The sequence below is a fragment of the Motiliproteus sp. MSK22-1 genome (assembly GCF_001968815.1).
Lineage (GTDB): Bacteria > Pseudomonadota > Gammaproteobacteria > Pseudomonadales > Balneatricaceae > Motiliproteus.
Window position 1 is genome coordinate 1 of the sequence record NZ_MIEQ01000040.1, and the last position, 57,671, is coordinate 57,671.

At 47.3% G+C, this 57,671-nt stretch carries 47 protein-coding genes and 1 rRNA gene (1 of these 48 running past the window's edge); 29 read left to right on the forward strand and 19 right to left on the reverse strand.

Annotation, left to right across the window (positions count from 1 at the left end; translation table 11 throughout):
• Positions 1-85 (forward strand): 5S ribosomal RNA (gene rrf, locus BGP75_RS10195); the annotation flags it as partial.
• A gap of 744 nt (positions 86-829) precedes the next feature.
• On the opposite strand, the gene BGP75_RS10200 is transcribed toward rrf, so the two are convergent.
• Positions 830-1,681 (reverse strand): HDOD domain-containing protein, encoded by an 852-nt coding sequence (locus BGP75_RS10200; RefSeq protein WP_076718408.1) that lies wholly within the window; start codon positions 1,679-1,681, stop codon positions 830-832.
• Between the two features lie 409 nt (positions 1,682-2,090).
• Between BGP75_RS10200 and BGP75_RS10205 the strand changes: the two genes are divergently transcribed.
• Positions 2,091-2,867: a hypothetical protein gene (locus BGP75_RS10205; protein ID WP_076718410.1), complete on the forward strand. Its 777-nt coding sequence runs from the start codon at positions 2,091-2,093 to the stop codon at positions 2,865-2,867.
• Between the two features lie 46 nt (positions 2,868-2,913).
• The gene (locus BGP75_RS10210; protein ID WP_076718412.1) at positions 2,914-3,225 is read left to right on the forward strand and encodes an NGG1p interacting factor NIF3; all 312 of its coding nucleotides are present in this window, start codon (positions 2,914-2,916) and stop codon (positions 3,223-3,225) included.
• Here BGP75_RS10210 and BGP75_RS10215 read toward each other — a convergent pair.
• Positions 3,218-3,787, reverse strand: coding sequence for an NUDIX hydrolase (locus tag BGP75_RS10215; RefSeq protein ID WP_076718415.1), 570 nt, complete (start codon positions 3,785-3,787; stop codon positions 3,218-3,220). The two genes, BGP75_RS10210 and BGP75_RS10215, sit on opposite strands and share 8 nt — an antisense overlap.
• A gap of 277 nt (positions 3,788-4,064) precedes the next feature.
• Here BGP75_RS10215 and BGP75_RS10220 point away from each other — a divergent pair, with 277 nt between their 5' ends.
• Entirely contained in the window at positions 4,065-4,589 is a 525-nt protein-coding gene (locus BGP75_RS10220) for a gamma carbonic anhydrase family protein (RefSeq protein WP_076718417.1), read from the forward strand.
• Between the two features lie 30 nt (positions 4,590-4,619).
• Here BGP75_RS10220 and BGP75_RS10225 read toward each other — a convergent pair whose 3' ends face one another.
• A complete protein-coding gene (locus BGP75_RS10225; RefSeq protein ID WP_076718419.1) occupies positions 4,620-5,894 on the reverse strand; it encodes an HlyC/CorC family transporter in 1,275 nt (424 codons plus the stop codon).
• A 123-nt stretch (positions 5,895-6,017) separates the two neighbouring features.
• Entirely contained in the window at positions 6,018-6,809 is a 792-nt protein-coding gene (locus tag BGP75_RS10230; protein ID WP_076718421.1) for an inner membrane protein YpjD, read from the reverse strand.
• Between the two features lie 220 nt (positions 6,810-7,029).
• Here BGP75_RS10230 and ffh point away from each other — a divergent pair, with 220 nt between their 5' ends.
• From ffh to BGP75_RS10265, 7 genes are all read left to right on the forward strand, one after another.
• Positions 7,030-8,436, forward strand: a complete 1,407-nt coding sequence (gene ffh / locus BGP75_RS10235; RefSeq protein ID WP_076718424.1) for a signal recognition particle protein — start codon at positions 7,030-7,032, stop codon at positions 8,434-8,436.
• 237 nt (positions 8,437-8,673) lie between these two features.
• Positions 8,674-8,925 (forward strand): 30S ribosomal protein S16, encoded by a 252-nt coding sequence (gene rpsP, locus BGP75_RS10240; protein WP_076718427.1) that lies wholly within the window; start codon positions 8,674-8,676, stop codon positions 8,923-8,925.
• 27 nt (positions 8,926-8,952) lie between these two features.
• On the forward strand, positions 8,953-9,513 hold the full coding sequence (gene rimM, locus BGP75_RS10245; RefSeq protein ID WP_233152901.1) for a ribosome maturation factor RimM: 561 nt from the start codon (positions 8,953-8,955) through the stop codon (positions 9,511-9,513).
• Positions 9,514-9,516: 3 nt separating this feature from the next.
• On the forward strand, positions 9,517-10,254 hold the full coding sequence (gene trmD, locus BGP75_RS10250) for a tRNA (guanosine(37)-N1)-methyltransferase TrmD (RefSeq protein WP_076718429.1): 738 nt from the start codon (positions 9,517-9,519) through the stop codon (positions 10,252-10,254).
• 34 nt (positions 10,255-10,288) lie between these two features.
• Entirely contained in the window at positions 10,289-10,651 is a 363-nt protein-coding gene (gene rplS / locus BGP75_RS10255; RefSeq protein WP_076718431.1) for a 50S ribosomal protein L19, read from the forward strand.
• A 99-nt stretch (positions 10,652-10,750) separates the two neighbouring features.
• Entirely contained in the window at positions 10,751-11,671 is a 921-nt protein-coding gene (gene xerD, locus BGP75_RS10260; protein WP_076718434.1) for a site-specific tyrosine recombinase XerD, read from the forward strand.
• 61 nt (positions 11,672-11,732) lie between these two features.
• A complete protein-coding gene (locus BGP75_RS10265; protein ID WP_076718436.1) occupies positions 11,733-12,485 on the forward strand; it encodes a DsbC family protein in 753 nt (250 codons plus the stop codon).
• Between the two features lie 35 nt (positions 12,486-12,520).
• Here BGP75_RS10265 and BGP75_RS10270 read toward each other — a convergent pair whose 3' ends face one another.
• Positions 12,521-12,862, reverse strand: coding sequence for a PilZ domain-containing protein (locus BGP75_RS10270; RefSeq protein WP_076718437.1), 342 nt, complete (start codon positions 12,860-12,862; stop codon positions 12,521-12,523).
• Positions 12,863-12,980: 118 nt separating this feature from the next.
• Here BGP75_RS10270 and BGP75_RS10275 point away from each other — a divergent pair, with 118 nt between their 5' ends.
• From BGP75_RS10275 to recJ, 6 genes are all read left to right on the forward strand, one after another.
• Positions 12,981-13,610 carry a trimeric intracellular cation channel family protein gene (locus BGP75_RS10275; RefSeq protein ID WP_083704737.1) on the forward strand — a complete coding sequence of 210 codons (630 nt, stop codon included), beginning with the start codon at positions 12,981-12,983 and terminating at the stop codon, positions 13,608-13,610.
• A 670-nt stretch (positions 13,611-14,280) separates the two neighbouring features.
• Positions 14,281-15,828 carry a sodium:alanine symporter family protein gene (locus BGP75_RS10280; RefSeq protein WP_076718439.1) on the forward strand — a complete coding sequence of 516 codons (1,548 nt, stop codon included), beginning with the start codon at positions 14,281-14,283 and terminating at the stop codon, positions 15,826-15,828.
• 201 nt (positions 15,829-16,029) lie between these two features.
• Positions 16,030-17,334 (forward strand): homoserine dehydrogenase, encoded by a 1,305-nt coding sequence (locus BGP75_RS10285; protein ID WP_076718495.1) that lies wholly within the window; start codon positions 16,030-16,032, stop codon positions 17,332-17,334.
• A gap of 9 nt (positions 17,335-17,343) precedes the next feature.
• Entirely contained in the window at positions 17,344-18,750 is a 1,407-nt protein-coding gene (gene thrC / locus BGP75_RS10290; protein ID WP_076718441.1) for a threonine synthase, read from the forward strand.
• 250 nt (positions 18,751-19,000) lie between these two features.
• The gene (locus BGP75_RS10295) at positions 19,001-19,840 is read left to right on the forward strand and encodes a YdcF family protein (RefSeq protein ID WP_158070091.1); all 840 of its coding nucleotides are present in this window, start codon (positions 19,001-19,003) and stop codon (positions 19,838-19,840) included.
• On the forward strand, positions 19,833-21,557 hold the full coding sequence (recJ, locus tag BGP75_RS10300; protein ID WP_076718445.1) for a single-stranded-DNA-specific exonuclease RecJ: 1,725 nt from the start codon (positions 19,833-19,835) through the stop codon (positions 21,555-21,557). The genes BGP75_RS10295 and recJ overlap by 8 nt, the downstream gene beginning before the upstream one ends.
• An 86-nt stretch (positions 21,558-21,643) precedes the next feature.
• Here the strand turns inward: recJ and BGP75_RS10305 are convergent, their stop codons facing one another.
• Positions 21,644-23,272, reverse strand: a complete 1,629-nt coding sequence (locus BGP75_RS10305) for an ATP-binding protein (RefSeq protein ID WP_076718446.1) — start codon at positions 23,270-23,272, stop codon at positions 21,644-21,646.
• Between the two features lie 367 nt (positions 23,273-23,639).
• Here BGP75_RS10305 and BGP75_RS10310 point away from each other — a divergent pair, with 367 nt between their 5' ends.
• Complete coding sequence (locus BGP75_RS10310; RefSeq protein ID WP_076718447.1) at positions 23,640-25,169, forward strand: DUF3369 domain-containing protein; 1,530 nt, start codon at positions 23,640-23,642, stop codon at positions 25,167-25,169.
• Between the two features lie 107 nt (positions 25,170-25,276).
• On the opposite strand, the gene BGP75_RS10315 is transcribed toward BGP75_RS10310, so the two are convergent.
• Positions 25,277-26,914 (reverse strand): electron transfer flavoprotein-ubiquinone oxidoreductase, encoded by a 1,638-nt coding sequence (locus BGP75_RS10315; RefSeq protein WP_255395932.1) that lies wholly within the window; start codon positions 26,912-26,914, stop codon positions 25,277-25,279.
• Positions 26,915-27,349: 435 nt separating this feature from the next.
• Between BGP75_RS10315 and BGP75_RS10320 the strand changes: the two genes are divergently transcribed.
• The 6 genes from BGP75_RS10320 (at position 27,350) to BGP75_RS10345 (ending at position 34,173) form a co-directional block, all read left to right on the forward strand.
• On the forward strand, positions 27,350-28,099 hold the full coding sequence (locus BGP75_RS10320) for an electron transfer flavoprotein subunit beta/FixA family protein (protein WP_076718449.1): 750 nt from the start codon (positions 27,350-27,352) through the stop codon (positions 28,097-28,099).
• Between the two features lies 1 nt (position 28,100).
• Positions 28,101-29,027, forward strand: coding sequence for an electron transfer flavoprotein subunit alpha/FixB family protein (locus tag BGP75_RS10325; protein WP_076718450.1), 927 nt, complete (start codon positions 28,101-28,103; stop codon positions 29,025-29,027).
• Positions 29,028-29,333: 306 nt separating this feature from the next.
• Positions 29,334-30,494 carry an acyl-CoA dehydrogenase family protein gene (locus tag BGP75_RS10330; RefSeq protein ID WP_076718451.1) on the forward strand — a complete coding sequence of 387 codons (1,161 nt, stop codon included), beginning with the start codon at positions 29,334-29,336 and terminating at the stop codon, positions 30,492-30,494.
• A gap of 12 nt (positions 30,495-30,506) precedes the next feature.
• Entirely contained in the window at positions 30,507-31,691 is a 1,185-nt protein-coding gene (locus tag BGP75_RS10335) for a CaiB/BaiF CoA-transferase family protein (protein ID WP_076718452.1), read from the forward strand.
• Positions 31,692-31,898: 207 nt separating this feature from the next.
• Entirely contained in the window at positions 31,899-33,509 is a 1,611-nt protein-coding gene (locus BGP75_RS10340) for an AMP-binding protein (protein ID WP_076718453.1), read from the forward strand.
• Positions 33,510-33,738: 229 nt separating this feature from the next.
• On the forward strand, positions 33,739-34,173 hold the full coding sequence (locus tag BGP75_RS10345; protein WP_076718497.1) for a PaaI family thioesterase: 435 nt from the start codon (positions 33,739-33,741) through the stop codon (positions 34,171-34,173).
• Between the two features lie 67 nt (positions 34,174-34,240).
• Here the strand turns inward: BGP75_RS10345 and BGP75_RS10350 are convergent, their stop codons facing one another.
• The 12 genes from BGP75_RS10350 to had form a co-directional block, all read right to left on the reverse strand.
• Entirely contained in the window at positions 34,241-34,831 is a 591-nt protein-coding gene (locus BGP75_RS10350) for a hypothetical protein (protein ID WP_076718454.1), read from the reverse strand.
• 100 nt (positions 34,832-34,931) lie between these two features.
• Positions 34,932-35,381 carry a MerR family DNA-binding transcriptional regulator gene (locus BGP75_RS10355; RefSeq protein WP_233152902.1) on the reverse strand — a complete coding sequence of 150 codons (450 nt, stop codon included), beginning with the start codon at positions 35,379-35,381 and terminating at the stop codon, positions 34,932-34,934.
• A gap of 190 nt (positions 35,382-35,571) precedes the next feature.
• Positions 35,572-36,297: an SDR family NAD(P)-dependent oxidoreductase gene (locus BGP75_RS10360; RefSeq protein WP_076718455.1), complete on the reverse strand. Its 726-nt coding sequence runs from the start codon at positions 36,295-36,297 to the stop codon at positions 35,572-35,574.
• 150 nt (positions 36,298-36,447) lie between these two features.
• Positions 36,448-37,398 (reverse strand): GNAT family N-acetyltransferase, encoded by a 951-nt coding sequence (locus tag BGP75_RS10365; protein WP_076718456.1) that lies wholly within the window; start codon positions 37,396-37,398, stop codon positions 36,448-36,450.
• Positions 37,399-37,424: 26 nt separating this feature from the next.
• Entirely contained in the window at positions 37,425-37,673 is a 249-nt protein-coding gene (locus tag BGP75_RS10370) for a YfhL family 4Fe-4S dicluster ferredoxin (protein WP_076718457.1), read from the reverse strand.
• A 146-nt stretch (positions 37,674-37,819) separates the two neighbouring features.
• Positions 37,820-38,659 carry a benzoyl-CoA reductase subunit D gene (gene bcrD, locus BGP75_RS10375; protein ID WP_076718458.1) on the reverse strand — a complete coding sequence of 280 codons (840 nt, stop codon included), beginning with the start codon at positions 38,657-38,659 and terminating at the stop codon, positions 37,820-37,822.
• Positions 38,660-38,661: 2 nt separating this feature from the next.
• Positions 38,662-39,975, reverse strand: a complete 1,314-nt coding sequence (bcrA, locus tag BGP75_RS10380; RefSeq protein WP_076718460.1) for a benzoyl-CoA reductase subunit A — start codon at positions 39,973-39,975, stop codon at positions 38,662-38,664.
• A gap of 12 nt (positions 39,976-39,987) precedes the next feature.
• Positions 39,988-41,322: a benzoyl-CoA reductase subunit B gene (gene bcrB, locus BGP75_RS10385; RefSeq protein ID WP_083704739.1), complete on the reverse strand. Its 1,335-nt coding sequence runs from the start codon at positions 41,320-41,322 to the stop codon at positions 39,988-39,990.
• A 2-nt stretch (positions 41,323-41,324) separates the two neighbouring features.
• Positions 41,325-42,485, reverse strand: coding sequence for a benzoyl-CoA reductase subunit C (gene bcrC, locus BGP75_RS10390; protein ID WP_076718463.1), 1,161 nt, complete (start codon positions 42,483-42,485; stop codon positions 41,325-41,327).
• A gap of 2 nt (positions 42,486-42,487) precedes the next feature.
• Complete coding sequence (locus BGP75_RS10395; protein WP_076718466.1) at positions 42,488-43,285, reverse strand: cyclohexa-1,5-dienecarbonyl-CoA hydratase; 798 nt, start codon at positions 43,283-43,285, stop codon at positions 42,488-42,490.
• Positions 43,286-43,288: 3 nt separating this feature from the next.
• The gene (gene oah, locus BGP75_RS10400; protein WP_076718468.1) at positions 43,289-44,440 is read right to left on the reverse strand and encodes a 6-oxocyclohex-1-ene-1-carbonyl-CoA hydratase; all 1,152 of its coding nucleotides are present in this window, start codon (positions 44,438-44,440) and stop codon (positions 43,289-43,291) included.
• 10 nt (positions 44,441-44,450) lie between these two features.
• Positions 44,451-45,515: a 6-hydroxycyclohex-1-ene-1-carbonyl-CoA dehydrogenase gene (gene had / locus BGP75_RS10405; RefSeq protein ID WP_076718471.1), complete on the reverse strand. Its 1,065-nt coding sequence runs from the start codon at positions 45,513-45,515 to the stop codon at positions 44,451-44,453.
• Between the two features lie 547 nt (positions 45,516-46,062).
• On the opposite strand from had, the gene pcaF reads away from it, so the two are divergent.
• From pcaF to BGP75_RS10430, 5 genes are all read left to right on the forward strand, one after another.
• Entirely contained in the window at positions 46,063-47,268 is a 1,206-nt protein-coding gene (pcaF, locus tag BGP75_RS10410; RefSeq protein WP_076718473.1) for a 3-oxoadipyl-CoA thiolase, read from the forward strand.
• A gap of 195 nt (positions 47,269-47,463) precedes the next feature.
• Complete coding sequence (locus BGP75_RS10415; RefSeq protein ID WP_076718476.1) at positions 47,464-48,378, forward strand: helix-turn-helix transcriptional regulator; 915 nt, start codon at positions 47,464-47,466, stop codon at positions 48,376-48,378.
• Positions 48,379-48,464: 86 nt separating this feature from the next.
• Positions 48,465-49,496 carry an MBL fold metallo-hydrolase gene (locus BGP75_RS10420; RefSeq protein WP_076718478.1) on the forward strand — a complete coding sequence of 344 codons (1,032 nt, stop codon included), beginning with the start codon at positions 48,465-48,467 and terminating at the stop codon, positions 49,494-49,496.
• A gap of 260 nt (positions 49,497-49,756) precedes the next feature.
• Positions 49,757-50,527, forward strand: coding sequence for a hypothetical protein (locus BGP75_RS10425; protein ID WP_076718480.1), 771 nt, complete (start codon positions 49,757-49,759; stop codon positions 50,525-50,527).
• A 197-nt stretch (positions 50,528-50,724) separates the two neighbouring features.
• On the forward strand, positions 50,725-57,671 hold the 5' portion of the coding sequence (locus tag BGP75_RS10430; RefSeq protein ID WP_076718482.1) for a putative Ig domain-containing protein. It continues 2,527 nt past the right edge of the window; only the first 6,947 of its 9,474 coding nucleotides appear in the window; its start codon is at positions 50,725-50,727; its stop codon lies off the right edge, out of view.

Consider the following 57,671-nt stretch of genomic DNA (forward strand, 5'->3'; position numbering starts at 1 on the left):
AACCCATCCCGAACTCAGCAGTGAAACGGATCAGCGCCGATGGTAGTGTGGGGTTTCCCCATGTGAGAGTAGGTCATCGCCAAGCGCCTAACACCGAAAACCCCAGCACAGTGTGTTGGGGTTTTTTGTTAGTGGCGATGAGCTACGTGAGAGTAGGGCCGTGGCGGGAATTAGCGAAACAGGTTTCGCTCCGCCAGGGCGACTGGGGCGTGTACGTCCCCAGGACTTCCATCGCCAAGCGCCTAACCGAGAAAGCCTCGTCCTGACAGACGGGGCTTTTTTTATGGCTGCGATTTAACTCCCCTGAACCCATCCGCGCTCAATCTCCGAAAAACCAGCAGTGAAACGGATCAGCGCTGTGGGGAGTGTGGGGTTTCCCCAGATGTGAGCTGTTCATCGCCAAGAATCTAATAAAGAAATCCCCGGTACGTTGTATTGGGGTTTTTTGTTAGTGGCGATGAGCTACGTGAGAGTAGGGCCGTGGCGGGAATTAGCGAAACAGGTTTCGCTCCGCCAGGGCGACTGGGGCGTGTACGTCCCCAGGACTTCCATCGCCAAGCGCCTATTATGAAAAAAGGGCTATCCGTTAGGGTGGCCCTTTTTTTATATCTGGTGTGTGTTGAAATGACCTGCTCGAGAGTAGGGCAAAAACGGAAATGTCCAGAACATGCTCTGGCCCGATTTTGCGACTACAGCCTGTACGCCTGTAGGACTTCCATCGCCAAGCGCCTAACAGAGAAAGCCTCGTCCTGACGGACGGGGCTTTTTATTTCAGAAATAACTTATCGAATGGTTTTTGAAAAGATAAGCTCAACCCTGATTGTTGTTGCTACTCCTGAGTTTCAAGTTCTTCCAGGCATTTGTCTTTGATGTCGAGAAAATCCATTTCACTCAGCCCCAGGTGATCAAAGACTGCAGTTGGAGGGAGAGGTTTTAGTCTGTTGTCTTCTATTCGCCACATTCGTCGGAAGGCGTTGCTTATATGCTTGGCGATTATCAGAATAGCGAGGAGTGTCAGTACTTTTTCGTCTACATCTAAGCGGCGAGAAAATGCATCTGTATACAGTGGTTGTAATCTAATTGCCTCGCAAATATGTTCAGGAAGAAGCCATGTATTAATAAGTTGATGACCTACTTCATAGTGGTTAACTCGATATTGAGAATTCTGCTCGTTGCTGAATGTTAAGTTGGGGTTTGCGTTAACCTGATATAAAAGTTCTTTAAAATCTGGGTATTTTTGCATCATCAACGGGATGCCGCAATCATGGAACATTCCAACTGTGTAGGCGTCTTCGGATTCTATTTCCGTTAAACGACTTGCTAAGCTGGTCGATAAATGGGCGACTTCTTTGGCAGTATCCCAAAATCGATCAAGGCCGGGATAAGAGTCCAGAGCCGTCCTTAATGCAGTTACTTTCACTAGACTGAATACTTTGGTGGTACCCAGTAGCATGGTTGCATGGTCTACGGAGGTTACCCTGTTTCTAAGACCAAATAGTGGTGAGTTAATCATTTTTAGGACTGTTGCATAGAGGGTTACATCAGTTTTTAAACTTTGGGCAATTTTTTTAGCATCAGGTGTGCTTTTTTTCATCTCATTGCTGATTGCTATTAAAGCATCAGGGCGTGGTGGGATTGAAAAACTGGATGCTATTTCTCTGGCTGATATTGCTTTTGCCATGTTAGGTCAATCTCCTTAGACCAAAGAGTCGCCTTTACGACCACTGGTGGTTTGTCACGAGTCAGCAACTTAATGATTGCTAGTATTGGTCTTTGCTTAAACTGTAGTGGCCTTAACAGGCACATTTTCTGGGGCAGGAAATGAAAGCTACCGGTTACCAGATGGCCAAATAAAAAAGTAGCTTGATTCTATCCTTCGGCTGTTCGCTTCTGCAATCCTGAAGTATCGCTGTTTTTGTCTATTGTCATTAAAGCCGTAATATAATGAATACTGTTTGGCCGATACGGGGGAGAAAGTTACAAATCTTTGACTGGTCCCGTTTAATAGTTGCTAGGGATATTTTTCGTTGGTTATCATATGTAACATTTAAAAGCTGTTAAACAATAAGCAGATAGAGTAAGGATAGTCGATGACAAAGTTTAGAGCTTTTTTAGTTCACTTCCTCCTCAGTACTACAATTTTTGTTAGTGTGATATTGCTAGTCGCCTTTGCCTGGTATCCATCGATTTATCTGGAGGCTTCGGGAGTCTGGATGGCATTACGGATGGTCGCTTTGGTTGATGTGGGCCTCGGGCCACTGATGACACTCATTCTTTTTAGGAAGAATAAACCAGGGCTCAAGTTTGATCTTAGTGTTGTAGCCTGTGTGCAGGTGATTGCCTTATGCTATGGTGTTTGGGTGCTTTATTCCCAGAAGCCGGTGCTGACCGTTTTTCATGATGGTTTTTATATTTGCTTGGATCAGTCTCAGGTTGATTATTCTGGTGTCAAGCTTGATCGCTTTGATGATGGACGGTTTGTTGTCCCCATTGCCATATTGCCAAAACTTTCGGAGCAGCAGTCTAAAGAATGGCATGCCCGTCAAGCTTTACTCCCTGAAGGGTATCCCAAACATCCTGCATTTGTTTATGGAGAATCTCTTGTTGAATACAATCCAGCTACCCTTCCGATGGTGTTAGAGGATGAGTGGGATCTTAGTCGCCAATTGGAGTTGAGTGCTGAGGATAAAGCGATATGGCTGGAATATCAAAACGAGTTTGGTACGGATTCAGGTCACGCCTATTTTGTGTTTACCTGTGGCAAGCATCAGTATATGACCGTGATGAATCCTAAGTCAGGGGAATTGGAAGCTACTTTGGATATATCATTCCTGAATGCTCGACAAAAGCGGCTTATAAAACCTTAGTGAGACGACGAGTAGGCCAATGAGTTGGAGCTTATAACGCAATAATATGTATAAGTTATGTTTTTTTGTTCCTGAGTCTCACGTGGAAACAGTAAAAAATGCTGTTTTTTTGACTGGCGCTGGATACATAGGAAACTATGATCAATGCTGCTGGCAAGTGATGGGGACTGGACAGTTTCGGGCTTTGCAGGGCAGTCAGCCATTTACCGGTCTGCAAGGGCAGCTCCATAAGCTGTCTGAATGGAAAGTTGAAATCGTCTGCGAGGATCATTTGATTGAGCAGGCTGTAGCTGCAATGAAAAAAGCTCACCCCTATGAAGAGGTGGCCTATGATGTGATTAAGCTTGAGGTTATTTGAGCTTGTTGTTCAGATGGGTTCGCTGTGATGTTGATCTGTCTAGATCGACATGTCGTATTGGATAGTCTCCTGTTTTTCTGTCTTCGAAGAAGAATTTCAGTGCTTGTTCAATCGTTTGGAATGCCAGTTGCTGCCAGGGAATGTCCTGTTCTGCAAATAACCTGGTTTCCAGAGTTTCTTCGCCTGCGCCATAGATAGGATGGTTGAGAGTTGCTCTGTAAATCATCTGAATCTGGCTGATATGTTTAATGCTGGTGAGCGTATAAAGATCATGAATTTCGACTTCTGCGCAAGCCTCTTCCTGGGTTTCTCTCAAGGCCGCTTGACGAGTTGATTCTCCATTTTCCATAAACCCGGCAGGAAGGGTCCATAGTCCTCGTTGCGGCTCAATTGCTCTCTTGCAAAGTAGTACTTTGTCTTCATAAGAGGCAAGACAACCAGCAACGACTTTTGGATTCTGGTAGTGAATATAATTGCAGTTAACGCATACATGGCGAGGGAGGTTGTCTCCGTCGGGCACCTTTATACAAACTTTCGATCCGCATTGGCAACAGAAATTCATACGATGTCACATTGATCAGTCTGGTTACTTGGGCTGCTGTTGGGCTCTACTTTATTGCTTACCCAAGCTATGATGTACGATATCTATTAGTGTGATCAAGTTCAAAGGGTCACTAAAAAGGATCAATCTGCCTTATTTCAGTGTTTGGTAAAATCCTGGTCTAAAGAGCGGCATTAGAAATTGGAAGCTTATCCTTTTGTCGAGCGGCTAAATTTGTAATTTACAGCTAGAATTCTGTTTCGTTACCAACCTGAAACTAATGAGGAGAGGATTGGTCATGATATACCACGTGGATAACCGGAGTGTAGAGTTCAAAAGTGGTAGGTACTTTGTTGCTAACAATGCGACTGTGGTGGGAAGTGTTGTTATCGGTAACAACGTCAGTGTTTGGTTTAATGCGGTAATACGTGGAGACAGTGACCCTATCAACGTTGGTGACAACTCAAATATTCAGGATGCTGCAGTATTGCATGCTGATCCTGGCTACCCCCTGGATATTGGTGAGGGTGTAACGGTGGGCCATAAGGTGATGCTGCATGGCTGTACGATTGGTGATAACTCACTTATCGGAATTAATGCGGTGGTACTTAATGGCGCCAAGATAGGTAAGAACTGCTTAATAGGTGCGAATACCCTTATATCGGAAGGTATGGAGGTTCCTGATGGTTCTTTAGTCGTTGGAACACCAGGCAGAATACGCCGCACTCTTAGCGAACAAGAGATTGACGGTTTACGAGCCAGCGCTGAGCATTATGTATCCAACATGCGCAGATATCGTCAAAGCCTGGTTCAAGTTGAGTAATCAGCTGCGCCCGAAGCAGGGCTGAGCTGATTATGGCTTACTGTTTTTTAATGCAATATCCGAGACTCTGGCCATTTTGACCAAATTGTCTTGAATTTGAATCGTTTCAATGTGATAGCCGTTGATATCCAGGCAAATATTGCTGTCAGGGATAAACTCGAGTGTTTCAGTAATTAAGCCATTGAGTGTTTTAGGTCCATCAATTGGGAAATCCCAGTCCATTGCCTTGTTGATATCCCGTATTGTTGCGGAGCCATCGATGAAGAACGTACCATCATCCTGAGGATGGATGTCCTGATTCTCAATTTTTCGGTTTTCTGATAATTCTCCAACGATTTCCTCGAGTATGTCCTCTAGTGTGCAGATTCCCTGGATGTCTCCATATTCGTCAACTACCAGTCCAATACGCTTGCCCTCTTTTTGGAAGTTAAGCAGTTGAGTCTGGAGCGGAGTGCTTTCAGGTATAAAGTAAGGTTCTTTGGTTTCCTGCAATAGCGCAGCCTTGCTGGGATCTCCTGATTTGAGAACCCGTGCCATATTGCGCAGGTGGAGAATACCTACTACCTGATTAATATCGCCATTGTAAACAGGCAGCCGGGTATGGTCGCTACTGGAAATAAAATCTAAGATATCTTCAAGGTCGTCTTCAAGGTCAATTCCTTTCACCTCATTTCGAGGGATCATAATGTCCTGGACCGTTACTTCCTCCAGTTCCAGAATGCCCAAAAGCATTGATTGGTTTCGCTGAGGAATCAGAGCCCCAGCTTCATTTACAATCGTTCTCAGTTCTTCAGTGCTTAGGTGATCATGGTTTTGTGGATCTGATCTGACTCCAAGGACTCTCAATAATCCGTTTGTGATTCCATTAACCAGCCAGACAGCAGGATACATTAAAGTCAGCAGTGGCTTGAGAACAAGGGCCGCTGGGAAGGCTACTTTTTCCGGATGCAAGGCCGCCAGTGTTTTTGGTGTGACCTCAGCAAAGATCAGGATAATGAGAGTAAGTCCGAAGGTTGCCACCAGAGGGCCTGCGTCCCCCCATAGCCTGACGGCAATAACCGTCGCAATGGAAGCTGCGGCGATGTTCACCAGATTGTTGCCAATGAGAATAATGCCTATTAAGCGATCAGGCCGGGATAAAAGTTTGTTAGCGCGCACGGCGCCTCTGTGCCTGTTTTTCACCAAATGCCGCAGTCGATAGCGGTTAAGTGACATCATCCCTGTTTCAGAACTGGAAAAAAAAGCTGAGCAGAGTATGAGAAGGGTCAGAATTCCCGATAACAGGCCAATTGATGCGTCGTCCAAGACGGGGGTAACCTTTAGTTTCGATAAGGATGGAAATTGTCCTGTCTTGACGGAGTTCTGTCAAGGTGGAGTTTGTTAATAATTGCTTAATTTCTAAAAAAAGAAGAAGTTATCTTCTTATGGCTAGATCATTAATTCAAGCGCAAACTTGCTACCAAAATAGGCCAGCATCAGTGCGCTAAAGCCTCCCAGGGTCCAGCGAATAGCGGCAATTCCACGCCAGCCCCTCTGCTGACGGCCCCAAAGCATAATGGCATAAACTATCCAGGCAACAATCGATAACAGTGTTTTGTGAACTAAATGCTGGGCGAAAATATCATCCAAAAAAAGCATGCCGGTGATCAGTGAAACGGTTAGTAGGGCTTCTCCCGTCCAGAGCATCTCAAACATCAGTTTTTCCATCATCATCAACGGAGGTAAAGCGGCTACAATCCCCTTTGTATGATGCTGGCGAAGTTGTCTGTCTTGTAATGAAATCAGTATTGCCTGGACTGCTGCTATGGTGAAAACGCTGTAGGCCAGTATAGAGCTTAGAATATGACTGATAATTCCCGGGCTGTAAGGTTTTGGTGCTGCTGTCTGAGGGGCCAGGGCTGCAAGTACTACGGTAATAGCGGCCAATGGGAATAGCGCAACAAACAGGTTTTTTAGAGGCTTAGTCAGGCTGCTAATCAGTACTAAACCTGCGATCAGCCATGCAATCAATGAGGATACGGGAAAAAAACCAAGTTGAATTCCGTCGCCGGGATGCAGCACGATATAGACTGCCAGTGTATGGAGTACAACGGCCGCAACACCGGTACCCATAACCAGTTTATTATGATCAGTACGACTGCCGGTCAAGGCGGTCGCTTGCACTGCGCTGGAAACCAGGTACAGGATTGCACAGATAAAACTGATAAAAATCAAGCTCATTGTCTCTGACTTTCACGAAACGTAAATGGGCTCTAAGTGTGTCATAAATCCTTAGAAGATTGAATAGAGGGGTTTTCTGATCAGGTTACTTATTCATTTAATTTTAGTTTTGAAGTGCATTGCGCATGCCCGTAGAGAGGATAGACTGCATAGGGTATAATCAGCAGCAGTTTTGTCAGTCGGAGTGCCCGGCCGAAGGTTAGGAGCCAATAAATTTCCCATGTTTGATAACTTAACGGATCGCTTGACGCATGCGCTGAAATCAGTGACGGGTCAGGCCAAGCTTACAGAAGATAATATAAAGGGCACCTTGCGTGAGGTGCGGATGGCTTTATTGGAAGCGGATGTCGCGCTGCCGGTGGTCAAAGAATTTATTGCCGGAGTAAAGGATCGCGCTGTAGGACAAGAAGTAACAAAGAGTCTTACACCGGGGCAGGTCTTCGTCAAAATTGTTCGTGAAGAGCTCGTTAATGTTATGGGCTCGGCGAGTGAGGAGTTAAATCTTGCTGCACAGCCTCCCGCCGTTGTCATGATGGCTGGCTTGCAGGGGGCTGGTAAAACGACCTCTGTCGCCAAGCTGGCTCGTTGGCTAAAAGAACGAAAGAAAAAAACGGTATTGGTCGTTTCTGCTGATATCTATCGTCCTGCGGCGATAAAGCAGTTAGAAACTCTTGCTTCTGAGGTTGGTGTTCATTTTTTTCCGTCGACAGCAGATCAGCGTCCGGTTGATATAGCAGAGGGTGCTATTCAGCACGCTAAAATTAAGCATTATGATGTGGTCATCGTGGATACCGCTGGTCGACTTCATGTTGATAGCGACATGATGGACGAGATCAAGCAGTTGCACGGTGCAATCAATCCTGTTGAAACTCTCTTCACCGTTGATTCAATGACGGGGCAGGATGCCGCCAATACTGCTAAGGCATTTAACGATGTGCTTCCCCTGACCGGTGTCGTCTTGACCAAGACTGATGGTGATGCCCGTGGTGGAGCGGCGTTATCTGTTCGACATATTACAGGTAAGCCGATTAAGTTCCTTGGTATTGGGGAAAAAACAGATGCCCTGGAGCCTTTTCATCCTGACCGGGTAGCTTCTCGTATTCTCGGAATGGGAGATGTGCTTTCTCTGATCGAAGAGGTCGAGCATAAAGTCGACAAGAAAAAAGCCGAAAAACTTGCCGGAAAGATTAAAAAGGGTAAGGGCTTTGATCTGGAAGATTTTCGTGAGCAGTTACAGCAGATGAAAAATATGGGCGGCATGGCTTCCATGATGGGCAAGTTGCCCGGGATGGGAAAAATGGCCCAGGCAGCAGAGGAAGCAGGCGCTGAAAAGGGGATGATGCAGATGGAAGCTATCATTAACTCAATGACGCCGCATGAACGCCGTTTTCCTGATGTTATCAATGGTCCGCGTAAGAAGCGTATTGCTGCTGGTTCAGGTACCCAGATTCAAGATGTGAATCGAGTACTTAAGCAGCATAAGCAGATGCAAAAGATGATGAAAAAATTCGCTGGTAAGGGGATGGCTAAGATGATGCGCGGTATGAAAGGTATGTTACCTCCCGGCGCTGGCGGTAGCATGGGCGGTGGTTTTCCTGGAGGCCCTGGCGGATTTCCTCGCCGCTAAAATGATTGCTTGCTGGTTTCTCTTACTGGTGTCTGAAAAATAGGCACATAGTTCTTTCAAAGGGTGGTTTATTCGCGTAGAATTACCGCCCTTCGTGTATTCATCTCAGTTGTGCGTACCTGCAGCCTTTCTCATGATTAATCATTGATTGGGACAGTTTAAGGGTGAGCGTGCCTCTGGGCGACACTAACTGTGGGCGATATTAAAACCCACTCAGCAATAAAGGGATCGATGCCAATGGTAGTTATTCGATTAGCACGTGGAGGCTCTAAGAAGCGTCCTTTTTATCACATTACAGTAGCCGACCAGCGCAATTCTCGTGACGGTCGCTTTATTGAGCGTTTAGGGTTCTTTAATCCGGTTGCTCGTGGACAGGAAGAGCGTTTACGCGTAGATCTGGAACGTGTTGCTCACTGGCAAAGCAAAGGCGCGCAGCCTAGCGGTCGCGTTGCAACGCTGTTGAAAGAAGCAGCTAAAGCCGCTGAATAATTTGGTGGACCGGACGATCAATTCCAAATGATGAAGCGAGGAGAAAAGAAGCAGACTTTACCCGGGAGGGCCAGTTCGCTGGTGACCATGGGAAAAGTGACTTCGCTCTACGGTGTAAGGGGTTGGGTAAAAATCTATTCCCATACCGAGCCGATGGAGAATATTCTTAGCTATAAACCTTGGTATCTTAGACTCGATGGCCGTTGGCAAAAAGTTGAGTTAGATCAGGGGAAACGTCATGGTAAGGGTTTGGTCGCCAAACTAGTTGGGTGCGATGATCGAGATCAGGCCAGCAATTTTTGCGGTGCTGAAATCGGTATAGAACAGGATCAGTTACCCGCGTTAGAGGGTGACGATTATTACTGGCATCAACTAGAAAACTTAAATGTAGTAACCGAGTCCGATGTGATTTTGGGCCGGGTAGATCACTTGATTCCGACAGGTTCCAATGATGTGCTTGTAGTTAAGGGTACAAAGGAAAGTCTGGACAAGAGGGAGAGACTAATCCCCTACTTGCCAGATCAGGTGATCAAAGAAATTAATCTTGAATCAGGTATTATTCGGGTCGATTGGGATCCGGAGTTTTAGTTCGTGTGGGTTGGTGTAGTTACGTTGTTTCCAGAGATGTTTCAGGCAATCTCAGACTATGGGGTTACTGGAAGAGCAGTCAGTAAGGGTCTGATCAGTCTCAATTATTGGAATCCACGAGAATTTGCAACCGACAAACACCGTACTGTCGATGACCGGCCTTATGGCGGCGGACCTGGGATGCTGATGAAAGTCCAGCCTCTTCGGGATGCAATCCAGGCAGCTAAAGCTGCAGCGGGTGAGGGGGTTAGAGTAATCTATCTTTCACCGCAAGGGCGGAAACTAGATCAGTCCGGGGTTCGCGAGCTGGTCAGTCGGGAAAAGATGGTGCTGGTCGCCGGTCGCTACGAGGGAATTGATGAGCGACTTTTGGAAACTGAAATAGATGAGGAATGGTCAATAGGGGACTTTGTCCTAAGTGGTGGCGAGCTGCCAGCCATGACCATTGTCGATGCTGTTTCTCGGTTGGTACCGGGTGTGTTAGGGCATGAGGATTCTGCTAGTGAAGACTCCTTTGAGGACGGGCTTTTAGACTGCCCTCATTACACACGACCAGAGTCGATTGACGAACGGCAAGTACCTGAAGTGTTGCTCAGTGGCAACCATAAAGAGATTAAGCGCTGGAGACTAAAACAACAGCTTGGGCGCACCTGGCAAAGAAGACCCGAATTATTGGACGGTCGGGAACTGAATAGCGAGCAGCAGTGTTTGCTAGAAGAATTTATCCGCGAAACCAAATAGCAGAGTTGAGCGGCTGATAGTTTAGGAGCAAGTGATGAGCAGCAAGAACCTGATCATTCAGCAGATTGAAAACGAACAGATGGAAAAGCAGGTACCTGAGTTTGGACCCGGTGACACCGTGGTCGTTCAGGTAAAAGTAGTTGAAGGTACTCGTGAGCGTCTACAGGCGTTTGAAGGCGTAGTTATTGGCAAGCGTAACCGTGGCCTGAACTCTGCTTTCACCGTCCGTAAAATTTCTCACGGTGTTGGTGTAGAGCGTACTTTCCAGACATATAGTAAGGCAGTTGATAGTCTTGCTGTTAAGCGTCGTGGTGACGTTCGTCAAGCTAAGTTGTACTACTTGCGCGACCTTTCCGGTCGTTCTGCACGTATCAAAGAGAAATTGGCCAAAAAGTAATTTGGTTAATTTAGTAAAAAGGCAGCTTCGGCTGCCTTTTTTGTTGCTCGCAATATGTTCACCGTTTCCTGTCACAGATATTTTTGATACAAAGTCTTAATGAGTTCAAATTTGGCTAAATCTAAAGAATATCCCGGAAAGGTCCTCACTGAGGCTTATTTACAATTCTTATGGTTGGAAAAAGGTCTTAGCGATAACACTCTGGCTGCATATAGGCGGGATATCAGGGCTTACGCCGAGTGGCTGAAACTGCAAGGGAGCAGATTAGAGCATGGTCAGCGAAAAGAATTACTTGGCTATCTCAGTTATCAAAACAAAAATCGTATCAGTGCTCCGTCATCGGCGCGTATGCTTTCCTGCTTGCGTGGGTTTTACCGTTATCTTATCAGCGAGGGAGTTGTTGCCAAGGATCCAACGCAGGAAATAGACAATCCCAAGTTAGGACGGCCATTGCCGAAAGTCTTGACTGAAGAGGATGTGGAGGAGTTGCTGGCTGCTCCAGACCCCCAGGACTTGGTCGGATTCCGTGACAAAGTCATGCTAGAACTTATTTATGCCAGCGGGCTGCGTGTCAGCGAACTGGTGACGCTGGAGTTGTCACAGCTTAATATGCGGCAAGGTGTGGTAAGAGTCACGGGGAAGGGGAGTAAAGATAGGTTGGTTCCTATTGGTGAAGTAGCACTCGACTGGCTGATGAGGTATTTAAGGCAGGGGCGCACATTGCTGCTTAAAGATATGAATAGTGAGGTCCTTTTCCCCAGTAAGCGGGGAAGGATGATGACTCGGCAGACTTTTTGGTATCGAGTTAAATATTATGCTCAGTTGGCGGGAATTGATAAGCCCATTTCACCACATACTCTTCGACATGCATTTGCGACACATTTGCTGAATCATGGGGCAGATTTGAGAGTTGTTCAGTTATTGTTAGGCCATAGTGACCTGTCAACCACCCAGATATATACACATATTGCGCAACAACGCTTACAATCACTGCATCAGCAACACCACCCAAGAGGATAGCTGAACTCTAGCCAGCTCTTGGGCTCTAAAGGCGGATCAAGCCAAGATTATTGAGGTACTTATGAGAATTTCCGGGTTATTTTTTGTTTATTGTGTTGCTACTTCAGCAGCTTTGTTCCAAAGCTCTCTGCTCTCTGCGGCAGAAGCCTATGACCAGATTCGCAGCAAGATTCAGGCTGTTGCCTCCAGCTCTCAAATTATAGGAATAAAGCCAACTGCCGTGCCGGGGTTGATGGAAGTTGAATTTGATAACGGGAAGGCTGTTTATGCCAGTTCTGATGGTGAGTATATCCTTGACGGCACTCTATTTAAGCTAACAGATCAAGGTGTAGTTGATATTCGCGGACAGAGAATTGAAGCAGAGCTACAGCCAGTCCGTAAGGAAATGATTTCCAGTTTGGATACAGAAGATATGGTTGTCTTTTCACCCGCCGGCGAGGTTAAGGCAACTGTATATGCCTTTACTGATGTTGACTGCGGATATTGCAGAAAACTGCATAGTGAAATGCAGGCGTATAATGATTTGGGGATTGAAGTACGTTATCTGGCATTTCCTCGTGCGGGTACAAACTCTCATTCTTACGATAAAATGGTTGCTATTTGGTGTGCGGAAGACAGACAAAGTGCTATGACCGACTCGAAGGCTGGGCGTTCAATTGCAATGAAAAGCTGTGAAAACCCTGTATCTGACCAATATGCACTCGGTAATAGGGTCGGGGTTAGAGGGACGCCCGCTTTAATGACGGTGGATGGCGAATTGATGCCTGGCTACGTGCCTGCTCCAAGATTGGCTCAGGCTCTTGGCTTAAACTAACATCCGACTCATATGAATGTTGTGTTTCCCTGGGGTCAGTTAAATCTGGCTCCAGGGTCCAAAGAGAGGATCAACCCTTTGTAATGAGTGGGGATGTTCTCAAACTGTATCCCAAGCCCAAAGCCATTTCTGCCTTCCAGGGCTGTGCTGTGGAGCGTGTTGGCCCATAGTTTGAACACACTGCGTTCAGGAGGGCTGGGTGGTGTGAGTTCCATGAGTATGTGAACTCCCGCTGGGAGTCGCTTATTGGTTACCAGACGAGCACCACCACTGGACAGATTTTCAGTACTGGCCTCCATGCGGTGTCCGTCAGGAAGTACAAGTAGTGCCGGTAGTGCTTTATCGTAGCGTGTATGTTGGCGGCGTTCTACTGTCATAGTCGTTCCCTGAAATGCTGATTAAAGAAAAGCTAGCAAAAGAAGATCGTCTAGCGTTCATTGTTGCTTATCCTTGATAAGAAGGTCCAGAAAAAATAGAGATGAGGCTGTAAAAAATATGGAATTTCTGGATTTGACTCTATTGGTTAACTGGTTGGGGTTAGCTGGTATCGCAGTTTTTGCTGTTTCGGGGGCCTTGGACGCTGCTCGAAATGAGATGGATATTCTCGGCTTTATGTTAATTGGCACTGTTACAGGGCTAGGAGGGGGAACGGCCAGGGATCTGTTGCTCGGACGTTCTCCCGTTTATTGGGTTGAAGAGCCAATCTATGTGGGTATCTGTTTGGTGGTTACCACTATTACCTATTTTGTCGTTCCATATATAGCGTCAAGAACACGGGCGCTGGTCTGGATGGATGCACTTGGTATTTCATTGTTCTGTGTAACAGGAACACAAATTGCCCATGGCTTAGGGGTGTCTCCGCTCATTTCAGTTTGTATGGGAGTCATGACAGCTACTTTTGGTGGAATTACCCGCGATGTTCTTTGTAGAGAGTCTCTTATGCTGGGACAGCGAGAGCTGTATGTGACAACCACTGTTCTGGGGGCTTCGGTATATTTGTTACTGCAATGGTTGTCATTACCTCAGTACATTGCTGTTTTGGGTGGCTTTTCAACAGCTTTTGCATTACGCAGTGCGGCTATTTTATTTGACCTTCGGTTGCCTTCATATCATACCTCGAAATAGAACCTGATTAGGAAGCCTGTGAATAAGTCTATTGTATTCTAGAGTCCATCCTTCGGGGCTTTCAGAACAACTAGATCTCAGCGTTAACGATTTTCGACAGACAGCCAGTATGTCTGTAATCGTTGCCTTGATCTCCAATCGCTCTGAAAGCCACCTTGTTCATAGGTTTCTTAGCTTCGGTTCCTGGTGATCGAATAGTTTTGTAATCTCAGGTGGTATTCACTTAATGCTCTTGGTTTTCATCAGAAATTGATATATAACAATTAGATGTTTTTCATGTATTGATTTAAAGTTATTCAAATAAAACGGATTATTTCAAGAGTCATTGATTTAGCCGTGCCACTATTTTTATAGACAGTAATAATAACCAGAGATAGAAGCCTTTCTAGAAAAATCATCGAAAATATTCAACATATTGGTGAATATTTTTATGCCCTCTAAGGTATGATTTCCGCGGGTTAATTCAACCTAATTCCAGTCACTACGGGACATTCAGAACTACTTCGGAGTCTTTGTGCTTCCCCGTATATGCGGATTGGAGACAGTGTTTCTGTCATAAGTTTGTTGATTATCCCTGTCCTTTTAGCAGGCCGGTTACAAGTCGGAAATCTGCTGAGAGGTTCAAAGTTATTACCCATAACTAGAACTATAAATATAAGAGGCCCTCATAATGAAAGCATGGATTTGTGCTCTTCTTTCTCTATTTATCAGTCCACTCGCTTCAGCTTCAGACGGTGTGGATCAAGCAATAAATGAAGCAATCGCTCCCATCTCAAATGTTATCGCCGGTATTGTCTTCTACTCCGTTCCTGTGGGTGATGCATCACTACCTTTAATTGTTGTCTGGCTTGTTGTCGCAGCAATTTTCTTTACAGTTTATTTCGGTTTTATAAATGTTCGTGGTTTTAGTCATTCCATTAAAGTGGTGCGTGGCGACTTCACAAACCCTCGGGATAAAGGGGAAGTCAGTCATTTTCAAGCGCTGACTGCTGCTCTTTCGGGGACTGTTGGTCTGGGAAATATTGCAGGTGTCGCTATTGCTGTGTCTATTGGCGGGCCCGGTGCTACTTTTTGGATGATTGTCGGTGGTCTGCTGGGAATGTCCTCAAAGTTTGTGGAATGCACCCTGGGTGTTAAATACCGTAATATTAATCCTGACGGCAGTGTTTCTGGTGGGCCTATGTATTACCTTAGTAAAGGTCTGGCTGAGCAGGGTAAAGCAGGGTTGGGTAAATTCCTGGCAGTATTTTTTGCAATTTGCTGTATTGGTGGTGCTTTTGGTGCCGGTAACATGTTTCAGGCTAACCAGGCTGTCCAGCAAGTGATTAGCGTTACCGGTGGTGATGCCAGCTTTTTCGCAGGTCAGGCTTGGGTTCTCGGTCTGGTGATGGCCGTGCTCGTTGGTATCGTAATTATCGGTGGCATTAAGTCAATCGGACGGGTTACAGAAAGAATTGTACCCTTTATGGCAGGTATTTATGTAGCGGCTGCATTGGTAATTTTGTTTATGAACATGGAGAAAATACCTGAAGCCTTTGGTCTGATTTTTGCCGGTGCCTTCAGTGCTGCGGGCGTAACCGGTGGTGTTATTGGTTGTATGATTCAGGGCTTTAAGAGAGCTTCTTTCTCCAACGAAGCGGGTATTGGTTCCGCTGCAATTGCTCATTCAGCGGTGAAAACCAATGAACCTTTGAGTGAAGGCTTTGTGTCCTTATTAGAGCCGTTTATCGATACCGTAGTGATTTGTACAATGACTGCTCTGGTTATTGTTATTACAGGTGCTTACGCAAATAATGCTGGTCTGGGCGGGGTTGCTCTGACTTCCAGTGCTTTTGAAAGTGCCATATCCTGGTTCCCATATGTTCTGGCTGTTGCTGTTGTTCTGTTTGCCTTCTCAACCATGCTTTCCTGGTCTTATTATGGCACTAAAGCCTGGACCTATCTATTTGGTGAGAGTAAGGCTTCCGATTTGACCTTTAAGTTTATCTTCTGTGGTTTTGTTGTAGTTGGTGCATCTATGAGCTTGGGGCCTGTTATTGATTTCTCTGACTCGATGATTTTTGCCATGAGTATTGCCAACATAGCCGGTCTTTATATGCTGGCCCCTGTCGTTAAACGCGAACTTTCCAGTTACCTGGCGCGTATCAACAGTGGTGAGATCACGAATCACCGTACTGAAACTGTTGAAGAAGAGGGTGGTGATACTGCAACGGTTTGATTTTTAAAGTTTTAACTGCCAAATAAAACTTCCGCTCCGATCCTTACTCGAGGAACTGGAGCGGAAGTTTTTTTTTGCCTGTAATCGACTCACTCCCGCCGCCGTTTATTTGTTACAATGTCCGCCATTTTGGCGTAGCTAAGGGGACCCTCCCTGGTTGCGTTTTCAGCAAGCGATCAGCAAAGGGCTGTGGGAATGGGTTTGAAACCAGTAAAAGTTGGCATCTGTGGTTTAGGTACCGTTGGCAGCGGTACTTTTAACGTTCTGAAACGTAACGAAAAAGAAATTTCTCGTCGTGCAGGCCGGGTTATTCGCGTAGAAGAGATTGGTGCGCGCCGTGAAAACTCGAACTGCGATACCAAAGGAATTCAGACGACCAGTGATATTCTTGCAGTTGCCATGAATCCTGAGATTGATATTGTCGTTGAGTTAATCGGCGGATATGAGAAGGCGCTGGAACTGGTTCTGACGGCGATTGAGCATGGTAAGCATGTAGTCACTGCGAACAAAGCTTTGATTGCTGAGCATGGTAATGAAATCTTCGAAGCAGCCCAGCGCAAAAATGTCATGGTTGCGTTCGAAGCTTCAGTGGCTGGGGGTATTCCTATTGTTAAGGCCATACGTGAAGGCTTGGCGGCAAACAGCATTAATTGGCTGGCGGGTATTATCAACGGTACAGGGAACTTCATTCTGACCGAAATGCGTGATAAAGGCCGTTCCTTTGATGAGGTGTTAGCAGAAGCTCAGGAACTGGGCTATGCCGAAGCAGACCCAACCTTTGATGTCGAAGGTATTGATGCCGCTCACAAGTTAACGATACTGGCTTCTTTGGCTTATGGGGTACCACTACAATTTAGCAAGGCTTATACCGAAGGTATCAGCAAAATTACAACGGACGATGTCAATTATGCTGAAGAGCTGGGGTACCGCATCAAACATCTGGGCATCAGTCGTCGAACCGAAGAGGGAATAGAACTGCGTGTTCATCCCACCCTGATACCGGAAAAGCGTCTGATCGCTAATGTTGATGGTGTTATGAATGCTGTTGTCGTTGATGCCGATGCGGTTGGGCCTACTCTGTACTATGGTGCTGGAGCTGGAAGTGAGCCAACGGCCTCCGCTGTAATCGCTGATTTGGTTGATGTCGTTCGTACTATGACCGCTGATCGGGATAATCGTGTTCCACACCTGGCCTTTCAACCGACCCGTCTGTCCGATACTCCTATCCTTCCAATGGAACAGGTGAAAACTGCGTATTATCTGCGTATGAGTGCGGTTGATCATCCAGGTGTACTCGCTGAAGTGACTCGTATTCTGGCGGACCAGGGCGTCAGCATTGATTCGATCCTGCAGAAGAGCACACATAAAAACCTGGTACCAGTGATCATCCTGACTCATCAGGTACAGGAAAAACAGATGAATAGTGCGATTCAGCAGATTGAAGCGTTAAGTGATATCAGTGGTGATGTAACTCGGATTCGTGTTGAACAACTGGATGCGAACTAGGAGAACGGCATGAAGTATATCTCTACTCGGGGTCAGGCCCCCGCTATGAACTTTGAAGAGGTTCTGTTAACGGGGTTGGCCTCTGATGGCGGCCTGTTTGTACCAGAGTCCCTGCCTCAATTCTCAAAAGAAGAGATCGCCTCCTGGGCTGGGCTGTCCTACGCGGAACTTGCAAAAAAGATAATTGCACCCTTTGTGGCGGGTACTATACCCACAGAAGACTTAAATGCCATTATCGATGAAACCTACGGTGTAGGCGGAGACAACAGCGTTTTTTCTCATAACGCCGTTGCTCCGTTGAAACAGCTGGATTCCAATCTGTGGTTGTTAGAGCTGTTCCATGGGCCAACTCTGGCGTTCAAGGACTTTGCTCTGCAGTTGCTGGGACGTTTGCTGGACTATGTTTTAGAAAAGCGTAAGGAAAAGGTAGTTATCGTTGGGGCCACTTCAGGCGATACTGGCTCAGCAGCCATTGAGGGTTGTCGTCGCTGTGATAATGTCGATATATTTATTCTTCATCCCCACAATCGGGTGTCTGACGTCCAGCGCAAGCAGATGACAACTATTATCGGCGACAATATACACAATATTGCCGTTGAGGGTAATTTTGATGATTGTCAGCAAATGGTTAAGCAAAGCTTTGCTGATCAGTCCTTCCTGAAAGGCCGTAAGTTGGTGGCTGTAAACTCCATCAACTGGGCTCGAATCATGGCCCAGATTGTCTATTACTTCCATGCCTCTCTATCATTGGGTGGGCCTCATCGCGAGGTTTCCTTCTCGGTTCCTACCGGTAACTTTGGTGATATTTTTGCTGGTTATCTTGCTCGTGGGATGGGACTACCGGTAAAACAGCTGGTTGTGGCAACGAACAGCAACGATATTTTACACCGTTGTATCAGCAGCAACGATTTTTCCAAGAAAGAGCTGGTTCACACACTTTCTCCTAGTATGGACATTATGGTTTCCAGTAACTTTGAGCGACTGCTGTTCGATCTCTATGATCGTGATGGGACGGCAATTGATAGTCTGATGAGCAGCTTAAATAAGGAAGCCGTTGCTCTTGATCCCAAGCGGCTGGAGAAGGCAAGAGAGCTTTTTGATAGTTATTCAGTTGATGATGATGTCTGTTGTCAGGTGATCGCTGATAGCTACAATCAGACCGAAGAGTTGTTAGATCCTCATAGCGCCATTGGCGTCAAAGCGGGGCAGGAGTGTCGTCGTGACGCAGAGACGCCGATGATTGCCTTAGCGACAGCCCATCCTGTCAAGTTCCCTGAACCCGTTGTAAAAGCCGGCTGTAAGGCTCCATCATTGCCTCACCATCTCGAAGATCTGTTTGATCGAGAAGAAGCCTTTCAGGTTCTGCCCAACGATTTAACGGCAGTGCAGGCATTTATCAGTAAGAATATTGATTAATGGCCTGAGCATTAATTGCTAAACAGCCCACTCTATGTCTTTGTTAACACTAAGGGCATATGTGGGCTGAGTCAGTTGTAGCTACCTGGCTACGACTCGTTGATCAGGATGACTACATTACTCTCAATAGTTAACTGGCCTGCCCATGGACGATCTGTTTTTTTATTCCTCAAAAATATTCTGGACCCTGAGCAGCCCTGACCACCTGCTGCTTTTATTTCTGACTTTGGGTGTATTCAGAAGTCGTCCAGTGAAGAGAGTACTCTCTTCTGATGGAGATAGACGCGCCAGGCCTGGAGGCCGCAAGTTACTCTGGTTGTCACTCTGCCTTTGCTGGATAATTGCAGCCTACCCGGTCGGAAATATCCTGATTTATCCTTTAGAGAAACAATATACTCGCCTGCAGCCTCCACTGCAGTCTGAGCTGGCGGGTGTTATCGTTTTGGGCGGGGCAGAAAGAGTTTGGTTTAGTAGCCAATGGGATGAGTTGGAAGTCAACGAATCAGGGGAGCGAATCATTGGAATGCTTGCCTTGCTCAGGCAATATCCTGATCTGCCATTTATCTATTCCAGCGGTTCAGGGCTGGTAACGAATCAGCAGCTGAAAGGGGCTGATATCATCGCTCAGTTTCTGAAACCATTGGGGCTGCATGATCGAGTCGTTTATGAGCGCGAATCTCGAAATACCTACGAAAACGCTGTTTTTAGTGCCAAGTTGATCGGAGAGCAACAGACCAGGCCTTGGTTGTTGGTGACCTCAGCATTCCATATGCCTCGTTCAGTGGGGGTTTTTCAGCGGCAAGGGATTAATGTAAAGGCATTTCCTGTTGATCACCGATCGATTCCTCCAGAGAGGCAGGGGATTCATTTTGACTTAGCCGGTAATCTGAGTGGACTTAAATTGGCATTGCGAGAATGGATTGGCCTGTTCGCTTACTGGTTGACTGGAAAAACTGTCAGCTTTTTCCCTAGTGAATTGCTGCAAGCTACGACTCCTGAGTCGTCGAATAAAGCATCACACAACGGGTGGCAAAAAATACCACCCGTCAATACAACCGATGACCCGCTTATGGGCGTAACTGATGAATAAGCTGATTGTACGGCGCAATTCTTTTACAGAACTGAATGATAACTCCCTGACACCTTTGCTACAGCGGATTTATGGTGCTCGTGGTATTCAGAACCCTGTGGAGCTTGAACGCTCTCTAAAAGTATTACTCCCTTACTCGTCAATGAAGGGTATTGAACGAGGAGTGCTGTTAATTGCTGAAGCAGTTCAGCGGCAAAAGCGTATTCTTATTGTCGGGGACTTTGATTGTGATGGTGCTACCAGTAGTGCGCTGGCTGTACTGGCGTTGCGCAAAATGGGAGCCTCTCAAGTAGATTTTCTGGTGCCAAACCGGTTTGAGTATGGCTACGGTCTGAGTCCTGAAATCGTTGCCGTTGCTGCGCAGCAGTCTCCAGATCTATTAATAACCGTCGATAATGGTATTTCCAGCGTTGAGGGTGTCAGAGCGGCTAAGTCTCTTGGTATTGATGTAGTCGTGACGGACCATCACCTGCCTGGAGCAGAATTGCCCGAGGCTGATGCTCTTATCAACCCTAATCAGCATGGTTGTGGCTTTCCAAGTAAGAATCTGTGTGGTGTTGGTGTCATTTTCTATGTTATGAGTGCGTTACGCAGGACGTTGCAGGAAGATGAATGGTTCCAGCGACAGCATATCCCTGTTCCTAATATGGCGTCTTTTCTGGATTTGGTCGCTTTAGGCACGGTCGCGGATGTGGTGACCCTTGATCAGAACAATCGGATTTTGGTTGATCAGGGGCTGAGACGTATTCGTGCAGGTGTTGCCCGACCCGGAATTCTGGCGTTACTGGAGGTAGCGGGAAGGACTCCTGCAAAGATCGTCGCTTCTGATCTCGGTTTTGCCGTAGGTCCAAGGCTTAATGCCGCTGGCCGTCTGGAGGATATGTCTATAGGAATAGATTGCCTGTTGGCTGAAGATCATGATCAGGCCAGGGCATTGGCTTTTCAACTGGATGAACTGAATCAGGATCGAAAGAGTATTGAGCAGTCCATGCAAGATCAGGCATTAACTATTCTTGATAGCATGGAATTGGATACGAATGGCAACTTTCCTGTTGGGTTGTGCCTGTTTGATGAAAGTTGGCATGAAGGGGTGATTGGCATACTGGCGTCCCGTATAAAGGAGCGATTTCATCGCCCTGTTATTGCGTTTGCTCCGGCTGAAAACGGAATGATAAAAGGCTCCGCTCGCTCCATTCCAAAGCTTCATATTCGTGATGCCCTTGATGCGGTTGCAGCTCGAGATCCTCGATTGCTGAGTAAGTTTGGTGGCCATGCTATGGCAGCAGGAATGAGCCTCAAACAGGAGCACTTTGAAGCCTTTAGTAAAGCATTTGATGAAGAGGCCAGACGTCTGTTACTTGAGGAGGATCTACAGGCGCGAATTGATAGTGACGGTGAGCTGGACTCTGACGAGATGAATTTGGAGATGGCTCAGTTGCTAAGAGATGCTGGTCCTTGGGGGCAGAATTTTCCAGAACCCATTTTTGACGGGGTTTTTGATTTGATTCAACAGAGAATCGTGGGTCAGCGCCATTTGAAATTGGTGTTAGCTGAGCCTCGTAGTGGGTTTTGTGTGGACGCTATCGCATTTAATGTTGATTTGGGTCTTTGGCCAAGCGACTCTTCGCAAGCAAAGGTGGCGTATAAACTGGATATCAACGAGTTTCGGGGGCGCACAAGTGTTCAGTTTCTGGTGGACTATCTGGAACCCTTGTAGGTCTGGATAGACTAGCCTCTGGTCTGTTGTTATCAAGCGGCCGTTAATTTACAGATGGCTGTTTTAGAGCGGGCAGCGTAGAAAACCTACCATAGGTCATCATCTTCATCATCGGGTAAGTTCTGAATTCTGACGGGAACTCGAATATCGAAGCGGGCACCCTGGCCTCGCTCACTGGTGCAGGAGATGGAACCTTTGAGTAATTGTGTAATCAGGTTGTAAATTAAGTGGGTACCCAACCCGCTGCCGCCAGATCCGCGTTTGCTGGTAACAAACGGATTAAAGATCCGGTGTTTGATTTGTTCAGGAATACCACGACCATCATCGCTGTAAGTAATTAACAGGTGTTCATCTTTCTTCTTGATATCGATCTTAATTGTTCCATCACTTTTGCCTTCAAAGCCATGGATGATCGAATTCATGATTAAGTTGTTATAGATCTGCACAAAACCGGCAGGATAGCTGACGATTTCCAGGTTCTTATCGCAATCAATCAGGATCTGGCATTTGGCATCACGTATATCGGTTTCAAGCGTGCGTAAGGTTTCTTCCAGGTTTTCCCGAATATTGAAATGCTGTGTTAGTTCGTTGCTCTGGTCCACCGCTATCTGTTTAAAGCTGTTGATCAGCTTGGATGCGCGATTTAAGTTTGTAGTGATCATTCCGGTAGCTTCCGTTATGTCGTCACTGTAGCTGCGGATTTGTTCAGGAGCAGCCTGGCCCTTTTCTAATCGTGCAGAGAGATCCTTGCTTAAATCCTGAAGAAAGCTCGCAGAGGTCAGACTATTGCCTACAGGAGTATTTATCTCATGAGCAACTCCGGCAACCAGTTCACCCAAGGCGGCCATCTTCTCTGATTCTACCAGTTTATCCTTTGTCTGTGTCAGTTCTTCCAGGGCCGTCGCCAAGCGGTCATTCGTATGCTTCAGTGTTGCCGTTCGGTATTGAACCCGTTGCTCCAATTCTTCATTCAGCTGTTCCAGTTGACGCTGTACCTTTTTCTTCTCGTTTAACTGTTTGCGTATATTGTCCCGCATTGCGTTTAAGGTGTTCGCCAACTGATCGATGGAGTCTGCCTCATCCTGGTCAAATACGCCTTTCTTCAGTTTAAGAGTTTCGTCCAGATTGTCTAGATCGAGCCGTTGAGTAAAGCGGGATAACGTATTGAGGTGGCGGACCACCAGAAAGTGCACGATGAAAAGGATACAAATAGAAACCAGGAAGGTTTTTACCGCCTGGCTACCAAGTATGACCATAAATTTCTTTAACAATCGGTCGTATACGTTTTCGAGCGTTGCTCCGACCTGGAGTTTACCGACCAGTGTTTTATTGTAGGATAGATCAAAGTCCCGGGAAATAGGGAATTCTTCGCGCTTATCGCCTCGATAGAAAATGGCTTCCTCTTTATTCGCGACAATTTCAGTGATAGCCGCAAAACCAATATCTGGCAGTTTCATGATGCCATCAAGCTGAATGCCTATCTGATCCTGGTCCAGCTTCCAAAGACTGGACGCCAATGAATCGAGATAGCCTGCCTCGATAGAATTGATACCTTTCTCAATATTGCTGATATCGTTTCTGTAATCCCAGAATAATTGAACCGCAGTACTCAGCACGGCTAGCAGTGTGCTGCACATCAGAATATAGACCAACAAACGATAGGATAGTAAATTCTGCTTCCTATGTAATCGCAGGTTAGTCAGCAGTTTTTGCATTGGCAGTGTCCGGGTTTGGCATTGGCGGTTTACAGATCCAACTTAATTTGTCAAAAAATGAGCTTGCTTACAGTTAGTCTATGACTAATAACACTAAAGTTGTATCGATAGCCCGGCAAATTAGCAGAGTTATGGATCAATTGCCAAGGCCTGCACAGGGGTGTTTGATATTTATTGAAAATTGTTCTCATCACGTTGGGCAGAAGTGGCACCAATCTATTACTATTAACATTATCTAGAATAGCTCAATAAACGTCTTTTTCTTCTATTTTGGTTGTAGCATAGGCTTGTGTTTGCTTTAGCACGCTGTATTTGCACCATAATGTATTTATAGCAAAAAAACCGTGCAGATTGTGGAGTGAGCTGGATGGAAAATGAATTACTTTTTTTTGATGAGAAGAATCTTTCTGATGAGTTCGTGGGCGAACCATGGAAGGTGTTGATCATTGATGATGAAAGCGAAGTTCACAAAGTTACCCGGCTGGCTCTTAAGCGTTTCGTCTTTGACGGGCGCCCTCTTGAATTTATCAGCGCTTACTCTGGGCGCGAAGCGCGAACCTTACTTAAAACCCTCAGCGACGTGGCTGTGATTCTACTTGATGTGGTGATGGAGACGGAAGATGCCGGTCTTGAGCTGGTGCGCTTTATCCGCAAAGAGATGGGTAACGAAACCAGTCGCATCGTGCTGCGTACCGGTCAACCCGGTCAAGCTCCTGAGCGGGAAGTTATTCGAGAATATGACATTAACGACTACAAGGCTAAAACAGAGCTGACTTCTCAGAAATTATTTACTTTGATGCATGCTTGTCTGCGCTCCTACCGCGACATTATGACGCTGGAGAAGAGTAAAAAAGGCCTGGAAAAGGTTATTAATGCCTCCAAAGGAGTGTTTGAACAGCGTGCCTTTGGCTCTTTTGTCAGTGGTGCTATGGAACAGTTGCTGCTGTTGCTGCGGCTGGATGGCTCTTCTATCTATACGTATGACTCTCTTGCGCTACAGTTGATGGAGACGGAGCTGAAGGTTCTAGCTGCCTCTCACGACAATGAAATTGGCGTCGAGACTATCAAAATTTCACAGCTTCCCGACAAAATGAAGGGGATCATTACTGAAGCAGTAGATTCCCGAGCCAATGTGTATCATGAATGCAGTTTGGTTATCTATTGTTGTAACAGTACGCTGACAACACTGTTTTTTGTTGAAGGCGTACGTAATCTTTCCGACATTGATCGTAATTTGCTTAGTTTGTTCACAGAAAATATCGTTGTGGCATTGGAGAATATTCGCCTCAACAATATGCTTCGTGACAGTAACAGGGAGGTTATTTATCGCCTTGGCGAGGTGATCGAAACCCGCTCTGAAGAAACTGGCTTTCATGTCAAGCGTGTAGCATTCTATAGTGAGTTGTTGGGGCTGTTGTACGGACTCTCTGCTGAGCAGGCCGAGATTATCAAGCAGGCCTCCCCACTGCATGATATTGGTAAAGTGGGCGTACCTGATTCAGTACTTAATAAACCAGCCAAGTTAGATCCTGATGAGTGGGAAGTGATGAAGACTCATGCGCAGATGGGGCATGATATTCTTTATGGATCAGGGAATCCTTTACTCGACATGGCGGCAGAAATCGCGCTGACTCATCATGAAAAATGGGACGGCAGTGGTTACCCAAGAAGTCTACAGGGAGAAAGTATACCCATCAGCGGCCGAATCGTTGCTTTGGCGGATGTTTTTGACGCAGTCGGAAGCTGGCGGTGTTATAAGAAACCCTGGCCTCTGGAGAAAATTCTTGAGCTTCTGGAAACAGAGAGCGGTCGCCACTTTGATCCCACGCTGGTGAGGTTGTTCTTTGAAAATAAAGAACAATTTCTTGAAATTCGCGATCGGTATAAAGACCAGTGATTGGCTTATCAGCGGTTGGCAGATAAGCTAACAAGGGAAGTTCATTCTTCCCTCGTTAACCAGGCCCCTTCACTATAAATCAGGTATTAGCAGGCCACTTTACCCAACTACATATTTGGGTAATTAGGGCCTCCAGCGCCTTCAGGTGTCACCCAGGTGATGTTTTGAGAAGGGTCTTTAATATCGCAGGTTTTACAATGCACACAGTTCTGTGAATTAATCTGAAAGCTTTTTTCACCACTCTCATCCTCGACGATTTCATAGACGCCTGCCGGGCAATAACGCTGAGCGGGCTCATCATAGAGAGGCATATTTCTTTCTAAAGGAATATTGGGGTTCTTCAGTACCAGGTGGCAGGGCTGTTCTTCTTCATGGTTGGTATTCGAGAGGAATACCGACGAAGGTTTGTCGAAGCTGATGACTCCATCGGGCTTCGGATAATCAATCTTGGGACACTCAGCTGCAGGCTTTAATTGAGCATAGTCTTCGGTTGTATCGTGAAGAGTAAAGGGGAGTTTTCCCTTAAACCAGTTTTGATCGATATAGTTGAAGGCTCCGCCCATGAAGGTTCCAAATTTGTGCATGGCTGGTCCGAAGTTTCGAGAACGGTAGAGTTCGTCATAGGCCCAACAAGCCTGGAAGGCCTCGGTGTATGCTGAATGTTCTTTCCCGCCTTCATCTCCGGCAGCGATGGCATCAACCAGTATTTCTGCTGCGACCATGCCGCTCTTCATTGCAGTGTGGGTGCCTTTAATTTTGGCGAAATTCAATGTACCCGCGTCACAGCCTATTAAAAGGCCGCCCGGAAAGGTCATTTTTGCTAATGCATTAAGTCCGCCTTTGGCAATTGCACGAGCACCGTAGGCTACACGTTTTCCTCCCTCCAGGTATTCTTTGAATACCGGATGGTGCTTCATCCGCTGGAATTCGTCAAAAGGACTCAGGTGCGGATTGCTATAGGCCAGGTCAATAATCAGACCAAGTACGACTTGATTGTTTTCCGCATGGTAAAGGAATGAACCACCACCGGTTTTATTATCCAAAGGCCAGCCAGCACCATGGATCACAAGGCCTGGCTTGTGCTTCGCCGGGTCGATATCCCAGAGTTCCTTGATGCCTATCCCGTAATGCTGTGGATCAGAATCCTTATCAAGTTCGAATTTTTCTATTAACTGTTTGCCTAGGTGACCACGACAGCCTTCTGCGAACAGAGTGTATTTAGCGTGTAACTCCATTCCAGGCATATAGCTGTCTTTAGGGTTTCCGTCACGGCCTACACCCATATCTCCGGTAGCCACTCCTTTGACTGAACCATCTTCATTGTAGAGAATTTCGGCAGCAGCAAAGCCAGGAAAAATTTCAACACCTAAGGACTCAGCCTGTTCGGCTAGCCAACGGCATAAATTGCCTACGCTAACGACATAATTACCTTCGTTATGCATGGTGTGAGGAACGAAGCTGTTAGGAACTTTTGTCGCTTTATCTTCATTTTTAAATAGGTAGATTTGATCACCATCCACAGGAGTATTTAATGGCGCTCCCATATTTTTCCAGTCTGGGAAGAGTTCATTCAGGGCACGTGGTTCCAGAACTGCTCCTGAAAGAATGTGAGCACCGACTTCAGAGCCTTTTTCAACGACACAAACCATCAATTCCTGATTGTTATCCTGGGCTTTCTGCATTAATCGGCAAGCCGCGGAAAGACCCGCAGGGCCTGCACCGACAATGACTACATCAAACTCCATCGCTTCACGTTCCACAGCCTATCTCCTATTTCTTCTAGTGGTCATTCTTATTCGAATGGTCATTCTTTTTCTGTTAATGACCTGAGGCAACCATCAGGTTGCCTCTACTGCTCCGGGATACAAGAATGTGATTTTGACGCAGTATAGGGGAATACCCTATGTTTTATCAAGAACGGTTTGCAACCAAATAATCATAATGGTAAATTCTACGGGAAATTACCTATATTCACCTCAGCTCGATGATAGAATCAGGTCGTGCTTGTGGATATAGACAGGGTAACGGTCACTGCTGGATGAGTCAGCTGGTGGTAATTGCTGGATAAATGAAATGGAAGGTGTTGGTAAGCGGTTATTGCCAAAATTTGAAGTCGGTAATCAGTCAGGGCAGCAGCGTATTGTCTCGACAGTCTATTTAATAAATATTATGGGGGCCCTATGAAGGTTCTAGTAGCTGTTAAGCGAGTGGTTGACTATAACGTCAAGATTCGTGTCAAGAGTGATGAAAGTGATGTGGATCTAGCTAACGTAAAAATGGCCATGAATCCATTTTGCGAGATTGCTGTTGAAGAAGCTGTTCGTCTGAAAGAGAAGGGCGTTGCTGATGAAGTGGTTGTTGTGTCCATGGGGCCAAAAGCCTGTCAGGAGCAAATTCGTACAGCGATGGCATTAGGCGCTGACCGAGGTATTCAAGTTGAAACTGATGAGACTCTGGAGTCTCTGGCAGTGGCTAAATTGCTGGCTAAAGTTGTTGAAGCTGAACAGCCAGGTCTGGTTATTCTGGGCAAACAGTCAATAGATTCTGACAATAACCAGACAGGGCAAATGTTAGCAGCGCTGACCGGGATGGCGCAGGGTACTTTTGCATCAGAAATTAACATTGCAGAAGAAACCGTCGATGTTACTCGTGAAGTAGATGGTGGTTTGGAAACCTTGACTCTGAAGCTTCCTGCCATCGTAACGACTGATCTGCGATTAAACGAGCCTCGTTATGCGTCGCTTCCTAACATTATGAAAGCCAAGCGTAAGCCGTTAGATGTTAAAACGCCTGCTGATTTTGGTGTTGATATAACTCCACGATTGAAAACGTTGAAAGTTGAAGCTCCAGCGGCTCGTGAGGCCGGTATTCTGGTAAACAGCGTTGATGAGCTGGTCGAAAAACTGAAGAATGAGGCGAAGGTGATCTGAGATGAGTATTCTAGTTATTGCTGAACATGAAAACGGTTCTCTAAAGGGAGCTACTCTCAACACCGTCGCTGCTGCGCAGCAGATTGGCGGTGATATCGACCTGCTGGTTGCTGGTTCCGGATGCGGAGCTGTTGCAGAAGAAGCTGCTAAGGTCAATGGCGTTGCCAAGGTCCTGCTTGCTGATGCCGATTGCTACAATCACCAGCTGGCAGAAAATATGGCGCAATTGGTGGCTGAGCTGGCTTCAGGTTATAGCCATATTTTGGCGGCGGCGACCACAACGGGTAAGAACTTTATGCCCCGTGTTGCAGCAGTTCTGGATGTAGCACAGATTTCCGATATTGTAGCCGTTGAGAGTGCAGACACGTTCAAGCGTCCTATCTATGCGGGCAATGCAATTGCCACGGTTCAGTCTTCAGACAGTGTTAAAGTCGTCACTGTACGTAGCACCGGTTTTGAGCCTGTTGATACGGATGGCAGTGCTTCAGTCGAAACTCTCTCTGCGGTTCATGATGCAGGAGTATCTTCATTTGTTAAAGAAGAGCTTGCTAAGTCCGACCGTCCTGAATTGACCAGCGCCGGAGTGATTATCTCTGGTGGTCGTGGTATGGGCAATGGTGAGAACTTTGCGATGCTGGAGCGAGTTGCTGACAAGCTGGGTGCAGCGGTGGGAGCTTCTCGTGCAGCGGTTGACGCAGGTTTTGTTCCTAACGACATGCAGGTCGGTCAAACAGGCAAAATCGTAGCTCCAGACCTCTATATTGCTGTTGGTATCTCCGGTGCTATCCAGCATTTGGCGGGTATGAAGGACAGCAAGTTCATTGTTGCTATCAATAAAGATGAAGAAGCGCCTATTTTCCAGGTGGCAGACTATGGCCTGGTTGCTGATCTCTTTGATGTTATTCCTGAGCTTGAACAAAAACTCTGATAAATGGTTACTTACCCTGAGCAAGACTTAAGTATTTGTTTATGTGTTGTTCAGGGGGTGAGCTTACCCGGAACGTTCTGTTTGGGTTAAGTCTCCCCCGGGCTGTATTTCCTTACAGCCAATCGCTATCAAGAGTGCCCGGCCTTTTCGCCGGGCTTTTTTGTTTGTCCGCAATTCTGCCTATAATCAGTCTAATTCACCCTTTTTAACTTAAACAGGAGACCTGACGATCTCAGTTACAATTCGTAACTTTACGTTTACGTAAGGGGTCGGTATGGTTCTGTTAACAGACAAGAAGACATAATCATGGATCTATCACTGACAGAAGAACAATCGTTGATTCAAGACACTGCAAAGCGCTTTGCAGAATCTGAGCTTGCTCCTCGGGCAGAGGAACTGGATCAGACAAAAGACCGGGAAATTATTAAATCTCATTGTCGGCAGTTGGCAGAATTAGGATTTATGGGTCTGAACGTGTCCTCTGAATACGGTGGTACTGAAGCGGGCTCGATTGCTTTTAGTCTGGCTGTCACTGAGCTGGCCAAGGCTTGTGCTTCTACAGCTGTAACTGTATCTGTTACCAATATGGTTGCTGAAGTTATCCAGGTCATGGGGACTGAGCAACAAAAGCAAGAACACCTGTCAAAGCTCTGCGATGGTACTTACCTGGCTGGTAGCTTCTGCCTGACTGAGGCGGGAGCAGGCTCCGATCCTGCGGGTATGCGGGCACAGGCTCGTTCAGAAGGGGGGGAGTGGGTTATTGATGGAGTCAAGCAGTGGATAACCAGTGCTGAATTTGCCGGTGTTTTTGTTGTTTGGGCCGTGACAGATAAGGATGCACCCAAAGGGAAGGGAATCACTTGCTTTCTTGTCAATGCAGATAACCCCGGTGTGAAGGTCAATAAAGCAGAGAAAAAGATGGGGCAGCATGGCTCTGCTACCAATGAGGTGGTTTTTACTCAGTGCCGTGTACCTGATTCTGCGATTCTGGGTGAACTGAACCAGGGATTTAAACTGGCTGTTACAGAGTTGGCGGGTGGGCGTATAGGAATAGGCTCTCTTGCGCTGGGTATCGGTCAGGCTGCGATGCAATACGCTGTTGACTACGTAAAAGAGCGAAAGCAGTTTGGTAAGCCTTTGGCTGACTTTCAGGGTCTACAGTGGATGATTGCAGACCGTATGACTGAACTGGAAGCTGCCCGGTTGTTATTGATGAGCGCAGCTTACCAAAAAGAGCAAGGGCTACCTTACGCAAAACAGGCATCGATGGCCAAGCTGTTTGCCTCAGAGAAAGCGAATGATGCCTGTTATACCGCATTACAGCTTTTAGGTGGTTATGGCTATATGCAGGAATACCCGCTAGAGCGCTTCACTCGTGATGTTCGAATCACATCCATCTATGAGGGAACCAGCGAAATTCAGCGACTTATTATCGCTCGCGATATTCTCAGCGATCAAAATCGATAACAGGAGCCAGAGATGTCTTCACCGTTAAGCTCTTCTACCCGGACACCTGCACCATTAGAGGGGCTTAAAGTTCTTGATTTCAGCACTTTACTGCCTGGACCTTATGCGACCCAGATGCTGGCAGATATGGGGGCAGAAGTGCTAAGGGTTGAATCACCTTCCAGAGCTGACATTGTTCGCGAGATGAAACCACAGCTGGATGGGCAATCTGCGGCTTTTCACTACCTGAATCGGGGTAAGAAGTCCCTTGCGCTGGATTTAAAGAATGAAGCATCAAAGGTTATCGTTGAACAACTAATTAAGAGCTACGATGTGTTGGTGGAGCAGTTTCGTCCCGGTGTAATGGACCGACTGGGACTGGGCTACGCTCAGGTGAAAGCCGTTAACCCCGGAATTATCTATTGCTCGATAACCGGCTACGGTCAGGACGGGCCGATGGCACAATCGGCGGGGCATGATATTAATTATTTGTCGCGCTCAGGAATCAGCAGCTACCTGGGGCGCTCTGACGCAGGGCCCGTGCCGTTGCCCATTCAGGTCGCTGATATTTCCGGGGGCAGTATGAATGCGGTAACTGCCATACTGGCGGCACTGTTTGAACGACAGCATAGTGATCAGGGACAGCATATTGACATCAGTATGACTGATAGCTGTTTTGCCATGAATGCACTGTTTGGTCCGGGAGCATTACAACAAGAACGTAGTCCTGCTCCTCAGGATAACTTTTTAACCGGGGCTGGTATTTACGATTACTACCGGACATCGGATCAGCGTTATCTTTCTGTCGGAAGTCTGGAGCCTCAGTTTCGGCAACGGCTTTGTCAGGCGGTTGGCCAACCCGATTGGTCAGCACTGTCAGATGAGGATTTGAAAACGCGTTTGACGAAATTGTTTCTGACTAAATCACTGCACCATTGGCAATCTGTCTTTGAATCTTCTGATGCCTGTGTCGAGCCTGTACTGACTCTAAATGAAGCTGCTGAATCTGATCTTATGCAACAACGGCAGATGGTAACCCGTGTTGGCGGCAATAGTGGTCATGACCAAATTGCCTGTCCTGTTCGGTTCTCTGGAGTACGGCCTCAGCCTCGAACATTAGCACCGGCAAGTGGACAGCACACCCAGGAAGTTCTCCGTGATCTGGGCTATAGCGATACAGATTTAATACAGTTGGAGCAACAGGGTGTTTTCAAATAGGTACACTTTTAAGGTAAGTGCTGTTTGAGATAAGCGCTCATCTAAATAAATACACTTTTAAATCGCTACTCTTTTGAATGGGGATTCCCTGATTGCCTGCGTAACAACCGAATCGAGTTAAAACAGAATGTAATTAAACAGATGAATTAAGTAAGAGCCGTAATAACGATAAGACTGAAAAAAGATAAGAATGTAGAGGAACCCCCTATGACCCTTAACTACCAGGCCTACATGGAGCAGTTTTCTGTCTCCGCGATTGAACAGCAGCTGATTGGTGATTTGAGCACAGGTTTCAATGTGTGTCAGGAAATTTGTGACCGCCATGCCGAAGGTGGTCGTATCGGTCTGCGTTATCAAGGAGTTGACGGGACAACCAGTGAGCACAGCTTTGCCGAACTTAAAGAGAAGTCAGCTCAGTTTGCAAATTATCTTGTTGCCCAGGGAATCGGAAAGGGGGACCGGGTTTCCGCGTTACTGCCCCGCACACCGGAATTAATGATCGTTATTTTAGGTACCTTGAAGGCTGGCGCCGTTTACCAGCCACTATTTACCGCATTTGGATCCGGGGCGATTGAATACCGGACTGAAAAAGCCAAAACAAAGTTAATCGTTACTGACGAGACTAATCGGCCAAAATTAGATGATGTTAAAAACTGTCCTCCGGTGGTTACGGTCGGGGAGCAGTTTGTTACCTCTATCTATAGCCAGAGTACTGAGTTTGAGCCCGTTATTATTGCTGCGGACGAGCCTTTCTTACAGATGTTTACCTCTGGTACTCAAGGGAAGTCTAAGGGGGTCGCGGTACCTGCGAGAGCGTTACTGTCTTTTTACGTTTACATGAAGTACGCCATTGGCCTGCGCCCTGAAGATACCTTCTGGAATGTTGCAGATCCGGGCTGGGCATATGGTCTTTATTACGCCGTAGTGGGTCCGTTGTTGCTGGGGAATACGACGCATTTTAACGAGCATGGTTTTAGCGCAGAGAATACGTTTGAGTTTCTTAAGCATCACAAAATTACTAATTTGGCCGCAGCACCAACAGCTTACCGAATGCTGATGGCTAATGATCATTTGCTGGCGGAGGATAAGAGCTTTGATCTTCGGGTTGCCAGCAGTGCGGGAGAACCCCTGAACCCGGAAGTGATTAACTGGGTCGGACGCCGACTGGGTGGACCGGTTATGGATCACTACGGACAAACTGAAACGGGAATGACCGCCTGTAATCACCATGAGCTGGAGCATACATTGCGAATCGGTTCCATGGGGTATTCCATGCCGGGTCATCGGGTTGTTGCATTAAATGCCAACTTTGAAGAAGTGTCTGAAGGGGAAACGGGACAGCTGGCTGTGGATACTGAGCAGTCTCCGTTCTTCTTTTTCCAGGGATATACCTGGAACGAAAAAAATCCATTTCAGGGAAAATATTACCTTACGGGTGATGTGGTAATGAGTCATGGTGATGGCGCATTTTCCTTCGATGGTCGTGATGATGACATCATAACCTCTGCCGGATACCGGATTGGCCCGGCCGATGTGGAAAGTACGCTGATTGAACATGAAAGCGTCGCAGAGAGTGGTGTGGTCGCTAAGCCAGACCTTCAGCGCGGCTCTGTCGTCAAAGCCTTTGTGGTATTAAAACAGGGTTATGAGGCTGAAGATTCTCTGGCTGATGAACTTAAACAATACGTTCGTAAGCGATTGTCTACCCATGCATTTCCCCGGGAAATTGAGTTTGTTGAAGAGCTTCCTAAAACACCAAGTGGAAAAATTCAGCGATTTATCCTGCGTAAGCAGGCAGAGGAAGAAACCAGTTCCTAGCTGTTTTTTGTAGATTCTCACCTTATTGCTACCAGGCGCTCTAGGGTGAGAACGCTGGCAGAAGATACGCCGTGTTAAGCGTTAAGGATTAAGAGTTTAAAGGTTTAAAGGTTCAGGTATAAAGCTCAGGCTTTGTACCCTAATAAACCGAACTGTATGAGCAGATTCGTTTCACAAAGACACAATGGATCTTATCGTCGGTTCATTGACCGGGAGAGTGGTTAAAACTATGGCTCAAATGTCGATCGAGGCGATGGAGGTTTTTCTTGCAGAGCACTTTCCTCAAGGGAAAGACTACGGGCGTGTTGAATCCATAGGGCATCATAGCGCCATGCTCAGGCTAAACCCTGCTGATGCCCATTTGCGTCCCGGTGGTACGGTTTCCGGACCTGCAATGATGGCTCTGGCTGATGTTGCGATGTATGTCGCACTGTTGGGTGAGATCGGTCCAGTCCCGCTGGCCGTGACCACTAATCTGAATATAAACTTCCTGCAGCGTCCAGCACCGGACATGGACTTATTGGCTGAAGCTAAACTGCTCAAACTGGGCAAAAGACTAGCCGTAGGGGAGGTGACTATCTACTCTGAGGGTGAAGAAATGCCGGTTGCTCATGTGACCTGTACCTATTCTATTCCCCCTGGAGACTCTCGTCCCAATGATTAGCGACTGACAGGCAATTTCGAATTCCGGTTTGGGCTATTCGGCTGATCAGTTTCTGATTTTAGTGGTCTTAATCATCCAGGTTAGGTGGATCAGGGTCTTCATCCCAGTGAGTCTCCGGGCAAGGCAACTTGCTCAGCCACTGTTTTAACATCTGCAGGTACTCTTTCTGCTCCTGAACAATCTGCTGAAGCAGCATACCTTGCTGGCGATTGTTATTTGTTGCTTCCGCGTCCGAAGGTATCTCTTTATCGGCCTGGTTTTGCCATTCAAGCTGAGTCTGTTGCTCCGTTTCCAGAGCGAGCTTAATCACATGATAGGGAGTCATCAGATAATGAACTTCAGCATAAAGATCATCGGTGGGGGAGGCTCTGTTGGTGCAAAGCACGGTTGCACCTGCAGTTGTATGCTGTGCGTCTGAAGTCGCTGAAATCGTCGATAATCGCTGGATATGCTGCTGATATTTTTCCGACAGTTGCAGAAAGGTTTGTGCTGCTTCGGGGTTATTGCAATGCTCAAGCTGTTCGGCTAATTCCAGATAGCACTCGGCCAGTTCAGTTTTGATACATATCGTATTCTTTATCAGCATCGGTGTTTCTGATGCGCAGGGTGCTGTAGAGACTGCTGAATCTGCAGGCGAACTGGTCGGTGTTTCAGTCATTGGATGTTTTTCCCTGATGCGTTGCATTGAGTGCGAAGGGAAACTCAACTGAATTATCAACCATTAACGTGGATACTCCACTCAGGCTGAAGAGGATGGTTTACCCTTGGGATTGCTGATGGCTTTTTAATATTTGCTGGCAATGGGTCTTGGCGTTATTAACCTCAGCTAAAAGTTCTTCAATATCCTGCTTGTTTTGTTGCAGTCTGCGTTCGTGCTCCTCCAGCAATTTAAACCAATGCCTCAGTTGAGTTTCTTCACCGGTGCCTGAATCATAAATATCAAATAGTTCGCGTGACTCATCGAGCGAGAAGCCCACTCGTTTACCGCGAAGGATCAACATCAGTCGAACTCTGTCCCGCTTGCTGTAGGCACGCCGGTACTTGCTGCGATCCGGATTAAGCAATCCCTTGGCTTCATAGAAGCGAATGGTACGGGGCGAAATATCAAACTCTTGAGACAATTGAGTAATGGAATAGGTGGTTCCATCAGGGGCGCTCACCTCTTGATTGTCTCCTGGTAAATCCGTTTGCTGCTTACTGTTACTCACGTTTTACTAATCCACACTGTATTTAGCCAGAACAAATTCGGTCAGAACAAAATTTAGTCGGACAAAGGTTCCAATGACAGCCACCCAGCAATATCGCCGAGTGAGTCGATAAACCTATAGTTTACGTCAAGTTTCCTTTTTGAGTAACAGTTATGCGCTTAAGGGGTGAAACCAGGTGTAAAATAATCGATTAGAGATATTGACCAGCATCCACTCTTATTACCTCACCGGTAATCATCCGGGCAGCATCAGAGACCAGAAATAATACCGCATTGGCGATATCTTCCGGCAATGCCAGTTCGCTGATCAAGGCTTCACTCTGGGCTTTGTCGATGTACTCCGGCGGTAGCTGTTTTGCCATTTCCGTCATAACCATTCCCGGAGCAATGGCATTGACGGTGACTCCTTTTGAACCTAATTCCCGCGCTGTGGTTTTCGTCAGTCCTATTAATCCAGCTTTCGCTGCTGAGTAATTGGCCTGGCCAAATTTGCCTCTGATTCCGTTGATTGAGGTGATGTTAACGATACGTCCGTGTCCGGCTTCACGCATCCGTGGAGCCATGGCGCGAATCATATGAAAAGCCCCTCCCAGGTTAATATTAATAACCGATTGCCATTCTTCATCTGCCATCTTGGCTAAGCTGCGATCCCGGGTAATACCTGCGTTATTGACCAGAATGGTGGTGTTAGCCGGAAGTTGCGCCACTGCCTGATTGACGGCATCGGAGTTGCTGATATCCACCTGATGGTAAATAAATGGTTTCAGCTCCTCGGGCTTCTGATCAGAGACATCAAATAGATGTACCTCGGCCCCTTGTTCCAGTAGGGTTTCGGCAATCGCACGGCCAATCCCACGTGTACCTCCGGTAACCACTGCTGCTTTGCCGCTGAGATCATAAAGCTGTTCAAATGACATGGTTTTTCCGTTATCTGTTGAATTGAGGTTGCTGGTTCAGTAACACTTCCGCGTCACTCGAATACCCTGACTATGCGGAACGCAACTATCGAAGAGCGAACCGCATCGTTAGAACTGGCTCTGAGCGCCAGGGACTTATTTTCAGGTTCCTTAGCTTATCTGCCGGGTCAGGGCTAATCGTTGAGCCGGTCTGAATCCGCACTGCTGAAGAAAGCCATTGAGGTTAAAGTTATCCCAGGGTACCTCGGTCCGCACAGACTCAACCCGCAAGCCCTTTAAGTTGGTAACCAGCTGTGAGACCAGCGCCTGACCGATATTTTGATCCTGAGCTGCGGGATCAACACCGATGGTATCGATAACCGCTTCTGAGCCGGTCTGGCCAAATTCTCCGTAATCTACCCGGGCCATAATGAATCCCCTGATTGCGGCGAGGTTATCACCGATAGGGTCATCTTTTTCTGCGACCAGTGAGATACGAATGCCCGATTCATTGAGCGCTTGATTAACCGTACGCTGATAATAGGCACTACGATCTGTTTCGGTAATATGGCGATCAATACGGATAATCTGGTTTAAATCATCAGCAGTCAGGCTGCGCATCGGGATGCGATCCCGGGATAGATCGGTTCCATCAAATTCACCTTCGTTTATCGCATCGGTTGATAATTCCAATACATAGCGGTCTGCCAACTGGAATCCAGCGTCGGAAAAGAAGCGTAGCAAGTCTGGTTGATCCCATTTAACAACAGAGTGAAGCTCGCGTCCTCCCTGCGTGCGTATACTATCGATCAGGCTATCAAACAACTGATGGCCAACACCACGGCGCTGGAATTCCCGGTCGACTCCAATAGCGTCCAGGACGGCAACAGGCTTGTCGCCACCAAATTCCCCTTCCAGCATCTGACAGGAAACAAAACCGGCGACTTTCCCTTCTATTTCTGCACTCAGGGATATAAAGGTGCCAGGGGAGTCCTGTTGAGCTTTAAGTCGTTTACTAAAAAAGTCCAGCCGAGGTGAGCCGCTGAACTGCTGGTCCAGCGTTACGACAGCTTCAAGGTCATTCGAGCCAAGAGCCCGAACTTTAATGTGATTCTCGGTCATGATTAACTGTCCTATTTAGCAGCGGTTTAGCCGTGCAGTGCTTCATATTTGGCTTGCAGCTGTTCCTGAGTTTCCGGGTGATTAGGATCGTTGACGATGCATTCTGCCGGACATACCAACTGGCATTGAGGTTCGTCGTGGGCACCAACACATTCAGTACAGTTATCAGGATCGATTACATAAAGAATTCCGTCGCCTTCAGAAATCGCATCGTTTGGGCACTCCAGAACACAGACATCACAGGCAGTGCAATCGTCATTAATGATTAGGGCCATGGTGTTTCTCCTGTCCTATCGAATTTCGTTTTTATAATTGGTGCACTTTTAGCTAGTGCCCTTTATTAATTAGGAAAGGAGTCTTATAAAATTCCTTTCCTAAGCCTTCTCTGATAAAACATCTCTTAATTAAAAGAAGTCATCTATCAGGACGCTTTGGCGAGTTCCTCCAGTTTTCTTAGTTTTTCGTGTCTGAAGGCTCCCCAAAGTGCAGCACCGATGGCTCCGGCGTAGGCAGAATCCTCGTGGCTTCTTGCTTCGGCTTTCAGTTTCATTTTCTGCATTGATTCGTTGAGGCCATCAATCATGCCACTGTCCAGTGCCAATCCACCGGTGCAGAGAACCACCCCTTCAGTTGCCTTGATCACTCGCAATAGCTTGGCTAAACGACCCGCCATAGACAGGTGGATTCCCTTGAGAATATTGGGCGCTGAAATACCACGGGATACCATGTTGATAACGTCAGTTTCTGCCAATACCGCACAGATACTGGATACGATTTCAGGATCGTCCGCCTGACGTGAGAGGGTGCCTATTTCGTCCTGGGCGATACCGAGATAGCGGGAGATATTTTCCAGAAACTGACCTGAGCCTGACGCACATTGACTGGTCATTCGATAATTAAGGACTTTACCCTGATTGTCGATTTTCATTGCCCGTCCGTGCAGGGCCCCCATGTCCAGTACTCCAGTGGCTTCAGGGTCCAGGTAAATTGCCCCTCGGGAGTGGGTGGTCATGGAATAAAAGTGACCTGTGCGGAAGTCGATATTTTCGCCATCGCCGGTGGTGGCACAGTAGGTTATATCGTCGCGGGTCAGGCCGTTTTCCTTGAGTAGTTGGTCATAGGCATGGGCCGATAACTCCAGAGGATCACGGGTGCGAATTCGGTCATTACGTTTGGCCAGCCACTCAGTTTTGCCATTCTCGTGCTTGAACAGTACTGTTTTGACTGCTCCTGTACCTAAATCAATACCTGCAGTAATCATGATTATGCCTCCACTGCGCGGCGGGCAAATTCTGCTGCCCCTAATGCGCCGGTATAGATGGAATCGGGATCGATGTTGATTTTCAGATCGCCGTAGTTTTCCTGGACTAGAATGCGCAGCTCTTTAACCGCTGCCTCGTTCTTGGCGACGCCTCCGGTGAAGGTCAATTCGTCTTCAACTCCACCGGATCGGGATAATATCGACATTGAACGCAGGATTATGGCCCGGTGCAGGCCGGCGATAATATCCTCACGCTTTTCACCCAGTGACAGTCGGTCACGAAGCTCGGCGCCAGCAAATACGGTACAGGTTGAGTTGATTGAAACCTTTTTGGTGGATTTCATGGCCAGTGGGCCAAGCTCGTGCAGGCCTAATTGCATCTCATCCGCGATGTAGCCCAGATAGCGGCCACAACCAGCGGCACAACGGTCGTTCATCTGGAAGTTGACGACGATTCCGCTCTCATCAACCTGAATACCCTTGGTGTCCTGACCGCCGATATCCAAAACCGTACGAGTTTTTGGATACATAAGGTGCGCACCCAGACCATGGCAGAGAATTTCAGAGCGAATATGTTCTTTCGGGAACGGTAGACGGGCTCGGCCATAACCGGTACCAACAACGTAGGTCTCTTCCAGTTCAACGGCAAGCACCTCTTTGAGGGCTGCCTGAACCTTGCCAAAGTCCTCAGTTTGAATCTCTCCAGCATTAAGAGCACTGTCCAATGCGACAAGGAAGGTTTCGCTCATATCCACCTGAGGTGGAATGTTCTCTACTTCGATGATTGACTTGTCGTAAATGTTGATCAGTGTATCCGAACTGATTTTCAGCTCTGCAGCCTGACTTTCGGCTACCTCCATGTATACCGTACCGGCCAGATCCCGGAAGAAGTCGGACTTACGTTCGGCACCGGGCTCAAACAGTTTTGACAGTTCGATTTTCAGGGCGGAAAACGTTCGCTCAAGGGCAGTGGTGAGTGTCGCAGGATCCTCTTTGTAGTTGCCCTGGACAGCCTTTTCACCACAAAGTCGCTTCAAGTTGTCGAGCTGAACCAGAAACTGAGCCAGACGAAAGTGGCGTTCCAGCATATAGAGCACATCATCTGTGCTCAGAGTCAATCCAGGTGCCTTGTCCAGAGACTGGCGCAAAAGAACCAACCGGGCACTGATCAATGCTTCGGTTTTGGCTACCAGTGCTGCTGTGTCATAGTTAGAACGGGAGTTGGTGATGCCGTGCCCGAGGGGCGTGCCGGTATCATCCATCACAACGGATTTTGTCGTTGTCGATCCCAGGTCAATTCCAATAAAACATTTCATAACTGGCTCCTGTTAGCGCGCACTGGCGATCATGTTGCCCTGACGGCGTTGCTCGATCATCTGGAAGTAACTCTCCAGACGGTTCTTGACGTTGGCAGCAGAGAAGTAACGAGGGTCAACCAAGTCAGTTTCCACAAAGGCACCGGGAGCGCCTGTACGCTTTTCGATCTCCTGCATCATCATCAACTGACCGGCAGAGAAGCTGTTGCAGCTCTTGATGGAGTTGATCAGCAGGCCGTCAGCCTCGTAGTCTTTAACATACTTTTCCAGCATGTCGACACGCTTGGGCAGGTTACGATTGGTGTAACAACCCAGGCAGTAATCGGCCAGTGATTCCAGCGGGTTGTCCGCGTCATGACGGAAGCCCTGATCATAAACACCACCCACCTTGGTGTAGGTACTGGCGACAACGACGGCTCCTTCTTCGTAGAACATCTTCCAGAACTCGCGGAAGTTGGTCCAGTTAGGTGGTCCTTCCATCACCAGACGGTAGCGCTCTTTGGTCATTTCACCGCCGGGAGTTATGGGGCCTTGACCGTTCTTAACCCGCTGTTCGATTTCCTGACGTAGAACCCGGTAATAATCAACCGCTTGCTGCGTACCGCGGAAGGCTGTAAAAATGGGTCCGAGGTAGTAGATGGCCCCGAAATAGGCATCAATAGGAGTAGGTTTGTTTTTGGCGCTTTCCAGTACCCAGACCAGATCATCTTCAGCCTGAGCGGAGCGGCGCATATTCTCACGCAACTTATCGATGTCAAAGGCATTGCCGCTGACTCGCTCCAGTGCCGGAATGACTTCTTCCTTAAGCTGTTTAACCACAAAGTCGCGCATGTTCTGGGTGATTTCCCCATCACCCTGATAGGGCACCTGCAACATTACGGTTTCACACTTGTATTCCTGACGGAGTAGCTCGAACCACTTCATAAAGGTAAAGCAGCCGGTGTAAGACAGCAGTAGCAAATCCGGGTTGGGCATCGGCTTGCCGTTGGGAGCGATATTGCCCTTGCTCATCATGCCGATGTCAGCCTTAACGTAAGTACAGACATCCTCTGAGTGACCCTGACGCTCTGCGGTCTGGATCATGCCGCCGCTTTGTTGCCGCATAGCGTTTTGAATGGCGTTGGTTTCCGGCAAATTATTGAGTAGACCGAAGCTTTGGATCAGCTCATTAAGGTTACCGGGTACAAAGGTCGAGCATACTTTTTTGCCATTGTTGGCCGTGTTTGTCAGGGCATCGTAGTTAGAGTTGATCATCTCCTTCTGCATCAGCATTGAGGAGTCTTTTTGCGGCTCTTGAATTTCAGAAGAGCCATGGCTATCAGTGGGGGTTTCAATCTTAGTGCTCATGACTAGCTCCAAAGCTTGATAGAATCGGCGAAGGTACCTGCTTGCTCACGGATCGGTTGCATCTGACCGGAGTTCTCGGCGTACTTGAAGGAGATGTGCGGGATATCATGCTCCCTCATCCGGTCGGTCAGCATGGGTCGTTCCAGCAGCGCCGGGTCGCAGAAGCTCGGAGCTGCGAAGATGACGCCTTCAGCCTGACGCTCCTTAACCGTACTCAGCAGGTACATACCCACGTCTTCATGATGATCACAGTACTTGGCTGCGGAGTCGGCAGACTCATGCAGGAAGGCATTCGCCAGATTGACCAACGGATCGCCTGATGTGGGAACTTCACCGAGTAACCAGCGGTTAACCAGCATGTAGTCGTCATCAACGATGTAACAACCGGCCAACTCTATGGAGCGGATCAGGTTCAATGGTGGTTGTTCACAGAAAGAGCCGTTGATGATGATCCGACAGTTATCGCGGATCGGATTATCAAGGGCTTTGGCGGCATCCATATACTTGCGCAACATGCTGTTGTGGTCTTCCACCGGGATGACCATACCTGCACGGTTAAGCAGATAAACATCGTTACTGGGAACGTTTTGCGGCATTTCTGCTCGCAAATCATAAAGCTCACGAATTAACTTACGATTGAGGTTGTAAACTTTGATTGAATTACGAATGGCCTCGTCGGTGATCTTGTTGCCAGACAGCTTTTCCAGCCCTTCGCGAAGCTCTTGCAGTTCGGCGATATAGTAGTTTCCCCCGATATCATCCTTGTAGTTTTGGGGAACATCGAAGTAGCGGACATAGTTATCCGGGAACATCAGCTTCCACATTCCCGATAGATTACGAATGACGTCGCAGATACTGGGGAACAGCATGCCGTCGACAAAATCCAGACGCCCGGTTTTGCCCAGCTCGATTGTTGAACGGGGGATTCGGCATATGTAGCTCTGGTAGTAAGCATCGCCGTGGATAACTTCCAGTTTGTCGCCCCCTCCCAGTATTCCCAGGGACATCATGCCACCGGCATGCATTATCTCGCGAGGTACATAGACTGGCATGTAACCGATGACTCGACGGGAAGGATCGGCTGCTTTCCACTCTCGGGCTGCGGTGAAGTACGTATCTTCGTACAGCTCTTCACAGCGTTTAATGATCTCTACAGTACTCATAACTATCGGTGCTCCCAATTAGCGGCGCGTTTTTCGACGAAAGCCTGCAAACCTTCTACAGCATCGTGGGTCGCCATCAGTTCTTGGAGGTAAAGGGCTTCTACTTGTGCGAGTTTATTTTTGATTCGTTCGACTGGATCGGCTCTGACCGCTTTAACTGCGAAGCGCAGAGAGCTGGCGCTGCCTTGTGATAGGTGGTTATCGAAATAGGCTTCTGCCGCTGCCGATGGGTCATCGTTAACTTCGTTAACCAAGCCGATAGCCAGGGCTTCGTTTCCATTAATGCTACGACCTGAGAAAAGTAGATCCTCTGCCTGGCTCTGGCCGATACGCTCAGGCAACAGGCAAGAGGCTGCTGGTGCAAACACTGCCAGCTTTATTTCAGGTTGGCCCAGGTTTGCATCTGGCTGACAGAACAGTAGATTACCCGCCAGCGCGACTTCCAGACCACCACCCAGGCATTGTCCTTGAATTGCCACCAGGATTGGTACCGGACAATCAAGCATCTGGATAATCAGAGAATGCAGGCTTTTCAGCATTGCTTCACACTGATCGGGCATATGTTCTGCGACACTGGCACCAAAACTGAAGTGTGGTCCTTCGGCGTCAACTAAAACGGCGCTTAATTTGGCGCTGCCCAGGTGTTTGTCGAATGCGGCGCTCAGAGCTTCGATCATCTGGGCATCGACGATATTGGCTTTGGGACGGGCCAGACGAAGTCGCAGCAGGCGATCGTCTTTTTCCAGCCATACCTTTAATGGGCCAGATGATGGCGCTGTTGCAGTGGAAGAGGAACTCATTGCTTAGCCCTCCGCCTTCGGCATCAGGTCTTCGATCAGTTCTGGTGTCCATGGAGCACCCTGGGCCAGGGCCTGGCGTAGAGCAACAAAGTCGATTTCGCGACCCACTTCACGGTTACCTTCGTTGAAAGCACGGAATCCGGTGCGAGCTTCGTTCATCATATTGAGTGCCAGCCAGGCGCGGGAATTTTCTTTGTTTCGGTTCCAGGCTTCAAGTTTTGGTTTACGCAGTTCCTCAAGGGATTTGGTCATGCATTCTGGGAAGGTTTCAAGTAACTTGCTGCACAGTGCTTCAACCCGCTCATCAAGCATCGACAGGTCTATTTCGCCCTGTTTCAGCAGGGCTTTACCTGCTTTAAATGCATCACCGGTTTTAAACTCACCGTGGACGATCCGACCATACTCGTCCAGATAGGTATCCGTGATAACCGTTGGGTTGGCTACAAACTTTCCGTCAATTTTAAGGGCCGGTACAACCTCACAGCAGATGCCCAGGCGATTGGCCTTAAGCGCAGAAAAGGGTTCACACAGAGTGCCGGAGACCATGGCTTGTTCACAGCCGATCATTACCGGTAAAAAGTCAGTAGCGCCACCGATTGCAGCGGATCCGTGCTTTGGACCCGCCTGGCCAAAGTTCGCCAGATCCTGAGCAACGGTGAAATCACAAGCCATGCCGATTTCCTGGCCACCGCCAATGCGCATGCCATTGACACGGGAGATAACGGGTTTGTCACAACCCAGAATAGCCGAAACCATGTCATTGAACAGCCGCATATACTGGCGGTATTCCTGTGGGTTGCCAGCATAGTACTCAGCGTACTCCTTGGTATTACCGCCAGTACAGAAGGCTTTGTCACCGGTGCCGGTAAAGACAACAGCGTTAACATCACGAGCGTTGGACGCTGCTCTAAAAGCCAGAATCAAGCCTTTGGTCATATCTGTTGTATAGGAGTTGTACTGCTTAGGATTATCAAGGGTAATCCAAACGTTATAAATTCCTTCTGCAACGCTTCCGTCCAGTTTTCTGGCGGGGCGTTTTTGATAGAGAACACCAGGAACAATTTGTTCTATGGTTGATTCTACTGAGATCAAATTGTGATCGTTCAGCTGCTCCGGTGCAGTTTCCTGGACGATGGCTTGGGTGCTTGCTTTCATTATTATTCCCTCAAGGTACAAGAATGGCGCGGGCGCTGAGCTTGTGATCATGCGCATCGGCGAAAATTTGGTTGATGTCACTGAGTGGGTATTGTTTGGTGAAAGGCTTCATAGCTATCTTGCCTTCAAGCACCATGGCCAGTGTGTCTGGGTAATAAGAGGGGGCACAGCCCCAGTTCCCTTGTGCTTTGGCATGGAATGCCATCAGATTGGAGAGGCGAAACTCCTGCTTTGCCATGGTGAAGCCAACCACTGCGATGGTTGCTCCGAAGGTCAGTAAGCTGAATGCTGTCGCCTGACCAGGAGCTGATCCGGAGCATTCAAAGATTTTCCATTCGGTGGCACGGAGATTGTTTTCTTTGACGAAGGACTGAACCGCTTTCTTTAGCGAGCGAGTATCGTACTCGGTGGCATTCAGTGTTAGCGACGCGCCATACTGCTTATAGCTTTCGAGCTTGTTGTCATCCACATCAATGGTGATGACGGTCGCTCCCATGGCGCTGGCGATCTGCACTGCATAACCTCCAACCCCACCAACACCGATAACAATGGCCAGATCTCCCGGACTGATATCCGCTTGAGCGGCTGCTTGAAATGGAGTTGTGACGGCATCGGCAACCACCGATACATCTGCCAGTTCCAGCCCTGCTTGTGCCAGTTTGCCTTCGTCAACTTCACAGAGGCAGTGTCCTGGTACCGTAATATGGCTGGCGAATCCGCCTTGGATATCATTCCCAGGCATCTTCTGACTACGACAGATGTTGTGTAAACCTCGCTGGCAAAGGTCGCATTCATAGCAGGGGAGGACGGCTGGAATAATAACGGCTTTTCCTATTGAGTCTTCGCAGCCCTGGCCTGCTGATATGACTCTGCCACTGATCTCATGACCCAGTGCTAATGGCAGTGGACTGTTCGTTCGGACACCGTCATAAAGAAATCCCAGATCGGTATGGCAAACGCCACAGCCTGCGACTTCAACGCAAACCTCTCCAGGAGCAGGGTCTTGGAGTTCAAAAAAGACCTTTTCAAAGGGCTGTCCGACCTCTGTCATTACCCATCGGTAGGCTGTGCTCATCCTGGTTGCCTCTTTTGTTCTTATTGAGTTTGTTATTTTGGGAGGCTGTTCAATCAGGAAGGATTGATAGAAGCCTCGGTTGTTCTCTGGTTGTGCTTTGTCATGGTATAAACATGAACTTTAGTGCATGTTAGATTAAACTTAACGCTAACGTCAACATTTTTAGCAGGGTTATATATTCTTAGGGCTGTAAGTGTTCCTTAGAGTGGAACGCTGGCTGGATTAGAGATTGCTGGAGGATTACGAAGCTATACGCTGGTTATTAAAGGGATGTAGCGTTGTTTTTACCAATACGAACGAGCCTTGTTTCAGGTTTATAGGTTTTGTCTATTGCGACGGGGTGTTGAACTATAATGCGTTTGTTGTTGAGCTGATTCAGTGCTTAACCTATGATGAAAACCCTCAATCGTATAAATAGCAGAGCTGTTTTTTCTTGCGGCGTACGATTGTTGAGCCTGCTGACAAGACTCTTATTCGTAAGGTGAGTGGTCATAAGGTCACTGGTTATAAGGTAGAAGATCATTGAGTCTTAACCCGGGAGAAAACCATGCAAGATGCCTATATCTGTGACGCGATTCGAACCCCTGTAGGCCGCTACGGGGGTGGCTTGTCGTCAGTGAGGACTGATGATCTGGGCGCTATCCCCATCAAGGCTTTGATGGAACGAAACCCAGCAGTGGATTGGCAGGCGACAGATGACCTGATTTATGGTTGCGCGAATCAGGCAGGAGAGGACAACCGCAATGTCGGTCGCATGGCCGGACTGTTGGCCGGACTACCGACTGCGGTACCGGGAGTGACGCTCAATCGATTATGCGGCTCGGGACTGGATGCCATCGCTGTTGCGGCACGTGCCATCAAATCGGGAGAAGCAAATCTTGTGATAGCGGGTGGCGTCGAGTCCATGTCTCGCGCTCCCTTTGTAATGCCCAAAGCCCAGGGGGCATTTTCCCGACAGGCAGAAATCCATGACACCACCATCGGCTGGCGATTTATTAATCCTCTGATGAAGGCTCAATACGGGGTGGATTCGATGCCCGAGACCGCTGAGAATCTGGTAAAAGAGTTCTCTATCCTGAGAGAAGACCAGGATGCCTTTGCGCTGCGCAGTCAGCAAAGGGCGGCCAAGGCACAAACAGCGGGATTATTTGCTGAAGAAATCATTCCCGTGTCTATTCCTCAGCGAAGGGGTGACCCTCTGTTGATAGACGCTGATGAGCACCCGCGGCCGGAAGTGACTTTGGAGTCACTGGCCAGGCTTAAAGGCGTAGTCTCAGCTTCCGGTTCAGTCACGGCGGGTAACGCTTCCGGTGTTAACGATGGTGCCTGTGCATTATTGCTGGCTTCAAAAACTGCTGTTGAGCAGTGGCAGCTAACACCTCGTGCCCGGGTCGTGGCGAGTGCCTGCGCCGGTGTTGATCCGCGAATTATGGGGTTTGGACCGGCTCCCGCTGTGCGTAAGGTTCTGTCTGTAAGCGGGCTCAAATTGTCTCAGATGGATTTGATAGAGCTTAATGAAGCCTTTGCGGCACAGGCGTTGGCTGTTACCAGGGAGCTTGGTCTTGAGGACGATGCAGCGCATGTTAATCCACAAGGGGGAGCTATCGCGCTGGGTCATCCGTTGGGAATGAGTGGAGCGAGGTTAGCCACCACTGCCTCCTATCAACTACAACGTAGTGGGGGTAAATATGCACTATGCACCATGTGTATTGGTGTCGGACAGGGAATTGCAATGATACTGGAGCGTCTCTGAGCGCAGTCTTGAACAGGCTTTTTAGTTTTAAGGCCCGTTAGAGATCTAAATTCGATGTTGTCGCGGTTGATGTTATTAAAGCCATGTAAATATGGAGTCGCTGATCTTGAGCCCGGTTGAATAATAAAACTGAACTATAGATCATCTTACGAGCAATGGGTAAACTGTGATTTGTCACTTCATTGGAAATTTGTCATGACACAGAAAGAGTCTATTTTACCCTCAGAGGTCAGTGAGCAGAGTAAAGAAGCGCTGACAGCTTATATCAATCGAATCGCCAAGCTTGTGCGAGGTATGCGGGCACAACGGGGTATGACTCGAAAAGTGTTGTCTCAACACTCAGGGATTTCCGAACGTTACCTGGCCCAGGTGGAAACCGGCAAAGCCAATATGTCCATATCTCTGCTTTGGCGGCTTGCTGATGCGATGAACGTCGGACTCAACGATATTCTGCCGGTGGATACCCATTCAGCAACAGAGCAGGGGCCGCTACAAAAGCTGATTGAAGGTTTTACGCCGGAGCAGGAAGCAAGGGCTTATCAATTGCTTCAGCAAGAACTGGCAGAAGGGCAGATAGTCAGGGATCAGGATCAATACAAAGGCGTGGCATTGATTGGATTAAGAGGTGCAGGGAAAAGTACGCTTGGACGTATGCTGGCGGATGATTCCGGAATTCCCTTTGTTCGTTTGAGTGATGTGATTGAACAGCTGGGGGGGCTTGATCTTCATGAGCTGTTAACGCTTTTTGGTCAAAAAGCCTATCGCAAGTTAGAGCGGGAGGCTATTGACTACGTCCGGGAAAATTATGACAGAGTGGTATTGGAAATCGGCGGTAGCCTGGTTTCTGAAAAAGAAACCTATAGCTATGTAAGAAATCATTTTTATACCGTATGGCTAAAAGCGCAGCCGGAAGAACACATGAACAGGGTTATGGCTCAGGGAGATTTAAGGCCCATGGCCGCAAGCCAAAAAGCGATGGATGACCTTAAGCTTATTCTCACTGAACGAGAGCCCTACTACAGAGCTGCCGATGACATGCTGGATACCTCCGGTCGCTCTGTTGAGGATTGTGCCAGGGAATTGGTAGATAAGTGCGCCAATGCAGCTTAGCAAACGTTGAGCCCTGTTCTTGAGTACTGGCAACCGGGTGGTTGCCAGCAAACTACTGATTTAAATTAACCCCAAGGGCCTGCATCATGCCTGATTCACTGCAATATCCTTTTTCTGACGCTCCGGACCCGGGCTCTCTTATTGAGGTGGCTCCCGGTATTCACTGGCTGCGTATGCCGCTGCCCTTCGCCTTGAATCATATCAACCTTTGGTTGCTGGAGGATGCGGATGGCTGGACGCTAGTCGATACCGGTATTGGAACCGAAGAAGTGAAGGGTATATGGGAAACTCTGATTGCTGGGCCACTGAGCGGCCAGCCAATCAAGCGTATTATAGTCACCCATTTTCATCCTGATCATCTGGGACTGGCAGGGTGGTTAAGTCGTCGCTTTGATGCGCCAGTGTTGATGACACAGCTGGAATATGAACAGGCAGTTAGGCTTCATGACACCTCAGGTAATTCCCGCACAGAACAACAGCAACGTTTTTTTTCAAGCCATGGGCTAGGGCAGACAGAAGTAGAAGAGCAAAGCTCCAGTATTAATGTCTACCGTAGTCGCGTACCCGAACTTCCCAGAGGCTACCAGCAGCTGAAAGATCAAGATCAGATCAGAATCGGAAGCAATTGCTGGCAGGTCATCGTCGGGCGAGGTCATTCACCGGAACATATGTGTCTTTACTGCCCTGAATTGGATGTGTTGATTGCGGGAGACCAGATGTTGCCAACAATCTCACCCAACATAAGCGTTACTTTTATGAACCCTGATAGTGACCCTTTGAGTGACTATCTGGCTTCGCTAAAGGATCTGGCGAAATTACCTTCATCGGTAAAAGTTCTACCTGCCCATGGATTGGTATTTTACGGGTTGCACCAACGAGTGGCGGCTCTAGCCGAACACCATCAGGATCGCCTCAATCTTTTACTCGATGCCTGCGAGAAGCCCAAGTGTGCAGCAGATGTTTTGAGTGTGCTGTTCAACCGAACTTTTGGACCTCATGAATTGTTTTTTGCCATGGGAGAAGCTGTCGCTCATTTACACCATTTAGTTGAAGATGGATTAATTCAACGTCAACAGGATTCCCAGGGAGTGATTCGGTTTTTGCGGATGCCAATATAAAAACTGTATATCTGACTAAATGAGTAAGGCTTTTAAAGCCCTGATGTGTTTTGGCTCCAGTCTGTAATTTTCTGAAAGTTATTAAATTAGATTATGTTCATGTTTTATCATTGCTATAGGATCAGATTATTCGCCCTGGTAAGAGGAGAACTTTAACGAACCAAAAAAACTTGTCTCATACAATCGTTTAATATATCCTCTGCGACCATTAATAACGGATGGACTTGAATTTTCATTGTCGATAATGGAGTTGACGTATTATGATTTTCAATGCAAGGACGCTGGCAGGTCTGCTCGGCAGTTTTTTTCTAACCTCCCTTCCTCACGTTCAAGCAACTGCCATTGATATTAATCAGCTCAGTCTTTTTCTTGTTGCTGATAATCATCTGATTTCAACAATTGAAGATACACAAATCGGTTTGGGTTTTAATGATTTCGAAGCGCAGGGGCTAAGTGTTGAATTCACCAATGACCTGAACTTGGACAATACAGGTGATGTCGCGTGGAAAGTGACTAATAATACTGGCTCTACACTAGAAAGTGTTTCCGTTCTCGCTTTTCTTGATGCCGATATTGATCAGTTTATCAATGGCTTTTGGCAAGAAACAGCTGAATATCATGGTTCAGAGACTGACAGCTATGAAATTGATGAGCCGGGATTTATTTTTGGTGATATCTACGACAACCTTCTGGCAGGCCAATTGGATAATACAAACTCTTTTTCTGGTGGCTTTGTGGATGATGTTTCGTTTGCATTGGGATTTGAGCTAGATGATTTGCGAGATGGGGCCTGGTTTGAGGCTGTGTTTTCGATAAGCTGGGCTGATATTTCTGGTATAGAGCATATAGATCCTGACTCCAATGACAGCTATTTTTATAACGGCCGTGTAGAGGTGTTAAATAATCAGCCGCCCCAGGTTTCAGTTCCGGAGACTTCCAGTCTGTTGCTGATGTTATCTGGGTTTATTGTATTATTTTTTCGCCAGCGTTTCGCTCGCTCAAGATTGACTTTGACTGATTTAACTATTTGAGAATATTTATAGTTAATTTTCAGATTTAAATTTAGTTGTCTTATTTTTCAGAAAATCATACCAATAATTTTGTAGTAGCCAAGAAATATTTCAGTAACGATTAATACATGGAAATGGATTAGGCTGGATGAAGAGTTTATTGAATCTCTTCAGTCGTTTAGCTTAAATAAGTAATAGTTAAAATAAGGTAGGATTAAATGGATTTCAGCGGTGTTCGCTTTAGTTTAGCCTTAACATTATCTTTCTTGATATTGACTGTCAGTGTTGGTGCTCAGGGTCAAACTGTTGTGGGTCCTGCCGCTTCTATTTTTGATCGTGTAAAAGAAGCCGTGACAAAAGGTGGGAATTATACCGGTAACGGGGCCGTTGCTTGGCATAATAGGCACAGATGTCTGGGATGTCATACTCAAACTCAAAGTCTTCTTGGACTTTCTGCTGCAATGGATAAAGCGACCGTTGATGTTGATAATGCCCGGTTTTTGTATAATGCGATTGCTGGTAGCCAGAAAGTCAATGGAGCCACCTATTTAGCTCTTCCAGAGCTATCAAAGAACCAAACTAGTTTAAGTTTTTGGGCGTTTAATCAGTGGCCGAATCGTGTCCAGAGTTTTCCTGCTCGAGTTGACATGGCGTCATATTTTCTTAGTGTAATTAGTAAAAACGGTAATCACGCATATTGGACCAAAGATGACTGGACCGGCTGGATAACAAGTTCTGACGCAATAACCGCAATTGTGTCCCAAGGGATTGGTGGGCTGTTGGCTGATGATTTGATTATAGCTGAAGGTGATATAAAGAATTGGCAGCCCACTAGTCAGGTAGTTTTATCAAATCCTCGTGAATACAGTAAGTTAGTTGCATTCGATGGTTATATCTACACCCTGACCGCAGATAAGTTGCTGCGGATTAATGCAGAGAGTTTGGATGTTGAAACGATAGCAGAACTTCAAGGTGATCTGGTTAGCAGTACTCAGTTAAAACCTTTTGCCATTGATGCTACGGGAGTAACCTGGGTTGTTGATCGTCAGAGGCGACAGCTTATTCGAATTGGCGTTTCTGGTGATCTAACAACAACCCCTGTCCCTGGTTGGGAACTGGGGAGTGTCGGAGACCTGGCGATCAATCAAGATGGTCGTATTATTGCAACCACTCCTTCGAAAGTTTTTGAAATTACGCCTGATGGTCAAATTATTACAATTCTGTCTGCAGACTCAGAATTCTCTGATGCCTATTCAATCGTGCCTGCGGAGGACGACCATTTTATAATCAGCAGTCCCCAGACAAACCAATTATATAAAATTGATCTGTCTGGTAATTACTCAATCTATGTCGATGGTCTGCCTTTCGCGCCTTACCAGCTCGGTAAAGGTCCAGCGGGTGAATATTTTATAGATTACGGAGATGTAAGGGGGCAGTTTGGATTCGATTGGGTTTCTGAAGGTCGAGTTATTCAGAGGGTTTTTAAGGCGAATGATGCGCGGCTTGATCGCGCTGACTTTGCCTATGCTAATGATCGGCTATTTGTGCTCAACCGTTGGGGAGAGATACAGGTATATGAACATCGACTTTATAACCGTGATGTGCTGCAGTCCCTGCGAACAGAAGTTCCGAATATTGCCCGCTGGATCCTGTCACGGGCAGGAACGAATTCTGAGAATGTCATCCAGGCTTTTCATCTAAGTGCTCTGGCTGAGCTGAAGCCTTTTATTTTGGACGAAGCCCTAAAGGCTCAAGTCTCTCAGGTCATTGAAGAAGTAAGCGAGCGTTTGCTTGAACGTCAGCGTATCGATGGAGGATGGGGGAAATACACTTATTCAGGCACTAGTGATCCCTTAGTTACTGCTTGGGTGGGTATCGCCCTCGATTATACAAACCCTGATATCAATGAACCTTTTGTTCAGAATGCGATAAATTATCTGCTGTCGACCCAGTCAGAGGATGGCAGCTGGAGTGGTGCCTATTTTGATACCCGCCATGGCGCGACGGGTATGGTAATGGCCTATTTACCAGTAGCCTTGGAACGTATCGGTGGTTGGGCTGTGGCGCAGGGTAATCCTAATCCTGCGGTGGCCGGTCAGACGATAACCTTGGATGGCTCAGCTTCTGTACATCCCGAAGAAGACAGAAGTATCATTTCTTATCAGTGGGATATTGATAACGACGGTGTTTTTGATCTCACCGGTCCTATTGTTCAAACCTCCTTTCCTGCCGTAGGGGAGTACCCTGTAACCTTGCGGGTGGTGGATGATAGTCCAACCCCCCAGACAGCCGAAGCTCGCTTGATTGTTAATATCAATCTTCCGCCGTTAAAACCAACAGCTGATGCGGGTGGTCCTTACTTATTTTGCGATGCCCGAAAGCCTTGGGTACTTGATGGTTCCGCATCCAGTAATCCCGATGATGGATTGCACGAAGAGGGTCGACCAGCCGATCAATTAGTAAGCTGGCAATGGGATCTCAATGGAGATCTTAATTTTACAGATGTGCAGGGGGAGCAGGCGGATGGTTCCAGCATCTTGTCCAGCATGGGAGTGGGAGACTACATTGCCCGGCTCAGGGTTACCGATAATACGGCGTCAGCCTATCCAAGTAGTGGTCAACCTAATCTGACCGACACGGCTGAAACATCGTTATTAATCAGGGATGCAGCGGACGCAATGTGCAGCTGTCAGGCGGGTTTTTCTGCACGTGCAAAGTATACAAAAGTTGGGCTTGATTGGGAAAATACCGGGACACACCACTACAACATCTATCGTGCTGACTCGGAGCAGGGCCCGTTTGTTAAAATTGCGGAAAGTGATAACCCTTATGCCCATTATCTCGACCTCGGACTGGAACTCGACAAAACCTACTATTACGGAATTAGTGAAGCCAATGAGCATAATAAGGAGACTTGCCATTCTAAAACGATCTCGGTAACGCCTACAGCCAGACGCATCAATACGCGTAACAGACCACCGGTAATTACTTCTACTGCGGTAGAAATCGCTGTTGAAAATACGGAATATAACTATCAGGTTGTCGCACAAGATCCGGATCGTCGTGATGTAGTTGAGTATATTTTGCAAACCGCACCTACGGGAATGAGCATCGACGGCGGTACAGGGGTAATTTCATGGGTGCCGATTAATGCTCAGGTTGGTCAGCAACAGGTTGTGGTTCGCGCAGCAGACACGCAAGGGTTGTATGATGAGCAAAGCTTTATTGTTCAGGTCTCCAATAACAATCAGCCTCCCCAGATAGTCAGCACTCCAGCAGCAACCGGGAGAGAGCTGATGACCTATCGATATCAGGCGCGAGCGATTGATCCAGATCTGGGTGATATTGTTGAGTTTCATTTAATCAGTGGGCCGAGTGGAGTGGCCATCGATAGCAGTGGACTCTTGCTTTGGACGCCACAGACGGGTCAACAGGGTAGTCACAGTGTCACCATTAACGCAACGGACACGGCTGGCCTAACGGATCAACAGCAGTGGCAAGTTACGATTGTCGAACAAAATCACAACCCGGTTATTACTAGCGTCCCAGAAACAACCGTCGTTGCTGGTCAAATCTGGACCTATGATGTTGAGGCTACAGATGCAAATGTCAGTGATACGCTCACTTACATGATGTCGCATATGAGTGGCCCGAGTATTGATCCGACAAGCGGTCTCATTACCTGGCCAACCTCAGTAGACAACATGGGCGAGCATGATATCACCGTTAGTGTACATGATGATCAAGGGGGAAGTGCGGCTCAGAGCTTCATCCTTAACGTGGTAGCTGAAAACCACCCTCCTCAAATCACCAGCATAGCAAACCAAAGTGCGCCGGGTGAGGTTCTCTATGAATATGATGTTGAAGCCGCAGACCCGAATCCCTCCGATAACTTGGTTTATTCACTACTTTCAACAGGAGAAGGTAGTGAAATAGACAGTCAGACAGGCCTTGTAAGCTGGCTCCCTAGTGCTGAATATAACAGCGGCTCACAAGCCTACAACAGCCAATGTCGTAAGCCAGGGCCTCAACCTGGAGTATTGGATCCAGTTCTTAAATGGCATTGGTCTGGATCATCCATTAAGCCAACCTTTAATCAAGTGATGAGTTCACCGGTTGTTGCTCAGCTTAATGATGATAATGGGGATGGCGAGATTAATACTGATGATATTCCTGATGTGATTTTTACATCGTTTGAGAACGGTCGTTATAGCTATGAGGGTGTCTTGAGAGCTGTTAGTGGTGCGGATGGGAGGGATATATGGACTGTGGCTCCTCCTAGTACAGCCTACACAACTCCAGCAGTTGGCGATATTGACGATGATGGGGTGGTTGAAATCATTGTCGGAGGTCCTTCTAATAAAGATCTCTATGTGTATGAAAATACGGGTGAGCTCAAATGGAAGATCGCAGTTAGTTATTCGGGGCACCCTGCACTGGCAGACCTAAATAATGATGGAACCGTAGAAATTATTTATGGGCCTGCCGTCTATGATGTGGATGGTAATCGGCTATGGGGATATCCTGGATCTGTTAACAATCACTGGATAGATAGTCACGAAGCTGCAACAGTTGTTGATTTGGACTTAGATGGTGACTTAGAAATTTTCTCAGGTGGAAAGGCTTATAGTCACGATGGGGCAGTGCTTTGGAGTCACGAATCTACATTGTCTCTAGCTGGAGTAGCGAATCTTGATGAGGATGAATATCCAGAAATTGTAGCTATTGATTTCGTCAGTACGACCGTTTCAAGCTATCTTTACATTCTAGCTCATGACGGAAATGTTCAGAGCAAGTTTCCAATAACCGCTGGGGGTGGAGGCGCGATTACTGTTGCTGACGTCGACGGCGACGGGCTGGCTGAAATCGGTGTAGCAGGGGCTCAGTCCTATACCGTATTTGAAACAGATGGTTCTGTAAAATGGCAGACAGCTGTACAAGATTTGTCTTCAGGAGCAACAGGTTCTTCCGTCTTTGATTTTGACGCAGATGGCAGAGCTGAAATCCTTTATGCTGATGAAACAACCTTCCGTATCTATGATGGCGAAACTGGTAATACGCGGTTGGAAATTCCTAATCCGTCGGGTACTCTTTTTGAATACCCTTTGGTTGTAGATATTGATAATGATCACCAGGCCGAAATTATTCTGGTATCAAATAACTATGCATTTTCCGGAACTACCGGAATTCGCGTATTCGAGTCCGCCTCTGGCAGCTGGGCACCCACCCGCTCCATCTGGAATCAACACACCTACCATATTAACAACGTTAACGATGACGGAACCATTCCTCAGTATGAACAACCTTCCTGGTTATCCCATAACAGCTATCGGCTCAACACCTTCGCTGATCGCCACCCCTACGGGCAACCGGATCTGGCGGTTTATGATCTGACTTTGGAAGAGCAGGGCGATTCAGTTGATCTTCTGGCACGAGTCTATAACCGTGGTATGGCGCCGGCAGAATCCCCTGTATCGGTCGAATTCTATAACGGTGATCCCGATAATGGTGGTGTTCTGTTGGGAGTTCTGGAGGTCAGCTCCCTGGAATCGGACCAGTCTTCATTGTTACGTTTGAGTGGAATACCCGCCAGTAACCTCACCGATACCCTTTACGCTCGCATTGACGGTGCTAACACCATCGAAGAGTGCATTGAGGACAATAATCAGACACAGTCCGCGCTATTTAAGGTCAAGGTAGCAGACCCCGAGGGGCTTAACGATACCCAGCTATTTGCACTTTCCGTAGGTTATGTAAATCACGCACCTACGTTAACTGCAATATCAGAGGGAGAAGCCAAGACTTCCCAAAGCTTTGTCTACCAGGTTGATGGAGCAGATAATGATTTGGGAGATTCGCTCAGCTATCAGCTGCTTTCCGCCCCCGAAGGGATGACCGTTAATTCAGTAAACGGCACTGTTCGCTGGCAGCCCACATCTGAGCAAGCTGGTGTTCACCAGGTTGAAATACAGATTACTGATCTGTCTGGATTAACCGCAGTGCAGATTTTAACTCTGAGGGTAGAAAATGATGAGCCGCCGGTTATCACCAGTCCTGCCGATGAAACGGGAACCGAAAATCAAAACTACTCCTATTTGGTTGAAGCAACAGACCCTAATCCAGGTGATGCCTTAACGTATTCCTTAAATGAATCGCCTACCGGGATGAGTATTGATCCCGTGACCGGTTCTATTCAGTGGCAACCAACGGACAGTTATGTTCAGAGTAATGCCTTGAATAACCTTCAGTGCAGTAAACCGTCTGAAGCACTTGGTGCCTTTGAGGTGGTAACGAAGTGGCATTGGAATTCAGCTGGCTTACACAGTGGCTACAATCATGTTCTTTCAACACCAGTTGTGGTTCAAACCGATGACGACAATGGTGATGGTGTTATTGGTCAGAATGATAGCCCCGATGTGGCGTTTATAGGGCACTCAATACCCGGAGGTCGGCCCGGCGTTTTATGGTTGATTGACGGAGACTCAGGGCAAGAAAAATGGGTCAATACCGAACTCCAGGCGCCTTGGGCAACTAGTATCTCTGCAGGAGATATTGATGGAGATGGGCTTGTTGAGTTTGTAGGTCTTCGATCAGATTCTAAATTGATGGCAATTTCAAATACTGGGGATACTGAATGGATTAGTAGCTCTACAAGCGGAAATACCATCACAGGGTCTCCGTCAATTTATGATTTGGATGGTGATGGCTCTCTAGAAATACTTTCAGGGAATAGCGTCTTCGACGGTGCCGGCAATCTGCTGTGGACTGCACAAACCAGCAATATAGGAAAGAATCATCGATTTTCCAACGTGATGACTATTGTGCAGGCAGCTGACATCAATTTAGATGGCGAGCTTGAAGTGCTTATTGGCGCTTCTGCGCATAGTGCTTCTGGAGGATTCTTGTGGAGTAATTTGGAGGTGGGTGATGGGTTAGTCGCAATTGGCAATTTTAACACTGATGATTTTGCTGAAGTTGTTGTCGTTAGTGGTAATCGTGTATTTCTATTAGATCATCTAGGGCGAAAAGTATGGGGGCCAGTAAATCTTAATGGGTCTGGTAATGGCGGTTCACCCACTATTGCAGACATGGACGGTGATGGACAACCTGAAATAGGAGTCGCCAGTGGAGAGTATTATACAGTTCTAGATACTGATGGTTCGAC

Bases quoted from the DNA above. Each gene is read 5' to 3' on its own strand.
- BGP75_RS10200 (WP_076718408.1), bottom strand. From the start codon at position 1,681: ATGGCAAAAGCAATATCAGCCAGAGAAATAGCATCCAGTTTTTCAATC.
- BGP75_RS10205 (WP_076718410.1), top strand. From the start codon at position 2,091: ATGACAAAGTTTAGAGCTTTTTTAGTTCACTTCCTCCTCAGTACTACA.
- BGP75_RS10210 (WP_076718412.1), top strand. From the start codon at position 2,914: ATGTATAAGTTATGTTTTTTTGTTCCTGAGTCTCACGTGGAAACAGTA.
- BGP75_RS10215 (WP_076718415.1), bottom strand. From the start codon at position 3,787: ATGAATTTCTGTTGCCAATGCGGATCGAAAGTTTGTATAAAGGTGCCC.
- BGP75_RS10220 (WP_076718417.1), top strand. From the start codon at position 4,065: ATGATATACCACGTGGATAACCGGAGTGTAGAGTTCAAAAGTGGTAGG.
- BGP75_RS10230 (WP_076718421.1), bottom strand. From the start codon at position 6,809: ATGAGCTTGATTTTTATCAGTTTTATCTGTGCAATCCTGTACCTGGTT.
- ffh (WP_076718424.1), top strand. From the start codon at position 7,030: ATGTTTGATAACTTAACGGATCGCTTGACGCATGCGCTGAAATCAGTG.
- rpsP (WP_076718427.1), top strand. From the start codon at position 8,674: ATGGTAGTTATTCGATTAGCACGTGGAGGCTCTAAGAAGCGTCCTTTT.
- rimM (WP_233152901.1), top strand. From the start codon at position 8,953: ATGATGAAGCGAGGAGAAAAGAAGCAGACTTTACCCGGGAGGGCCAGT.
- rplS (WP_076718431.1), top strand. From the start codon at position 10,289: ATGAGCAGCAAGAACCTGATCATTCAGCAGATTGAAAACGAACAGATG.
- xerD (WP_076718434.1), top strand. From the start codon at position 10,751: ATGAGTTCAAATTTGGCTAAATCTAAAGAATATCCCGGAAAGGTCCTC.
- BGP75_RS10265 (WP_076718436.1), top strand. From the start codon at position 11,733: ATGAGAATTTCCGGGTTATTTTTTGTTTATTGTGTTGCTACTTCAGCA.
- BGP75_RS10270 (WP_076718437.1), bottom strand. From the start codon at position 12,862: ATGACAGTAGAACGCCGCCAACATACACGCTACGATAAAGCACTACCG.
- BGP75_RS10275 (WP_083704737.1), top strand. From the start codon at position 12,981: ATGGAATTTCTGGATTTGACTCTATTGGTTAACTGGTTGGGGTTAGCT.
- BGP75_RS10280 (WP_076718439.1), top strand. From the start codon at position 14,281: ATGAAAGCATGGATTTGTGCTCTTCTTTCTCTATTTATCAGTCCACTC.
- thrC (WP_076718441.1), top strand. From the start codon at position 17,344: ATGAAGTATATCTCTACTCGGGGTCAGGCCCCCGCTATGAACTTTGAA.
- recJ (WP_076718445.1), top strand. From the start codon at position 19,833: ATGAATAAGCTGATTGTACGGCGCAATTCTTTTACAGAACTGAATGAT.
- BGP75_RS10305 (WP_076718446.1), bottom strand. From the start codon at position 23,272: ATGCAAAAACTGCTGACTAACCTGCGATTACATAGGAAGCAGAATTTA.
- BGP75_RS10310 (WP_076718447.1), top strand. From the start codon at position 23,640: ATGGAAAATGAATTACTTTTTTTTGATGAGAAGAATCTTTCTGATGAG.
- BGP75_RS10315 (WP_255395932.1), bottom strand. From the start codon at position 26,914: ATGGAGTTTGATGTAGTCATTGTCGGTGCAGGCCCTGCGGGTCTTTCC.
- BGP75_RS10320 (WP_076718449.1), top strand. From the start codon at position 27,350: ATGAAGGTTCTAGTAGCTGTTAAGCGAGTGGTTGACTATAACGTCAAG.
- BGP75_RS10325 (WP_076718450.1), top strand. From the start codon at position 28,101: ATGAGTATTCTAGTTATTGCTGAACATGAAAACGGTTCTCTAAAGGGA.
- BGP75_RS10330 (WP_076718451.1), top strand. From the start codon at position 29,334: ATGGATCTATCACTGACAGAAGAACAATCGTTGATTCAAGACACTGCA.
- BGP75_RS10335 (WP_076718452.1), top strand. From the start codon at position 30,507: ATGTCTTCACCGTTAAGCTCTTCTACCCGGACACCTGCACCATTAGAG.
- BGP75_RS10340 (WP_076718453.1), top strand. From the start codon at position 31,899: ATGACCCTTAACTACCAGGCCTACATGGAGCAGTTTTCTGTCTCCGCG.
- BGP75_RS10345 (WP_076718497.1), top strand. From the start codon at position 33,739: ATGGCTCAAATGTCGATCGAGGCGATGGAGGTTTTTCTTGCAGAGCAC.
- BGP75_RS10350 (WP_076718454.1), bottom strand. From the start codon at position 34,831: ATGACTGAAACACCGACCAGTTCGCCTGCAGATTCAGCAGTCTCTACA.
- BGP75_RS10360 (WP_076718455.1), bottom strand. From the start codon at position 36,297: ATGTCATTTGAACAGCTTTATGATCTCAGCGGCAAAGCAGCAGTGGTT.
- BGP75_RS10365 (WP_076718456.1), bottom strand. From the start codon at position 37,398: ATGACCGAGAATCACATTAAAGTTCGGGCTCTTGGCTCGAATGACCTT.
- BGP75_RS10370 (WP_076718457.1), bottom strand. From the start codon at position 37,673: ATGGCCCTAATCATTAATGACGATTGCACTGCCTGTGATGTCTGTGTT.
- bcrD (WP_076718458.1), bottom strand. From the start codon at position 38,659: ATGATTACTGCAGGTATTGATTTAGGTACAGGAGCAGTCAAAACAGTA.
- bcrA (WP_076718460.1), bottom strand. From the start codon at position 39,975: ATGAAATGTTTTATTGGAATTGACCTGGGATCGACAACGACAAAATCC.
- bcrB (WP_083704739.1), bottom strand. From the start codon at position 41,322: ATGAGCACTAAGATTGAAACCCCCACTGATAGCCATGGCTCTTCTGAA.
- bcrC (WP_076718463.1), bottom strand. From the start codon at position 42,485: ATGAGTACTGTAGAGATCATTAAACGCTGTGAAGAGCTGTACGAAGAT.
- BGP75_RS10395 (WP_076718466.1), bottom strand. From the start codon at position 43,285: ATGAGTTCCTCTTCCACTGCAACAGCGCCATCATCTGGCCCATTAAAG.
- oah (WP_076718468.1), bottom strand. From the start codon at position 44,440: ATGAAAGCAAGCACCCAAGCCATCGTCCAGGAAACTGCACCGGAGCAG.
- had (WP_076718471.1), bottom strand. From the start codon at position 45,515: ATGAGCACAGCCTACCGATGGGTAATGACAGAGGTCGGACAGCCCTTT.
- pcaF (WP_076718473.1), top strand. From the start codon at position 46,063: ATGCAAGATGCCTATATCTGTGACGCGATTCGAACCCCTGTAGGCCGC.
- BGP75_RS10415 (WP_076718476.1), top strand. From the start codon at position 47,464: ATGACACAGAAAGAGTCTATTTTACCCTCAGAGGTCAGTGAGCAGAGT.
- BGP75_RS10420 (WP_076718478.1), top strand. From the start codon at position 48,465: ATGCCTGATTCACTGCAATATCCTTTTTCTGACGCTCCGGACCCGGGC.
- BGP75_RS10425 (WP_076718480.1), top strand. From the start codon at position 49,757: ATGATTTTCAATGCAAGGACGCTGGCAGGTCTGCTCGGCAGTTTTTTT.